Origin of the sequence: Methylobacterium ajmalii, assembly GCF_016613415.1 — a bacterium.
In the GTDB taxonomy this organism is placed as follows: domain Bacteria; phylum Pseudomonadota; class Alphaproteobacteria; order Rhizobiales; family Beijerinckiaceae; genus Methylobacterium; species Methylobacterium ajmalii.
The window spans coordinates 55,367-113,037 of sequence record NZ_JACWCT010000100.1; the positions used below are offsets into that span (position 1 = coordinate 55,367).

46 protein-coding genes (2 of these 46 running past the window's edge) are annotated in these 57,671 nt (G+C 72.1%); 26 read left to right on the forward strand and 20 right to left on the reverse strand.

The features are described 5' to 3' along the window. The 4 genes from thrC to HPY23_RS19170 all read right to left on the reverse strand — a co-directional run. Positions 1–1,076, reverse strand: partial view of a threonine synthase gene (thrC, locus tag HPY23_RS19155; protein ID WP_091888159.1) — the 5' portion only. It extends 337 nt beyond the left edge of the window; only the first 1,076 of its 1,413 coding nucleotides appear in the window; it begins with the start codon at positions 1,074–1,076; its stop codon lies off the left edge, out of view. Between the two features lie 64 nt (positions 1,077–1,140). After that, positions 1,141–1,557 (reverse strand): DUF4864 domain-containing protein, encoded by a 417-nt coding sequence (locus tag HPY23_RS19160; protein WP_091888157.1) that lies wholly within the window; start codon positions 1,555–1,557, stop codon positions 1,141–1,143. Positions 1,558–1,694: 137 nt separating this feature from the next. After that, on the reverse strand, positions 1,695–3,128 hold the full coding sequence (gene pyk, locus HPY23_RS19165; RefSeq protein ID WP_091888154.1) for a pyruvate kinase: 1,434 nt from the start codon (positions 3,126–3,128) through the stop codon (positions 1,695–1,697). Positions 3,129–3,168: 40 nt separating this feature from the next. Beyond that, the gene (locus tag HPY23_RS19170) at positions 3,169–3,894 is read right to left on the reverse strand and encodes a hypothetical protein (RefSeq protein WP_091888152.1); all 726 of its coding nucleotides are present in this window, start codon (positions 3,892–3,894) and stop codon (positions 3,169–3,171) included. 175 nt (positions 3,895–4,069) lie between these two features. On the opposite strand from HPY23_RS19170, the gene HPY23_RS19175 reads away from it, so the two are divergent. Then, the gene (locus HPY23_RS19175) at positions 4,070–4,441 is read left to right on the forward strand and encodes a hypothetical protein (protein ID WP_060848992.1); all 372 of its coding nucleotides are present in this window, start codon (positions 4,070–4,072) and stop codon (positions 4,439–4,441) included. A 184-nt stretch (positions 4,442–4,625) separates the two neighbouring features. After that, positions 4,626–5,123 (forward strand): P-loop nucleotide/nucleoside kinase family protein, encoded by a 498-nt coding sequence (locus tag HPY23_RS19180; RefSeq protein WP_091888150.1) that lies wholly within the window; start codon positions 4,626–4,628, stop codon positions 5,121–5,123. 28 nt (positions 5,124–5,151) lie between these two features. Here the strand turns inward: HPY23_RS19180 and HPY23_RS19185 are convergent, their stop codons facing one another. Genes HPY23_RS19185 through HPY23_RS19200 form a run of 4 tightly spaced genes read right to left on the reverse strand, consistent with a single transcriptional unit; the run spans position 5,152 to position 7,859 of the window. After that, a complete protein-coding gene (locus HPY23_RS19185; RefSeq protein ID WP_091888148.1) occupies positions 5,152–6,042 on the reverse strand; it encodes a VOC family protein in 891 nt (296 codons plus the stop codon). Continuing rightward, positions 6,039–6,941: an SMP-30/gluconolactonase/LRE family protein gene (locus HPY23_RS19190; RefSeq protein ID WP_060848989.1), complete on the reverse strand. Its 903-nt coding sequence runs from the start codon at positions 6,939–6,941 to the stop codon at positions 6,039–6,041. Before HPY23_RS19190 ends, HPY23_RS19185 begins: the two co-directional genes overlap by 4 nt. A gap of 4 nt (positions 6,942–6,945) precedes the next feature. After that, positions 6,946–7,392 carry a cupin domain-containing protein gene (locus HPY23_RS19195; RefSeq protein WP_091753859.1) on the reverse strand — a complete coding sequence of 149 codons (447 nt, stop codon included), beginning with the start codon at positions 7,390–7,392 and terminating at the stop codon, positions 6,946–6,948. Continuing rightward, entirely contained in the window at positions 7,389–7,859 is a 471-nt protein-coding gene (locus tag HPY23_RS19200; RefSeq protein WP_060848987.1) for a DoxX family protein, read from the reverse strand. Before HPY23_RS19200 ends, HPY23_RS19195 begins: the two co-directional genes overlap by 4 nt. Before the next feature lie 147 nt (positions 7,860–8,006). Here HPY23_RS19200 and HPY23_RS19205 point away from each other — a divergent pair, with 147 nt between their 5' ends. Both HPY23_RS19205 and HPY23_RS19210 read left to right on the forward strand, forming a co-directional pair. Further along, on the forward strand, positions 8,007–9,578 hold the full coding sequence (locus HPY23_RS19205; protein ID WP_091888146.1) for an FAD-dependent oxidoreductase: 1,572 nt from the start codon (positions 8,007–8,009) through the stop codon (positions 9,576–9,578). Positions 9,579–9,717: 139 nt separating this feature from the next. Continuing rightward, positions 9,718–11,001, forward strand: coding sequence for an ArgE/DapE family deacylase (locus tag HPY23_RS19210; RefSeq protein WP_091888144.1), 1,284 nt, complete (start codon positions 9,718–9,720; stop codon positions 10,999–11,001). Positions 11,002–11,101: 100 nt separating this feature from the next. Here HPY23_RS19210 and HPY23_RS19215 read toward each other — a convergent pair whose 3' ends face one another. Then, the gene (locus tag HPY23_RS19215; RefSeq protein WP_236012715.1) at positions 11,102–12,070 is read right to left on the reverse strand and encodes a metal ABC transporter solute-binding protein, Zn/Mn family; all 969 of its coding nucleotides are present in this window, start codon (positions 12,068–12,070) and stop codon (positions 11,102–11,104) included. Between the two features lie 291 nt (positions 12,071–12,361). Between HPY23_RS19215 and HPY23_RS19220 the strand changes: the two genes are divergently transcribed. After that, positions 12,362–12,742, forward strand: coding sequence for a DUF2934 domain-containing protein (locus HPY23_RS19220; protein ID WP_091888140.1), 381 nt, complete (start codon positions 12,362–12,364; stop codon positions 12,740–12,742). A 78-nt stretch (positions 12,743–12,820) separates the two neighbouring features. Here the strand turns inward: HPY23_RS19220 and HPY23_RS19225 are convergent, their stop codons facing one another. After that, a complete protein-coding gene (locus HPY23_RS19225) occupies positions 12,821–14,047 on the reverse strand; it encodes an MFS transporter (protein WP_091888206.1) in 1,227 nt (408 codons plus the stop codon). A gap of 317 nt (positions 14,048–14,364) precedes the next feature. Between HPY23_RS19225 and gyrA the strand changes: the two genes are divergently transcribed. The 8 genes from gyrA to HPY23_RS19265 all read left to right on the forward strand — a co-directional run bounded on the left by gyrA (position 14,365) and on the right by HPY23_RS19265 (position 26,530). Further along, positions 14,365–17,124 carry a DNA gyrase subunit A gene (gene gyrA, locus HPY23_RS19230; RefSeq protein ID WP_060848983.1) on the forward strand — a complete coding sequence of 920 codons (2,760 nt, stop codon included), beginning with the start codon at positions 14,365–14,367 and terminating at the stop codon, positions 17,122–17,124. Between the two features lie 309 nt (positions 17,125–17,433). Further along, complete coding sequence (locus tag HPY23_RS19235) at positions 17,434–18,693, forward strand: aromatic ring-hydroxylating oxygenase subunit alpha (RefSeq protein WP_091888138.1); 1,260 nt, start codon at positions 17,434–17,436, stop codon at positions 18,691–18,693. A 2-nt stretch (positions 18,694–18,695) separates the two neighbouring features. Continuing rightward, on the forward strand, positions 18,696–19,841 hold the full coding sequence (locus tag HPY23_RS19240) for an FAD-binding oxidoreductase (protein ID WP_091888136.1): 1,146 nt from the start codon (positions 18,696–18,698) through the stop codon (positions 19,839–19,841). Positions 19,842–19,935: 94 nt separating this feature from the next. Next, on the forward strand, positions 19,936–21,978 hold the full coding sequence (locus tag HPY23_RS19245; protein WP_091888134.1) for an oxidoreductase: 2,043 nt from the start codon (positions 19,936–19,938) through the stop codon (positions 21,976–21,978). Positions 21,979–22,033: 55 nt separating this feature from the next. Beyond that, positions 22,034–23,932: a DUF3483 domain-containing protein gene (locus HPY23_RS19250; protein WP_091888132.1), complete on the forward strand. Its 1,899-nt coding sequence runs from the start codon at positions 22,034–22,036 to the stop codon at positions 23,930–23,932. Beyond that, the gene (locus HPY23_RS19255) at positions 23,929–25,182 is read left to right on the forward strand and encodes an electron transfer flavoprotein subunit alpha/FixB family protein (RefSeq protein WP_091888130.1); all 1,254 of its coding nucleotides are present in this window, start codon (positions 23,929–23,931) and stop codon (positions 25,180–25,182) included. Before HPY23_RS19250 ends, HPY23_RS19255 begins: the two co-directional genes overlap by 4 nt. Further along, the gene (locus HPY23_RS19260) at positions 25,179–26,000 is read left to right on the forward strand and encodes an adenine nucleotide alpha hydrolase family protein (RefSeq protein WP_091888128.1); all 822 of its coding nucleotides are present in this window, start codon (positions 25,179–25,181) and stop codon (positions 25,998–26,000) included. The genes HPY23_RS19255 and HPY23_RS19260 overlap by 4 nt, the downstream gene beginning before the upstream one ends. A gap of 8 nt (positions 26,001–26,008) precedes the next feature. After that, a complete protein-coding gene (locus tag HPY23_RS19265) occupies positions 26,009–26,530 on the forward strand; it encodes a prolyl-tRNA synthetase associated domain-containing protein (RefSeq protein ID WP_091888126.1) in 522 nt (173 codons plus the stop codon). Between the two features lie 218 nt (positions 26,531–26,748). Here the strand turns inward: HPY23_RS19265 and HPY23_RS19270 are convergent, their stop codons facing one another. Beyond that, positions 26,749–27,798, reverse strand: a complete 1,050-nt coding sequence (locus HPY23_RS19270) for a GlxA family transcriptional regulator (RefSeq protein WP_236012718.1) — start codon at positions 27,796–27,798, stop codon at positions 26,749–26,751. A 197-nt stretch (positions 27,799–27,995) separates the two neighbouring features. On the opposite strand from HPY23_RS19270, the gene HPY23_RS19275 reads away from it, so the two are divergent. The 5 genes from HPY23_RS19275 (at position 27,996) to HPY23_RS19295 (ending at position 34,601) form a co-directional block, all read left to right on the forward strand. Next, positions 27,996–29,249 (forward strand): sarcosine oxidase subunit beta family protein, encoded by a 1,254-nt coding sequence (locus tag HPY23_RS19275; protein ID WP_091888124.1) that lies wholly within the window; start codon positions 27,996–27,998, stop codon positions 29,247–29,249. A gap of 91 nt (positions 29,250–29,340) precedes the next feature. Next, positions 29,341–29,682, forward strand: coding sequence for a sarcosine oxidase subunit delta (locus tag HPY23_RS19280; RefSeq protein WP_091888122.1), 342 nt, complete (start codon positions 29,341–29,343; stop codon positions 29,680–29,682). Further along, positions 29,682–32,669 carry a sarcosine oxidase subunit alpha family protein gene (locus tag HPY23_RS19285; RefSeq protein ID WP_091888120.1) on the forward strand — a complete coding sequence of 996 codons (2,988 nt, stop codon included), beginning with the start codon at positions 29,682–29,684 and terminating at the stop codon, positions 32,667–32,669. The genes HPY23_RS19280 and HPY23_RS19285 overlap by 1 nt, the downstream gene beginning before the upstream one ends. Continuing rightward, on the forward strand, positions 32,662–33,252 hold the full coding sequence (locus HPY23_RS19290) for a sarcosine oxidase subunit gamma (protein ID WP_060848972.1): 591 nt from the start codon (positions 32,662–32,664) through the stop codon (positions 33,250–33,252). Before HPY23_RS19285 ends, HPY23_RS19290 begins: the two co-directional genes overlap by 8 nt. Continuing rightward, complete coding sequence (locus tag HPY23_RS19295) at positions 33,249–34,601, forward strand: L-serine ammonia-lyase (protein WP_091888118.1); 1,353 nt, start codon at positions 33,249–33,251, stop codon at positions 34,599–34,601. The genes HPY23_RS19290 and HPY23_RS19295 overlap by 4 nt, the downstream gene beginning before the upstream one ends. Before the next feature lie 543 nt (positions 34,602–35,144). Here HPY23_RS19295 and HPY23_RS19300 read toward each other — a convergent pair. Further along, the gene (locus tag HPY23_RS19300) at positions 35,145–37,613 is read right to left on the reverse strand and encodes a caspase family protein (protein ID WP_091888116.1); all 2,469 of its coding nucleotides are present in this window, start codon (positions 37,611–37,613) and stop codon (positions 35,145–35,147) included. Between the two features lie 172 nt (positions 37,614–37,785). Between HPY23_RS19300 and HPY23_RS19305 the strand changes: the two genes are divergently transcribed. Next, entirely contained in the window at positions 37,786–39,036 is a 1,251-nt protein-coding gene (locus tag HPY23_RS19305; protein WP_060848969.1) for a NupC/NupG family nucleoside CNT transporter, read from the forward strand. A 128-nt stretch (positions 39,037–39,164) separates the two neighbouring features. Here HPY23_RS19305 and acmB read toward each other — a convergent pair whose 3' ends face one another. Next, positions 39,165–40,343: a methyl acetate hydrolase AcmB gene (gene acmB, locus HPY23_RS19310; RefSeq protein WP_091888114.1), complete on the reverse strand. Its 1,179-nt coding sequence runs from the start codon at positions 40,341–40,343 to the stop codon at positions 39,165–39,167. Positions 40,344–40,538: 195 nt separating this feature from the next. Between acmB and HPY23_RS19315 the strand changes: the two genes are divergently transcribed. After that, a complete protein-coding gene (locus HPY23_RS19315) occupies positions 40,539–41,774 on the forward strand; it encodes an oxalate decarboxylase family bicupin (RefSeq protein ID WP_091888112.1) in 1,236 nt (411 codons plus the stop codon). Positions 41,775–41,817: 43 nt separating this feature from the next. Here HPY23_RS19315 and HPY23_RS19320 read toward each other — a convergent pair whose 3' ends face one another. Then, the gene (locus tag HPY23_RS19320; RefSeq protein WP_091888110.1) at positions 41,818–42,423 is read right to left on the reverse strand and encodes a GNAT family N-acetyltransferase; all 606 of its coding nucleotides are present in this window, start codon (positions 42,421–42,423) and stop codon (positions 41,818–41,820) included. Beyond that, positions 42,423–44,768 carry an Orn/Lys/Arg family decarboxylase gene (locus tag HPY23_RS19325; protein WP_060848965.1) on the reverse strand — a complete coding sequence of 782 codons (2,346 nt, stop codon included), beginning with the start codon at positions 44,766–44,768 and terminating at the stop codon, positions 42,423–42,425. Before HPY23_RS19325 ends, HPY23_RS19320 begins: the two co-directional genes overlap by 1 nt. Positions 44,769–45,219: 451 nt before the next feature. Here HPY23_RS19325 and HPY23_RS19330 point away from each other — a divergent pair, with 451 nt between their 5' ends. Then, positions 45,220–45,714, forward strand: coding sequence for a Ros/MucR family transcriptional regulator (locus tag HPY23_RS19330; protein ID WP_244537619.1), 495 nt, complete (start codon positions 45,220–45,222; stop codon positions 45,712–45,714). A gap of 146 nt (positions 45,715–45,860) precedes the next feature. Here the strand turns inward: HPY23_RS19330 and HPY23_RS19335 are convergent, their stop codons facing one another. Next, entirely contained in the window at positions 45,861–46,892 is a 1,032-nt protein-coding gene (locus tag HPY23_RS19335; protein WP_091888106.1) for an AraC family transcriptional regulator, read from the reverse strand. Between the two features lie 57 nt (positions 46,893–46,949). Next, a complete protein-coding gene (locus HPY23_RS19340) occupies positions 46,950–48,248 on the reverse strand; it encodes an MFS transporter (protein ID WP_175540002.1) in 1,299 nt (432 codons plus the stop codon). A gap of 334 nt (positions 48,249–48,582) precedes the next feature. Here HPY23_RS19340 and speB point away from each other — a divergent pair, with 334 nt between their 5' ends. After that, a complete protein-coding gene (gene speB / locus HPY23_RS19345; protein ID WP_091888102.1) occupies positions 48,583–49,626 on the forward strand; it encodes an agmatinase in 1,044 nt (347 codons plus the stop codon). A gap of 22 nt (positions 49,627–49,648) precedes the next feature. Here speB and HPY23_RS19350 read toward each other — a convergent pair whose 3' ends face one another. Next, a complete protein-coding gene (locus tag HPY23_RS19350) occupies positions 49,649–50,584 on the reverse strand; it encodes an SMP-30/gluconolactonase/LRE family protein (RefSeq protein WP_091888100.1) in 936 nt (311 codons plus the stop codon). Positions 50,585–50,750: 166 nt separating this feature from the next. Between HPY23_RS19350 and HPY23_RS19355 the strand changes: the two genes are divergently transcribed. Beyond that, complete coding sequence (locus HPY23_RS19355) at positions 50,751–51,584, forward strand: NAD-dependent epimerase/dehydratase family protein (RefSeq protein ID WP_236012907.1); 834 nt, start codon at positions 50,751–50,753, stop codon at positions 51,582–51,584. 329 nt (positions 51,585–51,913) lie between these two features. On the opposite strand, the gene puuE is transcribed toward HPY23_RS19355, so the two are convergent. Both puuE and HPY23_RS19365 read right to left on the reverse strand, forming a co-directional pair. Further along, a complete protein-coding gene (puuE, locus tag HPY23_RS19360) occupies positions 51,914–53,356 on the reverse strand; it encodes an allantoinase PuuE (RefSeq protein ID WP_091888098.1) in 1,443 nt (480 codons plus the stop codon). 416 nt (positions 53,357–53,772) lie between these two features. Then, positions 53,773–55,053 (reverse strand): glycosyltransferase family 4 protein, encoded by a 1,281-nt coding sequence (locus tag HPY23_RS19365; protein WP_091888096.1) that lies wholly within the window; start codon positions 55,051–55,053, stop codon positions 53,773–53,775. 247 nt (positions 55,054–55,300) lie between these two features. Between HPY23_RS19365 and HPY23_RS19370 the strand changes: the two genes are divergently transcribed. The 3 genes from HPY23_RS19370 to HPY23_RS19380 form a co-directional block, all read left to right on the forward strand. Then, on the forward strand, positions 55,301–55,621 hold the full coding sequence (locus HPY23_RS19370; protein ID WP_060848957.1) for a rhodanese-like domain-containing protein: 321 nt from the start codon (positions 55,301–55,303) through the stop codon (positions 55,619–55,621). Positions 55,622–55,822: 201 nt separating this feature from the next. Continuing rightward, a complete protein-coding gene (locus tag HPY23_RS19375; RefSeq protein WP_091888094.1) occupies positions 55,823–56,956 on the forward strand; it encodes an efflux RND transporter periplasmic adaptor subunit in 1,134 nt (377 codons plus the stop codon). Between the two features lie 106 nt (positions 56,957–57,062). Beyond that, on the forward strand, positions 57,063–57,671 hold the 5' portion of the coding sequence (locus tag HPY23_RS19380; RefSeq protein ID WP_060848955.1) for an efflux RND transporter permease subunit. Its footprint extends 2,580 nt past the window's final position; only the first 609 of its 3,189 coding nucleotides appear in the window; its start codon is at positions 57,063–57,065; its stop codon lies off the right edge, out of view.

Consider the following 57,671-nt stretch of genomic DNA (forward strand, 5'->3'; position numbering starts at 1 on the left):
TCGAACTCGGCTCGGATCCGCCCCAGCGTCCGCTCGTCGAGGGTGAAGGCGCCGGACTGCTTGAGACCCGCCATCAGCCGGTTCACGGACGCCGCGTCGCGGTCGAGCGCCTCGAACAGCAGCCGCTCGAAGTTCGAGGAGACCTGGATGTCCATCGACGGCGAGGTGGTGGGCGCCACGCCCCGCACCTCGTAGGAGCCGGTGGCGAGCGTGCGCGCCAGGATGTCGTTGGCGTTGGTGGCGACCATCAGCCGGCCGACCGGCAGGCCCATGCGCTTGGCGGCCCAGCCGGCCAGGATGTCGCCGAAATTGCCCGTCGGCACCGAGAACGAGACCGGGCGGTGCGGGCTCCCGAGCGCCACCGCGCTGGTGAAGTAGTAGACGGCCTGCGCGGCGACCCGGGCCCAGTTGATCGAGTTGACGCCCGAGAGCCGGACCTCGTCGGCGAAGCGCGGGTGCTGGAAGAGCGCCTTCACGATCGCCTGGCAATCGTCGAACGTGCCCTCGACCGCGAGCGCGTGGATGTTGTGCGCATCCACCGTGGTCATCTGCCGGCGCTGCACCTCCGACACCCGGCCATGCGGGTAGAGGATGAACACGTCGACGTTGTCGAGGCCGCGGAACGCCTCGACGGCGGCGCTGCCGGTATCGCCCGAGGTGGCGCCCACGATGGTGGCGCGGCTGCCCTTGGCCTTCAGCGCGTGGTCCATCAGCCGGCCCAGCAGCTGCATCGCCACGTCCTTGAACGCGAGCGTCGGACCGTGATGCAGCTCGAGCAGGAAGAGGTTGTCGCCGAGCTGGGTCAGCGGGCAGACCGCCGGGTGCCGGAAGGTCGCGTAGGCCTCGTCGATCATCCGGTCGAAATCGGCCTGCGCGATCTCGCCGTCGACGAGCGGCGACAGCACGGCCTTGGCGGCCTCCGCGTAGGGGCGCCCGGCGAGACCCGCGATCGTCTCGCGGGAGATCTGCGGCCAGCTCTGCGGGATGTACAGGCCGCCGTCGCGGGCGAGGCCCGCCAGCAGCGCGTCGGTGAAGGTCAGCGGCGCGGCGGCGCCGCGGGTCGAGACATGGAGCACGGTGATCAGTCCTGAGGCTGACGCGAGGCCCTACACGAATCCGGACCGCGCGTCAGCCCGCGGGTCAGGCGCTGCTGCCGGGCGCCTTGCGCAGGCGGCAGCCGGTGATCCGCCAGGCGCCGTCCGCGTCCCGCTCCAGGGTGTAGAGCGCTTCCCAGTCGGTGCCGTCCTGGTCCTGGATCCGCACTCCCTGCGCCAGGCTCCCGTCGGGCAGTTCCTCGTCGGTACCGAACTCGAAGCGACGGTTGCGGTAGACCGCCGCGTAGGCCTGCCGGACCATGCCGACGAACAGCTCCGGCGTGCCGAAGATCGACCGGATCGCGGGAGCGGCCTGGGCGTAGGCCGTGGCCGCGTCGTCCTGCCGGAAGGCCTCCTGCTGGCGCCGGATCACCGTCCGCGCCGCCTCGCGGTCGCCGCTGCCGGCGGCGAGCGCGCCCTGGCCGACGGCCAGAAGGGTCATCAGGGCGACGAGGGTGCGCACGGGCCCTCCCGGAACACGTCGGTGGCGGATGCCGCAGCGTAGCAGGGCGATCCCGTGTGCACAACTGGAAGTCGTCATCGCGAATGATCCGGCAAATCGCCCCGATGACGTTCGACGACGAACAGTCGTGACGGCGATCAGACCCCGCTCGCCTTGCGTCCCAGCTCGACCACCCGCAGGTTGTTGGTCGTGCCCGGCTGGCCGAACGGGATGCCGGCCACCGCCACGACGAGGTCGGGCGCCTGGGCGAACCCCTCCTGCTCGGCGACCTCGGCGGCGCGCGCCACCATCGCCTCGTAGGACTCGATCTCGGGGCCGAGCACCGAATGCGCCCCCCAGTACAGGCTGAGCCGGCGCGACACCGCGGGATCGAAGGTGGCGGCGAGGATCGGCACGTTCGGGCGCTTGCGGGCGATGCGGGCCGCGGTGGTGCCGCTCGCCGTGAAGGCGACGATCGCCGCCGCCTCGATGGCGTCGGCGAGGCCGGCCGCGGCGGCCGCGACCGCGTGGGGCGGGCTGTCCTCGACCTCGGGCTCGCTCGCCCGCACCAGCGAGCGGTAGAGCCGGTGCTGCTCGGTGCGGCGGATGATGCGGTCCATCATCGCCACCGCCTCGACCGGATAGCGCCCCGCCGCCGATTCGGCCGACAGCATCACCGCGTCGGCGCCGTCATAGACCGCGGTGGCGACGTCGGACGCCTCGGCCCGGGTCGGGGCGGGCGCCGTCACCATCGTCTCGAGCATCTGGGTCGCCACGATCACCGGCTTCACTGCCCGGCGGCAGGCGCGCACCAGCTCCTTCTGGCGCCCCGGCACGTCCTCGGGCGGCAATTCCACGCCGAGGTCGCCGCGGGCCACCATCACGCCGTCGGCGATGCGGATGATGTCGTCGATGTGCTCCAGCGCCGAGGGCTTCTCGATCTTGGCGATCAGCCCGGCCCGGCCGGCGATCAGCCCGCGCGCCTCCATCACGTCGGAGGGGGTCTGGACGAAGGACAGGGCGACCCAGTCCACCCCGAGGTCGAGCCCGAAGGCGAGGTCGCGCCGGTCCTTCTCGGTCAGCGGCGAGAGGGCCAGCACCGTGCCGGGCAGGTTGACGCCCTTGCGGTTGGAGATCGGCCCGCCGACCACCACGTCGGCATCGATCGCATCGTTGTCCACCCCCGCGACCCGCACCCGCACCCGGCCGTCGTCGATCAGGAGCTCCTGGCCCGGCGCCACGGCGGCGAAGATCTCCGGATGGGGCAGGGGGATCGCGTCCGGCCCGCCCTCCCGGCCCTCGCGCACGAAGCGGATGCGGTCGCCGGTGGCGAGGTCGAGCCTGTCGCCCCGCAGGGTGCCGATGCGGATCTTCGGGCCCTGCAGGTCCTGCAGGATGCCGATCGGCCGACCGGTCTCCTGCTCGAGCGCCCGGATCGCGGCATGGACCTTGGCGTGGTCGTTGTGGGTACCGTGCGAGAAGTTGAGCCGGAAGGTGTCGACCCCGGCGAGAAAGAGGGCCTTCAGCCGCTCCGGCGTGTTGCTGGCCGGGCCGACGGTGGCGACGATCTTGGCGTGGCGGTGGCGGCGCATGGCAATCGCTCCTGGCTCGTCAGGGTTCGGGTCGTCGGGTTCAGGACTTGGTGCGGCGGTAGACGGTCGTGAAGCTGACGTTCATGCCGCCGCAATTCATGTTGTCCTCGGCGAGGAGGAAGGGCGGCAGCAGCCTGAGACGAATCCGGCAATCGCCCGGCTCGCCGGCCGTGAAGGGCAGGGTGCCCTTGTTCCCCATCGTGAAGGCGAGGGACGCCCCGCTCGGGGCCGTCGTGCCCTCGACGGTGCCGAGATTGACCGCGCCGCGGCGGACGCGATCGGGGTCGAGGGCGCCGTAGGTCGCGTCGCCCTTGACCGAAAGCGTGCCGGCGGCCTTGCCCGGCCGGATCGCCAGGGTCTGTTCCGGGGCGCTCCAGGTGCCGGTCCAGTCCGTCGGGCCGGGCGCCGGCTCCGGGGCACGCTCCACCGCGCTCGCCGGCAGCCAGCCGGCGCGCACCGCGCCGGTCCTGCCGACATAGGTCGCGCAGACGTAGCCCGGCCTCGCGGCGCCGAGGATCACGGCGTCGCCCGCCACCACGAAGGCCTTCTCGCGGCAGGCCGGATCGGCGCCGGGGCAGCCCTTGCGGTCGGACGCGCCCTGCACGAACGGCACGCGGGCCTCGCCGGCCTTGACCGTGCCGAGGCCCGGGCCGGCATCGAGCGCGCCGTAATCGAAGCAATCGCCCTCCGCGGCGAGCGCGGCTCCCTGCCCGGCGAGCCAGGCCAGGACGAACAGCCCCGCGCCCCGTCGTGTCCCGCCCCGCATCCTCGCCGTCCCTCCGTTGCGCCGAAAGCTAGGGCACCTTGGACCAAAGGAGCACCCGTCGGAGACGCAATCGCATCGTCTGCCGCGGCGCCACGCTCTTGACGCCGGTTATGCTGCAACGCACCCTGTCTCCAAGAAACGTTCCGGCGACGATACGTAGGGGGTATCGACGGTCATGCTGTTTCAGCCGCCCGTGTTCGAGACGATCTTCCGCACACCCGTCGAGCATCGTCTGGTGATCCGGGGGTCGCGCAGCCGCGGCGCCCCGCTCGACGGCGTACGCTGGTACCACGACGAGTTCGATGCCGCCGGCGCCCTGGTGGCCCGCTACGAGACCTACGACGAGACCGACGCGGCGGGCCAGGCGCGCTGCGGCTGGCGCCGCTACGATGCGGCGGGGCGCCTCGCCGCCCGCCACGAGGTGGCGATGCGCTGGTCGGCCCTCGTCGCCCTGAAGCAATCCCGGCGCAACGCCGAGATCGCGCTGCAGCGGGCCGGTATCCCGAGTTCGTCGGCGCCGCTGTCCCGCCGGGTGCTGGCGGCCTGACGCGGCCTCGCCGCTTGACCCCGGGGTCGGCACCGGCCCCGATCCCGACCATGACTTTCCCGCTTCACGTCGCCTTGCCGCTCCGAATTATCCACCCGGCCCGATAAGTCGGGCCGGGTTTGGCTGTTCGCGATCCCGTGAAGTGCTGTTGGTGCCTCCTGCCACCCGGAAGGTCTGTCCCGTCATGTTCGATACCGATGCAGTGCTGCACCTCCTGTGCGGCAAGATCTCCGCTGGAAAATCGACGCTCGCGGCCCGCCTCGCCGCCGAGCCCGCGACGATCCTGGTCCGGGAGGACCAGTGGCTCGCCGGGCTCTATCCGGGCGAACAGAACAGCCTCGCCGACTACGTCCGCAACGCCGGGCGCCTGCGCGGCGTGATGGCGCCGCACCTCGTCGCGCTGCTGCGGGCGGGGCTGTCCGTCGTGCTCGACTGTCCGGCGAACACCCCGGAGAGCCGGGCCTGGATGCGGACGATCGTCCACGAGGCGGAGGTGGCGCATCGGCTCCACTACCTCGAAGCCGACGACGCGCTGTGCAAGGCGCGCCTGCGCGCCCGCAACGCCGCCGGCACGCACGAATTCAGGGTGGACGACGCGACGTTCGACCTGTTCACCCGCTACTTCGTGCCGCCGGCCCCGGAGGAGGGGTTCGACGTGGTGCTGCACCGGCAGGAGGCGTAGGGCTCCGCTGTCGGGGCGGGCCCTCGCCTCACCCGGGCGTCAGCATCACGAAATGTCCGTCCGGGTCGCGCAGCAGGGCGGCACCGCCCGTGGCGGGCTGAGACGTCGACCCGGCCGGAACGAGCCGGCGGGCATGGGTGGCGCAGGCGGCTGCGAGAGCCTCGCCGTCGGCCATCGCGATCACCAGCCGGGTCGCCGCCACGTCGCCGACCGTGAGGTCGGAGACCGGGCGCGGATGGTCGCCGCGGTAGCACAACAGCTCGACATGCGGCGGCCGCCCGTCTGGGAAGCCCAGCCCCGTCACCTCGACGGTCGGGGCGGGGACGGCATCGAGGCGGGCCTGTTCGGGCCCGGTATTGAGCGAGCGCGACACGACCGAGAGCCCGAGGGATTCGTAGAACGCCACGCTGCGGGCGGTGTCGGCGACCGAGATCGCCGAGTGGTCGAGACCGAGGCAAGGACCCGCCGCTCCCGGCCGTCGCCACGCCTCCGGGATCGCGTCCGGCGGGAAGGCCAGGAATTCGAGCGGGTGGCCCTCGGGGTCGCGGAACTTGAACGCCGTCACGCCGCCCGAGGCGGCGGGCAGCCGCACCGGGCCGTCGGTCGAGATCGGGCGCCAGCCCGGATGCGCCGACAGGCGGGCATGGGCCGCCGCCATGTCGGCGACGATGATGGCGCAATGCTGGAACAGCGGGCTGAAGCCCGGCACCTCGCCCGGATAGGGGCGGCCGTCGGGCGCCGCCACGAGGTCGAGGCGCTGGTCGCCGAGGCGCAGGGGCACGACCCGCGCCGGCCCGGCCCCGATCGCCTCTGCGTCGCGAAAGCCGAGCGCCGCGCGGTAGAACACCGCCAGCCTCTCCGGGTCGGTGGCGTTGAGCGCGATCCGGGCGAGGCGCCGGGCTCCTTCGAGGGCGCTCACGGCGTCTGCACCCCGCGCCGGTCGAGGAAGATCGCATAGAGCGTGTGCGAGCCGCCGATGAACAGGCGGTTCTTGGTCGGGCCGCCGAAGGTGATGTTCGAGACCGGATGCGGCACCAGGATCTTGCCCATCAGCTTGCCCTCCGGGCTGATGCAATGCACCCCGTCGGCCGCGCTCGACCAGACGTTGCCGTCCTCGTCGACCCGCATCCCGTCGCAATAGCCGGGCTCGATCTTGTGGAAGATGTCGCCGCCCGACAAGGCGCCGTCGGGCGAGACGTCGAAGACGCGGATGTACTGGCGCGGATCCGGCTTCGACTGGTCGCCGGTCTCGGCGACGTAGAGCCGGCGCTCGTCGGGCGAGAAGGCGAGGCCGTTCGGCCCGTCGAAGTCGCCGGCCATCACCTGGATCTCGCCCGTCCGCGGGTCGAGGCGGTAGAGGGCGGGCGGCTGCTCGGAACGCTGCCGCCCGCCCTCGTAGTCGTTCGCGATGCCGTAGACCGGATCGCTGAACCAGATCGTCCCGTCGGACTTCACCACCACGTCGTTCGGCGAATTCAGGCGCTTGCCGGCATGGCGCTCGACCAGCGTCGTGACCGTGCCGTCGTACTCGGTGCGGGTTAGGCAGCGGCCGCGATGCGAGCAGGCGATCAGCCGGCCCTCGCGGTCCCGGGTCTGGCCGTTGGCGTAGTTCGAGGGCGCGCGGTAGACCGAGAAGCCCGCTCCCTCGATCCACCGCATCGTGCGGTTGCGCGGCAGGTCCTGGAACAGCAGGCAGTCGGCGTCGCCCATCCAGACCGGGCCCTCGATCCAGCGGAAGCCGGAACCCAGCTCCTCCAGCGGCGCGTTCGCCAGGACGTAGTGCTTGAAGCGCTCGTCGTGGATCTCGAACCCGTCCATGCGATCACCGGAACCGGCAGGCCGCGCCGGTGGTCGGCGCCGAATCGTACTGGATGATCATCAGGACCGCCGGCTCGTCCCCGACCGTGCCGGAGCGGTGGCCCGTCTTGCCGTCGCGCTCGCGGACGTTCTGGTCCTCGCCGAACGAGATCTCGCCCGGACCCATCTCGACCCGGGTGCCATCCATCGATTCGACGAACCAGCGGCCCGACAGCGGGACGATCCATTGAGGTTTCGGGTTCGGGTGCCAGTCGCCGGTCCAGCCGACGGGCTGCACGGTCACGAACACCGTGGCGCCGTCATGGGTCTTCTGCCCCTGCCATTGCGGCGGGGCCGGCGGCGACATCGACTTCTTCTCGAACTCGGTGAAGGCGCATCGCGTCTGGTGGCTGATCCCGTCCGCGTCGGCCCAGAGGTGCCAGTAGGGGACGGTGGGGCTCGCATCGCTCATCGGGCGGTCTCGCTGACGCTGTAGGGCTTCGACGAGGCGAAGGGGTGCGAGAAGAACGTCTCGACCGTCGCCGCCCCGGTGCCGAAGGTGACGAGCAGAAACCCGCCGGCGAGCGCGAGGTTCTTCCAGAAATCCCAGAAAAGCTCGCGCCCCTTGCCGCCGGACCAGAAATCGCCCGGCTTCCAGAACTGCTTCCACAGGAGCGCCGTGACGCCGCAATAGCCGGCGAGCACGAAGGCGGCGAAGCGGTCGGCGATGCCGGTGAGGACGCCGAGCGACATCACGATCTCGACGAACAGGCCGGCGAGGATCAGCGCCGTGGCGGGGGCGGTGGCATGCACCGCCTGTTTCGCCTGCCCTACCGCCCCGCGAAAATTCAGGATCTTGTCGAGGGCACTGAACGGCAGGAACAGCAACACCAAAAGGAGCCGGACCCCGAAGGCGACCGCGATGCTGAGAGATGCCATCCGTGTCCGACCCCGCCGCCCTGTTTCGCGTGTGCGAAAAGCTAAGTGGGGCGGGTCGACGTTGGCGCCAGCCCCGCCATATCCGCTTCGCACGGGCGAGCGGCCCTGCGTCATCCTGCGGCTTTCCGCAGCGGAGGGGACCCGCCGATGAGCGAGAACCGGCACTACGACGTCGTCATCGTCGGCTCGGGGCCGGGTGGCGGCACCATGGCGTGGCGGCTGGCCCAGACCGGCAAGCGCATCCTGCTGCTCGAGCGCGGCGACTACCTGCCGCGCGAGCGGGAGAACTGGGACAGCCAAGCGGTCTTCGTCGATGCCCGCTACCAGGCGCCCGAGACCTGGTACGGCGCCGACGGGTCGAGCTTCCATCCCGGCCTGCACTACTTCGTCGGCGGCAACAGCAAGGTCTACGGCTCGGTCCTGCTCCGCCTGCGCGAGAAGGATTTCGGTCAGATCCGCCACCCGGACGGTATCTCGCCGGAATGGCCGGTGAAGTACGACGTGTTCGAGCCCTACTACCAGGCGGCGGAGGAACTCTACTACGTCCATGGCCAGCGCGGCGAGGATCCGACCGAGCCGCCATCCTCGAAACCCTACGCCTACCCGCCGATCACCCACGAACCCCGGATCCAGGAGCTGTTCGACGGGCTGAAGCGCGAGGGCCATCACCCGTTCCACCTGCCGGTCGGGGTGCGGCTCGACGAGCGGGACGGCAAGCCCCTGCCGCACTCGGCCTGCATCCGCTGCGACGCCTTCGACGGCTATCCGTGCATCACCAACGGCAAGGCGGATTCGCAGGTCACCTGCGTCGATCCCGCGCTCGCGGCGCACGACAACCTCACGCTGATGACCAATTCCTACGTCGAGCGGCTCCTGACCGATCCGGCCGGCCGGACGGTCACCGGCGTCGAGGTCAAGCGCGGCGACACGACCGAGGTGTTCACCGGCGACATCGTGGTGGTGGCCTGCGGCGCGCTCTCCTCGGCGCTCCTGATGCTGCGCTCGGCCAGCGACGCCCACCCGCACGGGCTCGCCAACCGGTCGGGCCAGGTCGGCCGCAACTACATGCGGCACAACAACTCGACGGTGCTGGCGATCTCCCGCACCCCGAACCCGACCCGGTTCCAGAAGACGCTCGGCCTCAACGACTTCTACTTCGGCGCCGACGACTGGGATTACCCCCTCGGCCACATCCAGATGGTCGGCAAGTCGGACGGGGTGCAGATCCGCGGCGAGGGCCTGCCGGGCTTCCTGCAATGGTTCCCGGAAAAGCCGTTCGACTGGATCGCCGCCCATTCCCTCGATTTCTGGCTCACCACCGAGGACCTGCCGATCCCGCAGAACCGCATCTTCTACGAGAACGGCAAGGTGCGGCTCGATCTCACGCAGACCAACGAGGAGGCGTTGCACCGGCTCAAGGCCAAGCTGCGCGACCTCTGCTCCAGGCTCGAGATCCACCCGCACCTGTTCGACCGCTCGCTCTATCTCGGCAAGGACGTGCCGATCGGCGGCACCGCTCACCAGGCCGGGACCCTGCGCTTCGGCACCGACCCGGCGACCTCGGTCCTCGACCTCGACTGCAAGGCGCACGAGCTCGACAACCTCTACGTCACCGATGCGAGCTTTTTCCCGTCGATCGGCGCGGTGAACCCGACCCTGACGATCATCGCCAACTCGCTGCGGGTGGCCGACCACATCATCGGGCGGCTGGGGGCGTAGCGCCGCCCTTCTCCGGATCCTCGTCCGCACCTCACGCCCGAGGCGGGGGAGCGGATCGCGCAAGGCGGCGCGCACCGCGCGCATAGGTGGCACGCCGCGTCCCGGGCTATGACGGGGGCGCCCTCAGAGGAGCCCCCGCATGCCCCTGGACCCCACCCTGCGCGACCGCATCATCACGGCCGTGGCCGACGGCTTTTCCGAGCAGATCGCCCACACCCAGGCGCTGATGCGCTTTCCCTCGATCCGGGGCGACGAGCAGGCGATCCAGGATTTCGTCTTTCGCAGCTTTCGCGACCGCGGCTACGCCATGGACCGCTTCGCCATGGACCGGGCGCAGATCGAGGCGCATCCCGGCGGCGCCCGGTTCAGCCCCGAGCATTCCGAGGCGCCGATCGTCGTCGGCATCCACCGGCCGCGGGAGGAGCGCGGACGCTCGCTGATCCTCCAGGCCCATGTCGACGTGGTGCCGCCGGGCCCCGCCGACCTCTGGACCCATCCGGCCTTCGAGCCGGTGGTGGAGGGCGATTGGCTCTACGGCCGCGGCGGCGCCGACATGAAGGCGGGGCACGCCGCCAACCTGTTCGTCCTCGACGCGCTGCGACGCATCGGCCTCCAGCCCGCCGCGACCGTCACGCTGCAATCGGTGGTGGAGGAGGAATCGACCGGCAACGGCGCGCTGATGACCCATCTGCGCGGCTACCGCGCCGACGCGGTGCTGATCCCCGAGCCGGAGGAGGAGATGCTGGTGCGCGCCAATACGGGCGTGTTGTGGTTCCGGGTCGAGGTCCGGGGCCGCCCGGTCCATGTCCGCGAGATGGGCACCGGCGCCAACGCCATCGACGCCGCCTACCGGGTGATCGGCGCGCTGCGGGCGCTGGAGGAACGCTGGAACGCCGACAAGGCCGGGCGCCCGCACTTCGAGGGCGAGGCGCACCCGATCAACCTCAATATCGGCCGGATCGAGGGCGGCGACTGGGCCTCCTCGGTGCCGGCCTGGTGCCGGATCGATTGCCGCATCGCGCTCTATCCGGGGGTGAGCGCCGCGGAGGCCGCCCGCGAGATCGAGGCGGCGGTGGCGGCGTTCTCCCGCGACGACGCCTTCCTGTCGAACAGCCCGCCGAGCGTCAGCTTCCACGGCTTCTTCGCCGAGGGCTACGTGCTGGAGGAGGGCTCGGAGGCGGAAGCCGTGCTCGGCCGGGCGCACGAGGCGGCGACGGGGGCGGCGCTGAAGAGCTTCATGACCGCCGGCTACCTCGATACCCGGGTCCACGCCCTCTACGACCGGGTGCCGGCGCTCTGCTACGGCCCGAAGAGCGAGAACATCCACGGCTTCGACGAGCGGGTCAGCCTCGCCTCGCTCCGGCGCATCACCACCGCGATGGCGCTGTTCGTCGCCGAATGGTGCGGGACGGAAGCCGCCTGAGCGGGGCTTGCGCGACGCAGCCGGCGTTCCTTCGTCGCCACGCGGATGCGCCGTGCAGGCCGGTGATACGAAGTCCGGAAGGGATCTTCCGGACTTCGTATCACTCCTTCAATGCCGCCACGAATTCCCGCACGTTGTGGCGCATCATGTCGAGATAGGTCGTGGCCGGGCCGCCGGGCTCGGACAGGGCGTCGGAGAAGACCCGCCCGCCCGCCTTGGCGCCGCTCTCGCGGGCGACCTGCTGCATCAGCCGCGGATCGGAGACGTTCTCGAGGAAGACCGCCGGGATCCTGTCGCGGCGCACCTGCCTGACGATGGCGGCGACGTCGCGGGCGGTGGCCTCGCTCTGGCTCGACACCCCCTGCGGGGCGAGGAAGCGCAGGCCGTAGGCCTTGGCGAAATAGCCGAAGGCGTCGTGGGTCGTGACGATGCGCCGGCGCGCCTCGGGGATCGCCGTCAGCGCGGTGCGGATCTCGGCGTCGAGGGCGTCGAGCTGCGCCAGATAGGCCGTGGCGTTGGCCGCATAGGCCGCCTTGCCGGCCGGATCGGCCGCCGAGAGGCCGTCGCGGATCGCCGCGACGTAGCGCTTGGCGTTGGCGACGTTCTGCCAGGCATGGGGATCGACGGCGTGGTCGTGCGCGTGGGAATGGTCCTGCGCGCCCTCGTCCTCCTCGATCGGGACCACCCCCCTGGCGGCGACCACGACCGTGGCCTTCGTGCCCGACGCCTTGATCAGGCGGTCGATCCAGCCCTCGAAGCCGAGGCCGTTGACCACGACGAGGCGGGCGGCCGCCACCGCCTGCGCGTCGGCCGGGGCTGGCACGAAGCTGTGGGCGTCGCCGTTCGGCCCGACCAGGGTGGTGACCGCGACCCGCTCGCCGCCGACCTGGCGCACGAGGTCGCCGAGGATCGAGAAGGTCGCCACGACCCGGGTCGGCTCCGCTTTTCCGGGATCCGTCTTCGCGGGTTCGCCCGCCGCCGAGGCGGCGCCGGCGGTCTGTGCCCCGGCGGGCGCTCCCCACCCCAGGACCAGCGCCAGCAGCAGCATCGCGAACCTCACCCCACGCATCGCATCGTTCCCTCGCTCGATCCCGCGCACCCCCTAGGCCGGCGGGTCCGAAATTGCAACATTGTTACATTCGTGGAGCGCGCCGGAGACCGGCCAGCCCTTGCCCTGTAGCGAGGACGGGCCGGCCCGGTGCGTCCAGGGTGCGCGGGTCACGCCGTTCCTGCCCGCTCCCGCTCGGACGGTGTCACCGGCCCGCCGCCCTCCCGCCGGAGCCTCGCGGAGACCGGCGGTTAGGTCTTCCTTAACCATGACTGGCGATGGTCCGCTCAACTGAACCATGAGGAGGTCGGGATGGATCACATCGAGACCAGAATCCGCGAGCGCGCCTACGCCCTGTGGGAGCGCGACGGCCGCCTTGACGGCCGCGACGCACATTACTGGACCCTGGCCGAGCAGGAGCTGCGCGGCGCGAGCGCGGCGCCGGAGAGCGACGCCGCGCGAGTTTCCGTTGCAGAAGCCCCCGCCGCGGAGGCGCCCGTGACCGAGGCCGCCGCCAAGCCGGTCCGCAAGCCGGCGGCCCGCAAGCCCGCCGCCCGGAAGGCCGCGGCCGAGACCCCCGCCGCCAAGGCGGTGGTGAAGGCGGTGGCCGACATGGCCGACATGGCCGAGGCGGTGGCGAAGCCCGCCCCGCGCCGGCGCCGTCCCGCCGCGGAAGCCGTCACCACCCACTGAGGGGGAACGCGCTCGATCGGTTTCGCGGGACGCGGGGCCGGCGGCGCACGGCGCGTCCGGTTCTCCCTCCTTCGCGTCTCAGCCCCTTCCGCCCTGCGGGAGGGGCTTTTCGTCGTGGACCGGCCGGGCCGGTGCCGCGCCGCGCCGGAGCAGGCGCCACAGCGCCGCGACCAGGGCGACGTCGAGCAGGGCGAGGACCGCCAGGACCGCCAGCGTCGCGTCGGCCCCGCGCTGGGCGATCAGCCAGGCGGCGCCCGAGGGTGCGAGCGCCTGCGCAGCGAGGCTCGGCTTCGCGATCCGGCCGAGGAGCGCGGCGTAGCGCTCGGGCCCGAACAGGACGAGGGGCAGGGTGCCGCGGGCGATCGAGTAGAGTCCGTTGCCGGCGCCGTAGACCACCAGCACCAGGCCGGGCGCGAGCAGGCCGCCCCACAGCAGGATGAGGCCGAGTGCCATCAAGCCGACCGCCGCGGTCAGCGTCCAGATCGGGTGGTGGCGGCTGCGGTTGGCGACCTCGAGGAGCCGCGCGCCCACCTGCGACGGGCCGATCAGGGTGCCGAGGGAGACGGCCGCCGCCAGGGTCAGGCCCCGGTCCTGGAGCAGCGTCAGCAGGTGGACCGACATCACCGAGGCGACGACGCTGGTGCAGGTCGCCACCGCGGCGAGCACCAGGAAGGTCGACCGCTCCCCGGGCGCGAGGGCGACGTCGGCCCGGGTGCCGGGAGCCGGGGGCGGCCGCGGCGTCGCCCGCGGGACCAGGGCGAGGATCAGCGGCACCGACAGGACGACCTGCAGGGCGGCATAGGTCAGGCAGGTGCCGCGCCAGCCGAGATGCGCCAGCAGGAAGGCCGAGAGCGGCCAGCACACCGTGCTGGCGAAGCCGCCCCACAGGGTCAGTGCCGTGATCGACGGCCGGGCATCGGCCCCGTAGAGCCGCCCGAGGGTGGCGAAGGCCGCGTCGTAGAGCCCCGACCCCATGCCGAGCCCGATCACCAACCAGGCGAGGCCGAAGACCGGCAGGTTCGGCGCCGCCGCCAGGAGCGTCAGCCCGGCGGCGAAGAGGCCGGACGACACCGCCAGCACCGGCCGGCCGCCGTGGCGCCCGATCAGCCGTCCGGCGAGCGGCGCGACGGCGCCCGCCGCCAGCATGCCGGCGGTGAGGCTGCCGAAGATCCACGGCAGCGGCCAGCTGGTCTCCGCCGCGATCGACGGGCCGAGCACCGTCAGCAGGTAGTAGCTGCAGCCCCAGGCGAAGATCTGCGTCACGCCCAGAGCCGAGATGACCGGCCAGCGCCGCGGCGCGCTCACGGCGTCCGTCCCCCGTCCGGGCCCGGCATGCATTCGGTGACGGGGTCCATGGCGGCGGCCTCCCGGCGCGGGCGGGCCCTCGCGTCCGGCCTCCTCGTCCCGCATCCTTTGCCAATCTCTAACGACTTCGCGGGACACTCGTCCACAGGGTCGTGCGGGCTTGTGGAACATCCCCGGAACGCCCATCTAAGATGCTGATTTGCTTCGTCTTCCGCGTTCGTCGGCCCCGCCCTTCAGGCTGGTGCTCGAAGGCGAAATCGGCTAAGCCTGCCGGCAACGAGATGTGAGCCCGCGCGGGCCGCGACGAGAGACAGACCTTGGCAGAGAACGACCCGACCGGCGCTCCCCCGCCCGCGACCGACATCAAGCCCGTCTCGATCACCGACGAGATGCGCCAGTCCTACCTGGCCTACGCGATGAGCGTCATCGTCAGCCGGGCGCTGCCGGACGCGCGCGACGGCCTGAAGCCGGTGCATCGCCGCATCCTGTACTCCATGTACGAGAACGGCTACCTGCCGGACCGCAAGTACGTGAAGTCGGCGCGCATCGTCGGCGACGTGATGGGTCAGTACCACCCGCACGGCGACCAATCGATCTACGACGCCCTCGTCCGCATGGCGCAGGACTTCGCCATGCGGCTGATGCTGGTCGACGGCCAGGGCAATTTCGGCTCGGTCGACGGCGACCCGCCGGCGGCGATGCGCTACACCGAATCGCGCTTGGCCAAGCCCGCGATGTCGCTCCTCGAGGACATCGACAAGAACACCGTCGACTTCAACCCGAACTACGACGAGTCGAAGGACGAGCCGGCGGTCCTGCCCGCCCGCTTCCCCAACCTCCTCGTCAACGGCGCCGGCGGCATCGCGGTCGGCATGGCGACCAACATCCCGCCGCATAACCTTGGCGAGGTGATCGACGGCTGCATCGCGCTCATCGACGACCCGGCGCTGACGATCGAGGGCCTGAACGACATCATCCCGGGCCCTGATTTCCCGACCGGCGGCGCGATCCTCGGGCGCTCGGGCACCCGCTCGGCCTACATGACCGGCCGCGGCTCGGTGATCATGCGGGCGAAGTCCCACATCGAGGAGCTGCGCAAGGAGCGCGAGGCGCTGATCTTCACCGAGATCCCGTATCAGGTGAACAAGGCCTCGCTGGTCGAGAAGATCGCCGACCTCGTGCGCGAGAAGCGCGTCGAGGGCATCGCAGATCTTCGCGACGAATCCGACCGCGACGGCATGCGCATCGTCGTCGAGCTGAAGCGCGACGCCGTCGCCGACGTGGTCCTGAACCAGCTCTACCGCTACACCCCGCTGCAGACGAGCTTCGGCTGCAACATGGTGGCGCTGAACGGCGGCCGGCCCGAGCTCCTCAACATCAAGGACCTGATCCAGGCCTTCATCGACTTCCGCGAGGAGGTCGTGTCGCGCCGCACCAAGTTCCTGTTGAACAAGGCGCGCGAGCGGGCCCACGTCTTGTGCGGTCTCGCCATCGCGGTCGCCAACATCGACGAGGTGATCCGGCTGATCCGCACCTCGCCGGATCCGAACTCGGCCCGCGAGGCCCTGATGTCCCGCGACTGGCCGGCCGAGGACATCGCGCCGCTGATCGCGCTCGTCGACGACCCGCGCCACCGCCTGCGCGAGGACGGCACCTACCGCCTGTCCGAGACCCAGGCCCGCGCCATCCTCGATCTGCGCCTGCAGCGCCTGACCGCGCTCGGCCGCGACGAGATCGGCGACGAGCTGAAGCGCCTCGCCGACGAGATCGCCGACTACCTCGACATCCTGCGCTCGCGCGCCCGCATCATGGGCATCGTCAAGCACGAACTGGCGGAAGTCCGGGCCGAGTACGCGACCCCGCGCAGGACCGAGATCCTCGACTGGGATTCGAGCGTCGAGGACGAGGACCTGATCCAGCGCGAGGACATGGTCGTGACCGTGTCGCACGCCGGCTACATCAAGCGCGTCCCGCTCTCGACCTACCGGGCCCAGCGCCGCGGCGGCAAGGGCCGGGCCGGCATGTCGATGCGCGACGAGGATTTCGTCACCCGCCTCTTCGTTGCCAACACCCACACGCCGGTACTGTTCTTCTCCTCGCAGGGCCAAGCCTACAAGGAGAAGGTGTGGCGGCTGCCGCTCGCGGCGCCGAACGCGCGCGGCAAGGCGCTCGTCAACATCCTGCCCCTCGACCAGGGCAAGGAGCGCATCACCACCATCATGCCGCTGCCCGAGGACGAGGCGTCCTGGGAAACCCTCGACGTGATGTTCGCCACGGCATCCGGCAGCGTGCGGCGCAACAAGCTGTCCGACTTCGTGCAGGTGAACCGCAACGGCAAGATCGCGATGAAGCTCGACGAGGGCGACCACATCGTCCACGTCGAGATCTGCACCGAGGCCGACGACGTGCTGCTGACCACCGGCGCGGGCCAGTGCATCCGCTTCCCGGTCACCGACGTGCGGGTGTTCAAGGGACGCGACTCGACCGGCGTGCGCGGCATCAACCTCGCCAAGGGCGATCGCATCATCTCGATGACGATCCTGCGCCACTTCGAGGCCTCGCCCGAGGAGCGCCAGGCCTACCTCAAGCGCGCCAACGCCGACCGGCGCGCCACCGGCGAGGCGATAGAGCTGCCCGCCGCGCCCGAGCCGGAGGCCGAGGAGAACGCCGCCGCGATCGACCTCGACCAGGACCGCTACATCGCCATGGGGGCGGCGGAGCAGTTCGTCCTCACCCTGTCGGAGCGCGGCTTCGGCAAGCGCACCTCGTCCTTCGAGTACCGGATCTCGGGCCGGGGCGGTAAGGGCATCAAGGCGATGGAGGTCAATGCCCGCAACGGCACCCTCGTCGCCTCGTTCCCGGTCGAGACCAGCGACCAGATCATGCTGGTGACGGATGCCGGCAAGCTGATCCGCGTGCCCGTCGACGACATCCGGGTCGTCGGCCGCGCCTCGCAGGGCGTCACGGTGTTCAACACCGACAAGACCGAGAAGGTGGTGTCGGTCGAGCACATCGAGGGCGAAGGCGAGGCGGAAGCCGACGTCGAGGGCGAGGCCGGGGAGGGCGAGGAGGCCTGATCGGGGCTTCCATCGCGCAGGATGAGGCGACGCCGCGTCCGCCAGGGTCGTCCCTGCGGGCGCGGCGTTCTTCGTTCCGTAGGCTTGGTTCCCCAAGCCTCGGTCCCCAAGCCTCGGTCCCCACGTTTCGATCCCACGCCCGCACGGGATCCCGCACCCCGGACCCGCCCGGGGAAGGGGGTCGCAGGCCGCCCCGGGGCATCGCGGGCGGGCGTCGCGGCGAGCCAAGCGAGTGTCGCTGGCGTGGCAGCGGGGCGGGGGGACGGCGGCGATAGTCGGGGCACCAGGATTGGCTTTCGGAGGCCACCGATGCTCGACGTGACGCCGACCCCCTTGCAGCGCCTCCTGCGGGAGCGCCGTCGCGGCTACAGCCTGCCGGCCGCGTTCTACGTCAGCCCGGAGGTCTTCCAGGCCGACATGGACGTCATCTTCGGCCGGCACTGGATCTATGTCGGCGTCGCCCCCGACGTGCCGGAGGCCGGCGACGTCATGGTGGTCGATATCGGCACCACCTCGGTGGCGATCGTGCGCGACGACGACAACGAGATCCGCGCCTTCCACAACGTCTGCCGGCACCGCGGCGCGCGTCTCGTCCACGAGGAGAAGTCGACGGTCGGCAACCTCGTCTGCCGCTACCATTCCTGGACCTACGACCTGACCGGCGACCTCGTCCACGCCGACCACATGGGGCCCGACTTCAAGAAGGGCTGCCACGGCCTCAAGCCGGTCCACATCCGCTCGCTCGCCGGCCTGCTGTTCATCTGCCTCGCCGACGAGCCGCCGGCGGATTTCGACGAGATGTCGGCCCGGCTCACCCCCTACATCGCGCCCCACGCGATCGAGAACACCAAGGTCGCGTTCCAGAAGGACATCATCGAGCCCGGCAACTGGAAGCTCACGATGGAGAACAACCGCGAGTGCTACCATTGCGGCGGCAACCATCCCGAGCTGACCGTGCCGCTCTTCGCCTACGGCTTCGGCTTCGCCCCCGAGGAGATGAGCGAGCATGACCGTGCCGAGGCCGAGCGCTACGGCTGCCTGCTCAAGACCCGGCACGCCGAGTGGGAGGCCGACGGCCTGCCCTCGCGCGAGATCGACGAACTCGACACGATGATCTCGGGCTTCCGCACCGAGCGGCTGCCGCTCGACGGCGAGGGCGAGTCCCACACCCTCGACACCAAGGCGGCCTGCAGGAAGCTGCTCGGGACGCTCACCAACGCCAAGCTCGGCGGCCTGTCGGTCTGGACCCAGCCGAATTCCTGGCACCACTTCCTCGGCGACCACATCGTCACCTTCTCGGTGCTGCCGCTCGACGCCGAGCGCTCGCTCTTGCGCACCAAGTGGCTGGTCCACAAGGACGCGGTCGAGGGCGTCGATTACGACCTCGCCAACCTGACCGGCGTCTGGGAGGCCACCAACGACCAGGACAGCGAGCTCGTCGGCATCTGCCAGCAGGGCGTGAAGAGCCCGGCCTACGAGCCCGGGCCCTACTCGCCCAACACCGAGATGCTCGTCGAGAAGTTCTGCAACTGGTACGTCGGCCGCATGGCCGCGCATCTCGAGCGCTGACGATGGCGTCCGCCCCCGCCCCGCGCGAACCGGCCGCCGCGCGCCTCGCCGCCAGCTCCCCCTGGGACGCGGAGGCCGACGACACCCTGGTCTGCCTCGCCGTGCGCCAGGAGACGCACGACGTGAAGACCTTCGTGCTCGCCGCGCCGGAGCCCCGGCGCTACGCCTACGCGCCGGGCCAGTTCCTGACCTTCGCCTTCGAGATCGGCGGCGAGACGGTGCATCGCTGCTACACCCTCTCCTCGGCGCCGACCCGGCCGCACGCCGTGTCGATCACCGTGAAGCGCGTGCCGGGCGGGCCGGTCTCGAACTGGCTGCACGATACCCTGAAGCCCGGCGACACCGTGCGGGCGCTCGGGCCGATGGGCGAGTTCACCTGCTTTGCCCACCCGGCGCAGAAGTACCTGCTGCTCTCGGGCGGCAGCGGCGTCACCCCGATGATGGCGATGGCGCGCACCTTCCACGATCTCGGCGAGAGCCGCGACGTTGCCTTCGTCCACTCCGCCCGCACGCCCGCCGACATCGTCTTCCGCGGCGAACTGGAGACGATGGCCCGCCTCGACCCGGCCTTCCGCGTCCACGCGATCTGCGAGGCCGACGCGCCGGACGAGGCGTGGGCCGGACCGAAGGGGCGGCTGTCGCCGGCGATCCTGCGCGAGGCGGTGCCGGACTTCCTCGAGCGCGAGGTCTTCGTCTGCGGTCCCGCCCCCTACATGGCGGCGGTCCGGGCGATGCTCTCCGAGGCCGGCTTCGACATGGCCCGCCACCACGAGGAGAGCTTCGACTTCGGCGCCCTGCCCGAGGCCGACCGCGCGGCGGCGGCGCAGGCCGAGCAGGCCCTCGACGCCGAGGGCCAGGACCAGCCCCTTGCCGCGCCGGTGACCCGAACCTTCCGGGTCGAGTTCGCCAAGACCCGCCGGGTGCTCGACTGCCCGGAGGATTCGACGGTGCTCGACGCCGCCCGCAGGGCCGGGATCCGGCTGCCCTCGTCCTGCGCCAAGGGCCTGTGCGGCACCTGCAAGTCCAAGGTCACCTCGGGCACGGTCGCGATGGCCCATGCGGGCGGCATCCGCCAGCGCGAGATCGACGCCGGCATGGCGCTGCTGTGCTGCTCCAAGCCCACGAGCGACCTCGTCGTCGAACGCTGAGGGCGGGCGCCGGCCCGCGCCGCGCCCGGTTCCCTGCCGCGAGCCCACATTCCTCGCCCAAAAACTCCTCGCTAGAGCCTTCGGGAGTCGTCTCGTGATCGCCAATGCCGACGCGCTTCTGAAGCCCCTCACCATCAAGGGCCTCACCATCCGCAACCGGGTGATGTCCACCAGCCACGCGCCGGGCTACGGCCGGGACGGCAAGCCGCAGGAGCGCTACCAGCTCTACCACGCCGAGAAGGCGAAGGGCGGCATCGGGCTCACCATGTTCGGCGGCTCGTCCTCGGTCGCGCCCGACAGCCCGGCCGCGCCCTGGAACCAGATCTCGGTCGCCGACGATTCGGTGATCCCGTATTTCCGCCAGTTCGCCGACCGGGTGCACGAGCACGGCGGCAAGCTGATGATCCAGCTCACCCATATGGGCCGGCGCACCAAGTGGGATACCGAGCACTGGCTCCCCACGGTCTCTCCCTCGCCCCGGCGCGAGCCGGCCTCCCGCACCCTCCCCAAGGAGATGGAGGAGGAGGACATCGCCCGGGTGGTAAAGAGCTTCGCGCAGGCCGCGCGCCGCTGCCGCGAGGGCGGGCTCGACGGTTGCGAGGTCTCGGCGGCCCACGGCCACCTGATCGACCAGTTCTGGTCGCCCAGCGTCAACCAGCGCACCGACAAGTACGGCGGCAGCCTGGAGAACCGGATGCGCTTCGGCATCGAGGTGCTGGAGGCGATGCGGGCCGAGGCCGGCGACGACTACGTCATCGGCATCCGCATGTCCGGCGACGAGATGATCGCCGACGGCCTCAGCCAGGAGGATTGCCTGGCGATCGCCACCGAGTACGCCAGGCGCGGCCTCGTCGACTTCCTCAACGTGCTCGGCGGCCAGGCGCGCGACCACATCGCCCACGCGATCTCGCTGCCCAACATGTCGTTCCCGGTGGCGCCGTTCCTGTTCCTGCCGAGCGCGATCAAGCGCGAGGTCGACGTGCCGGTGTTCCATGCCCAGCGCGTCACCGATCTGGCCACCGCGGCCCGCGCCGTCGCCGACGGCCACGTCGACATGGTGGCGATGACCCGCGCCCACATCGCCGACCCGCATCTGGTGAAGAAGCTCTCCGAGGGGCGGGCCGACGACATCCGCCAATGCGTGGGTGCGGGCTACTGCATCGACCGGATCTATGTCGGCGGCGACGCGCTCTGCATCCAGAACGCCGCCACCGGCCGCGAGGCGACGATGCCGCACGAGATCCGCAAGGCGGATGTGCGCCGGCGCGTCGTGGTGGTCGGTGCCGGGCCCGGCGGGCTCGAGGCGGCCCGGGTCTGCGCCGAGCGCGGCCATGCCGTGGTGCTGTTCGAGAAGAGCGGCCAGGCCGGCGGCCAGATCGGGCTCGCGGCCAAGGCCGGCTGGCGCGAGGCGATGTCGGGCATTCCGCGCTGGCTCGTCGCGCAGGTCACGAAGCTCGGGGTGGACCTGCGGCTCAACACCGAGGCGACCGAGGCGGCGGTGCTCGCCGAGAAGCCCGACGTCGTCATCGTGGCGACCGGCGGCACCCCGTTCCGCGGCCACGCCAAGGGGGCCGAGCAGCACGCCGTCACCACCGCCGAGGTGCTGTCGGGCGCGGTCGAGCCGACCGGCTCGGTCCTGCTCTACGACGAGATGGGCCAGCACAACGCCTCGTCGGTGGCCGAACTTCTCGCCAAGCGCGGCTGCCTCGTCGAGGTCGCCACCCACGACCGGATGGTGGCCGAGGAGGTCGGCACCACCAACCAGCCGATCCACCTGCGCGAGCTCTACAAGCTCGGCGTCGTGATGACGCCGAACATGGAGCTGATCGAGATCTACCCCGAGGGCAACCGCTTCGTCGCGGCACTCCGCAACACCATGACGGATGCCGAGGAGGAGCGCCTCGTCGACCGGATCGTGGTCGATCACGGCACGCTGCCGGTGGAGGGGCTCTACCGGGCGCTGAAGGCCTCGTCCGTCAATCGCGGCCAGACCGACCAGGACGCGATGCTGCGCGGCGAGCCCCAGCCCTACGACCTCTCCCGGGGCTACGCCCTGTACCGGATCGGCGACGCGGTGGCCGGCCGCAACATCCATGCGGCGATCTACGACGCCTTGAGGCTGTGCAAGGACCTCTGACGCCGCTCGGCTCCCGCTCACCCCGATCCCGCCGCCCGCTCCCGGACGACATGGCATGACCGGCCCCGTCTCGTTGACCACGGTGTTTCCCGGCCTCGTCTGGGCGATGGCGGCGCTCGCCCTCGTCCAGGTCCTGCGCCGCGCCGCCCTCTGGCGGGCCGGGGCCGCCGCCTCCGTGCCGTGGCTCTCCGGCCTCGCCAGCCTGCCGCGGCGCTACCTCGTCGACGTCCACCACGTCGTCGCGCGGGACGGCTACGCCTCGCGGATGCACGCGGTGGTGGCCGGCGGGATGCTGGCGGCCTCGCTCCTGACGGCGCTCGCGATCCTGCCGCCCCTCGGCGGCTTCCGGCCCTACTGGGGCGTCGTCGCGGCGGCCTTCGGGGTCATGGCGGCGGGGTCCCTGATGGTCGGGGCGCGGCGCTACCCGGTGAAGAAGCCCCGCCTCTCCGCTGGGCGGTTCCAGATCCTGCCGTTCCTGCTCCTCGCCTACGCCCTCGGCGGCACGCTCACCGCCCTGCTGCTGGCCCTCGGCGCCGGCGGGATCGCGCTCCCCTTCACCCTGGCGCTGGCGGCCGCCGGCGGGCTCGGCCTGGCCTTCGAGGTGCGGCACGGGCCGATGCGCCACGCCGCGGCCGGCGCGCTGCACCTCGTCGCCCATCCGCGGCCCGGCCGCTTCGCGGGCCGCCCCGACACCGCGCTCCAGCCCCTCGATCTCGACGCGCCCCGCCTCGGCGCCGAGATGCCGGCGGACTTCACCTGGAACCGGCTCCTGTCCTACGACGCCTGCGTCAGCTGCGGGCGTTGCGAGACCGCCTGCCCGGCCTTCGCGGCGGGCCAGCCCCTGAACCCGAAGAAGCTGATCCAGGACCTCGTCGCCGGGCTCTCGCCGGCGGAACCCGCCTATGCCGGCGCGCCCTATCCGGGCGGCCGGGACGCGATGGGCGGGCGCGGGGCGCTGATCGAACTCGTCGGGCCCGAGGCCCGGATCCACCCCGACACGCTGTGGTCCTGCACCACCTGCCGGGCCTGCGTCGAGGAATGCCCGATGATGATCGAGCATGTCGACGCCGTGGTATCGTTGCGCCGCAGCCAGACTCTCGAGCTCGGAGCCCTGCCCGAGAAGGCGGTCGGACCGGTGACCGAGCTGCGCCAGGCCGGCGAGGCCGGCGGGCGCCCGCTCGCCGCCCGCACCGACTTCGCCGCCGGCCTCGACCTGCCGGTACTGGCGCCCCGCGGGCGGACGGACGTGCTGCTGTGGCTCGGCGAGGGCGCCTACGACCTGCGCTACGGCCGCAGCTTGCGGGCCCTGGTGCGGCTCCTGCGGCAGGCCGGCGTCGATTTCGCGGTGCTCGGGCCCGAGGAGCGCGACACCGGCGACCTCGCCCGGCGCCTCGGCGACGAGGCGACCTTCCAGGCCCTCGCCAAGGCCAACATCGCGACCCTGGCCGCCCGCGATTTCGGCCGCATCGTCACCGCCGATCCGCACGCGCTCCACGCCCTGCGCAACGAGTACCCGGCCTTCGGCGGACGCTACGCGGTGATGCACCACACCGCCTTCCTGCTCGAGCTGATCCGCGCCGGGCGCCTCGCCCCGGGCCGCCTCTCTGACGTCTCGGTGACCTACCACGATCCCTGCTACCTCGCCCGCTACAACGGAGAGACCGAGGCACCCCGCGCCGTCCTCGACGCGATCGGCGTCTCGCGGGTCGAGATGGCCCGCTCGGGCCGCCGGGCGATGTGCTGCGGCGGCGGCGGCGGTGCGCCGGTGAGCGACGTGCCGGGCGAGCGCCGGATCCCGGACCTGCGCATGGCGCAGGCGGCGGAGACCGGGGCCGGCATCGTCGCGGTCGCCTGTCCGTCCTGCACGGCGATGCTGGAGGGCGTGCCCGACCGCAAGGCCGAGATCCGCGACATCGCCGAGCTGCTGCTCCAGGCGGTGGAGGCGGGACGATGACCCGCCCGCGCCGCGACCCCCGTGCCGAGCGCGCCGCGCTCCTCGTCGCCACCGGGGAGGGGACCCGCCCCCGCCTCGACCGGACCGTCCGCCGCGACGGGGGGGGCCGGCTCCGTCGCGACCCCCGGCGCGAGCGCGACGGCCAGCGCGTGCCGGGGGTCCTGCGCCCGCGCTACGACCTGAGCCAGGTCTCACGGCCCGAGGCGGGACCCGTCCACGAGGCGCCGCGCACGGTGCAGGCCCCGGTGCCGACGGTCGTCGTCCTCGACGCGCCGGCCTTCCTGGTCCTGGTCGTGCCCGACGCGGCGGGCGGCCGGCTCACGCCCCACGACCGCCAGGTCCTCGGAGCCGCCCGCGTGCTCGCCGGCCGCGAGGGCGGCGTGGCGATCCTGGCACCCGGGACCTGCGAGGGGAGCGGGCCGGCCGGGGCCGACCGCCTGGTCCGGCTCGACGACAAGGGCGGCGACGCTCTCGGGGACTGCGATCCTGGGGGCTACGATCCCGCCGGCCGGGCGGCCCTGGTCGCGGAGGCGATCGCGGAACTCAGCCCCCGCCACGTCCTGTTTCCCGAATCCCCGGACGGCGGCGACCTCGCCCGGCGCGTCGCGGTGCGGCTGCGCCAACCGCTCTTCTCCGACGTCGAGGCCGTCGCCGCCGGTTCCATTGCCCGTCCGGCGCACGGGCGCCGCGTCGAGCAGCGGACGGCGCCGGGTTTGCTCGTCACGCTCGCGGCCGACGCGGTGGCCGAGTATGCCGGGCCGCCGCGCGAGGCGCGGGAGATTCCGGTCCGTATCGAGACGCTCGCCCGCGCCGCGCCCGCGATCCTGTCGGCGACGACGATTCCCGCCGATCCCGCCACGGTACCCCTCGGTCTGGCGAGCTTCGTCGCCGCCGCCGGCAGCGGCGTCACCGACCTCGCGACCTTCCGGGAGGTCGTCGCGGCGCTGCACGCGACGCCGGGCGCGAGCCGGGTCCTGTGCGATGCCGGGCTGATGCCGCGATCGAGCCAGGTCGGCGCGTCGGGCACCGTGCTCGCCGCGACCTGCTACGTCGCGCTCGGCATCTCGGGCGCCCCCCAGCACCTGCAGGGCGTCGCGGGCTGCGAGCATGTCGTGGCGGTCAACACCGACCTGCACGCGGCGATGATCGAGCGCGCCGGCCTCGCCATCGTGCAGGACGCGCAAGCCGTCATGCCGGCCCTGCTACGGCTCCTGACGCAGGACGCGGGCCCGACGCGAGACGCCCCATGAGAATCGCGGTCCTTCTCTCAGCCGGCCGTCATCCGGTCTCCGGCGCCCCCGTCCTGCCCCGGCTGGAGGCGCAGGCCATCCGCCTCGCCGTCGGGCTCGGCGAGGCGCACGAGGTCGTCGGCCTCCATGCCGGCCCCGACGCCGCCGCGGTGGCCGAGGGCCTGGGCCAGGGGCTCGCCCGGATCGAGCACCTGACCGTCGCCGCCGAGGCCGATCCGGTGCCGGCGCTCGCCGCGCGCCTGGCGGCGCTCGCGCCCGACCTGATCCTCGCCGGACGGCGCGGGCAGGGCGGGCCCGAGACCGGGCTCGTGCCCTACGGGCTGGCCGAGGCCCTCGACCTTCCGCTGATCCCCGACGTCATCGGCCTCGCCCCCGAGGCGGCGGACCGGCTGAGCCTCGACCAGAGCCTCGGCCGCGGCGCCCGGCGGCGGGTGATCCTCGGCGGTCCCGTCCTGGCGACGGTGCATCCCGACGCACCGGCGCCGCTCGCCTACGCGTATGGCCGGGCGCGCCGCGGTGCGTTCGAGCCCGTCGCGGTCGCGCCGGTCGAGGTATCGCCGGGGCTCGCCGCGGAGGCGGGCGCCCTCCCGGCGATCGAGGAACGGCCCTATCGCCGCCGGCCGAAGCTGGTGAAGGGCGCGCCCGCCGGCGGCTCGGCGGCCGAGCGCCTGAAGGCGGCGACCGGGGAGGCGGGGGCCTCGGCCGGCGGCCGCCTCCTGGTGCAGCCCGATCCCGACGAGGCGGCACGCGAGATTCTCGCTTATCTGCGTCAGGTCGGCGTGCTCGCCGCACCCCGTCCCACCGACGATCCACGATGAGACCGACCATGCCCCTGACCTCGGACGACCTCCTGGCGCGCCTGCGCGAGCGCGCCATCCCCTACACGCTCTACGAGCATCCGCCGGTCCTGACCGTCGAGGCGATGATGGCGGCCTGCGGCGACATCGCGGGCGCGCACACAAAGAACCTCTTCCTGCGCGACGGGAAGAAGACCTACTTCCTGGTCACGCTGCACCACGACGCGCAGGTCGACCTCAAGGGCTTCCGGTCGGTTCTCGGCGCCCGCGGCGGCCTGTCCTTCGCCAGCGCGGACGCCCTGCGCGAGCAGCTCGGCGTCGAGAGCGGCGCCGTCTCGCCGCTCGCCGCCCTCAACGCCGCGCCGGGCGCCGTGAAGGTGTTCATCCAGGACGCGCTGCTCGCCGAGGAGCGGATCAACGTCCACCCGCTGGTGAACGACCGCACCCTCTCGCTGAACCCCGCCGACCTTCTGGCCGCCCTGCGGGCCGAGGGGCACGCGCCGGAGCCGTTCGGGCTGCCGGGCGGGACGGGGGACGAGGCGGCGGCCTGAGGCGGAGACCCCCGCTCCGTCGCGGGGTGGGCCCCGATCGACCTCGCGCTCCGCGCGGTCTGGCGTGACTGAGCCGGAGCGTGTGACGCGCATCGCCCGCTGGCGCTGCCACGGCAAGTTTTTCGGTCCCGAGACCATGGCCCGATCAAGGCCGGCGGCCGGGACCGCTCCGTCGCAAGGGGGAGCAGACGCGCACCGCCGGCGACCAAGGCACCCTCTCAGACCGGCTCCCGGCGCCCCGGCGCCTCGCTGCTGCGAACGGACCCGCCGCGCGGCGCGCGGGGCGCGGGCGTCGAGGACTTGCGCTCGGCGCTCGGCGGGCGGCCGAAATGGTCGACATAGGCCTTGGAGAAATGCGACGCCGACGAGAAGCCGCATTCGAGCGCGACGGTGAGGAGCGGCATCGCCGTCTGGCGGATCAGGTGGCGGGCGTGGTCGAGGCGCACGTGCAGGTAGTGCTTGGCCGGCGAGCAGCCGAGATACTTGAGGAAGAGCCGTTCGAGCTGGCGCTTCGACAGCCGCACGGTGTCGGCCAGAGCCTGGCTGCCGAGCGGCTCGGCGAAGGTCTCCTCCATCAGGGCCACCACCTGCAGGAGCTTGGGGTGGGCCACGCCGAGCCGCATGCGCAGGTCCATCCGCTGGCGCTCGTCGGCCTCTCGGATGCGGTGGTGGATCAGCTGGTCGGCGACCTCGGAGGCGAGGCCCGGCCCGTGCGCCCGGGCGATGAGCGACAGCATCATGTCGGCCGCCGCGGTCCCGCCGGCGCAGGTGTAGCGGGTACGGTCGATCTCGAACAGGTCGGAGCCGATCTCCAGCGATTCGTGCTCGGAGGCGAGGCTCGCGAGGTTCTCCCAGTGGATCGTCGCCCGGTAACCGTTGAGAAGCCCGGCCTTGGCCAGCACGTAGGTGCCGGTGCAGACCGCCCCGATCGCCGCACCGCGGGACGCGCTCCGGCGCAGGGTGCCCTGGAGCGCGAGGTGGTCGTGGCGGTGGATGTCGAGCCCGCCGCAGACGATGAGCATGTCGAGCCCCTGCGCCTCCTCGAACCGGCCCGTCACCTTGACCTCGACGCCGTTCGAGGCCTCGCAGGTCGTCCCGTCCGCCGACCACAGACCATAGCGGTAGAGCTCGCGCCCTGCCGCACGGTTCGCGAGCCGCAGCGGCTCGATCGCCGAGGTAAAGGCGATCATCGAGAACTGCGCCACCAGCATGAAGCCGACCGAGGTCGTCTCCACCACCTCAGCGGTCCCGTGTCCGGCCTGTTCCATCGCCCGCGCTCCGGTCCTCTGCATCACTTCCGCTCCGGCGAAGCGAGACTCGTTCCAGGTTACCCGATCCCGCGGGGAATCGCAGCCGGGCGGCGCGGCCCTGCACCGGCGTCGCAAATCTCAAACTCGCGGTCGCCGTCGGAAAAGCCCGGCCGGGGCGTGCGGCCGATGATCCCTCAACACAGCGAGGCTGACCGATGCGCCGCTTTTCCCTCACGTCGCTGCTCTCCGAATCCCTGAAGGGACACCAGGGCTGGGGCCGCCAGTGGCGGGATCCGCAGCCCAAGGCGGAGTACGACGTCGTCATCGTCGGCGGCGGCGGGCACGGCCTCGCCACGGCCTACTACCTCGCCACCGTGCACGGCATCACCAACGTGGCGGTGCTGGAGAAGGGCTGGATCGGCGGCGGCAACACCGGCCGCAACACCACGATCATCCGCTCGAACTACCTCTACGACGAGAGCGCCGCGCTCTACGAGCACGCCCTCAAGCTGTGGGAGGGCCTGTCGCAGGAGCTGAACTACAACGTGATGTTCTCGCAGCGCGGCGTCCTGATGCTCGCGCACAACATCCACGACGTTCAGAGCTTCAAGCGCCACGTCTACGCCAACCGCCTCAACGGCATCGACAACGAGTGGCTGTCGAAGGAGGAGTGCAAGGCGTTCTGTCCGCCGATCGAGATCTCGGACAAACTCCGTTACCCCGTCCTCGGCGGCGCGCTGCAGCGCCGGGCCGGCACCGCCCGCCACGACGCGGTGGCCTGGGGCTACGCCCGCGGCGCCGATGCCCGCGGCGTCGACATCATCCAGAACTGCGAGGTCAAGGGCATCCGCCGCGACGCCTCCGGGGCGGCGATCGGTGTCGAGACGACCCGCGGCTTCATCAAGGCCGGGCGCATCGGCGTGGTGGCGGCCGGCCACACCTCGACCGTGATGGCGATGGCCGACGTGCGCATGCCGCTCGAGAGCTACCCTCTCCAGGCCCTGGTCTCGGAGCCGGTCAAGCCCGTCTTCCCCTGCGTGGTGATGTCGAACGCGGTCCATGCCTACATCTCGCAGTCGGACAAGGGCGAGCTGGTCATCGGCGCCGGCACCGACCAGTACACGTCCTACAGCCAGCAGGGCGGTCTCCACATCACCACCCACACGCTCGACGCGATCTGCGAGCTGTTTCCGCAATTCACCCGGATGCGGATGCTGCGCTCCTGGGGCGGCATCGTCGACGTGACGCCGGACCGTTCGCCGATCATCGGCAAGACCCCGGTCCGGAACCTGTTCGTCAATTGCGGCTGGGGCACCGGCGGCTTCAAGGCGACCCCGGGCTCGGGCCACGTCTTCGCCTACACGCTCGCCACCGGCACGCCGCACGCGATCAACGCGCCCTTCACCCTGGAGCGCTTCCGCACCGGGCGCCTGATCGACGAGGCCGCGGCCGCCGCCGTCGCGCATTGACGCGGGCCCGGACGGCGACGCCCGGCGCACCCCGACACACTCGAGACGCGACGCCCCTCTCCCTCCTTCTTCCGCCGCCACGAGGCGCCCGATGCTGCTGATCGCCTGCCCCCATTGCGGCAACCGACCCGAGACCGAGTTCCGGTGCGGCGGCCAAGCCCACATCGTCCGCCCCGTCGATCCGGCCGCCCTCGACGACCAGTCCTGGAGCGAGCACCTCTTCGTCCGGTCGAACCCCCGCGGCGTGCACGCCGAGCGGTGGTGCCACAGCCACGGCTGCGGGCGCTGGTTCAATGCGCTGCGCGACACCGTGAGCGACCGCTTCCTCGAGACCTACCCGGCGGGGGCGCAGCCGACCCGGTCGTCCGAGATCACCTCCCCGGAGGTCCCCGCAACCGTGACCCAGTCCACCGTGACGCAAGCGAGGGCGTGATGGCGCAGCCGTTCAGAACCTCCCGGGGCGGCCGCATCGACCGCGCACGCCCGATCCGCTTCTCGTTCAACGGCCGCACCGTCGAGGGCTACCACGGCGACACCGTCGCCTCGGCGCTCCTGGCCAACGGCATCCACCTCGTCGGGCGCTCGTTCAAGTACCACCGGCCGCGGGGCATCCTGAGCCACGGGCCCGACGAGCCGAGCGCGCTGCTCTCGGTCGATCGCGGCCCGGGCCGGGTCGATCCGAACAACCGCGCCTCGGTGGTCGAGGCGCGCGACGGGCTCAAGACCCTGTCGCAGAACCACTGGCCCTCGCTCGAGGTCGATGTCGGCGAGGTCAACGACCTCCTGTCGCCGGTCTTCGTCGCCGGCTTCTACTACAAGACCTTCATGTGGCCCCGGAAGTTCTGGGACAAGGTCTACGAGCCGGTGATCCGCGCGGCCGCCGGCCTCGGCAAGGCGCCGGTGGCGGCCGATCCCGACCGCTACGCCAACCGCCACGCCCATTGCGACGTGCTGGTGGTCGGCGCCGGCCCCGCGGGCCTCGCGGCGGCTCTGGCGGCGGCGCGCACCGGCAAGCGGGTGATCCTCGCCGACGAGGGCCCCGAGCCCGGCGGCTCGCTCCTGCACGACCTGACCTCGCAGGTCGACGGGCGGCCCGCCGCCGTCTGGCTCGCCGAGACCCTGACCGATCTCGACGCGCGCGAGAACGTCATCCTGCTGCCGCGCACCACCGCGTTCGGCTACTACAACCACAACCACGTCGCGCTCGCGGAGCGCGTCACCGACCACCTGCCGGCGGGCGGCGGGCAGGCCCCGCGCGAGCGGCTCTGGCAGGTGCGGGCCGGCGAGGTGGTGCTGGCCGGCGGCGCGCACGAGCGGCCCCTGGTCTTTTCCGACAACGACCGGCCGGGCGTGATGCTGGCCGAGAGCGTGCGGGTCTTCGCCAACCGCTACGGCGTGCTGCCGGGCCGGCGCATCGTGTTCGCGACGACCGGCGCCTCGGCCTACCGGGCCGCGCTCGACGCCAAGGCGGCCGGCGCCGAGGTCACCCTCGTCGACCTGCGGCTCGAGGCCGATTGCGGGGCGGAGCCGGCGGAGCTGCGCGCGGCCGGGATCGAGGTCCTGACCGGCCACACCGTGCTCGGCGCCAAGGGGCGCAAGCGCGTGACCGGGCTCGTCGTCGCGCCGATCGGCCCGGAGGGGCGCATCGGCGCCTCCCGCCTCCTCTCCTGCGACTGCGTCGGCATGTCGGGCGGCTGGACGCCGGCCGTGCACCTGTTCTCGCAATCCCGCGGCAAGCTCGTCTACGAGCCCGGCCTCGATGCCTTCGTGCCCGGCACCTCGGCGCAGGCCGAGCGCTCGGCGGGTGCGGCGAAGGGCACCTACGACCTCGCCGCCTGCCTGGCCGAGGGCGACGCGGCGGGGGCCGAGGCGGCGGGCTCGCAGGAGCGGCGCGCCCTCGCGGCGACGCCGACCGCCACCGGCTTCCAGCCGGCGCGGGTGATGCCGACGAATGCCGACCCGACCAAGGTCCGGGCCTTCGTCGACTTCCAGAACGACGTCACAGCCAAGGACATCAAGCTCGCGGTGCGCGAGGGCTTCCACTCGATCGAGCACGTCAAGCGGTACACCACGACCGGCATGGCGACCGACCAGGGCAAGACCTCGAACATGAACGCGCTCGGCATCGTCGCCGGTCAGCTCGACAAGACCCTGCCGGGGGTCGGCACCACGACGTTCCGGCCGCCCTACACCCCCGTGACCTTCGGCACCCTGGTCGGCCCGGCGCGCCACGCCCTGTTCGACCCGATCCGCACCACGCCGATCCACGGCTGGGCCGAGGCCCACGGCGCCCTGTTCGAGAACGTCGCCCTGTGGCGGCGCGCCTGGTACTTCCCCAAGCCGGGCGAGGACCTGCACGCGGCGGTGGCCCGCGAGTGCAAGGCGGTGCGCGAGGGCGTCGGCATCTTCGACGCCTCGACGCTCGGCAAGATCGAGATCGTCGGCCCGGACGCGGCCGAGTTCATGAACCGGATGTACATCAACCCCTGGGCCAAGCTCGAACCCGGCCGCTGCCGCTACGGGCTGATGCTCAAGGAGGACGGCTACATCCTCGACGACGGCGTCGTCGCCCGGGTCTCGCCCGAGTGCTTCCACGTCACCACCACGACCGGCGGCGCCGCCCGGGTGCTCGCCCACATGGAGGACTACCTCCAGACCGAGTGGCACGACCTCGACGTCTTCCTGACCTCGACCACCGAGCAATGGGCGGTGATCGCCCTCCAGGGTCCGAAGGCCCGCGCGGTGATCGAGCCCCTGGTGGACGGCATCGACCTGTCGCCGCAGGCCTTCCCCCACATGGCGATGCGCTCGGGCACGATCTGCGGCGTGCCGACCCGGCTGTTTCGGGTGTCGTTCACCGGCGAGCTCGGCTTCGAGATCAACGTGCCCTCCGACCAGGCGCTCGCCGTCTGGGAGGCGATCATGGAGGCCGGCCGGCCGCACGGGATCACCCCGTACGGCACCGAGACGATGCACGTCCTGCGCGCCGAGAAGGGCTACATCATCGTCGGCCAGGAGACCGACGGCACGGTAACGCCGGACGACGTGGGCCTGGCCGGCATGATCGCCAAGGCGAAGAAGGACTTCGTCGGCAAGCGCTCCCTCGCGCGGCCCGACGTGGTCGCGAAGGGCCGCAAGCAGCTGATCGGCCTCGTCACCGACGACCCGAAGGTCGTCCTCGACGAGGGCGCCCAGATCGTCGCCGATCCGGGCCAGCCGATCCCGATGCGGATGCTCGGCCACGTCACGTCGAGCTACTGGAGCGCCAATTGCAACCGCTCCATCGCCCTCGCCCTCGTGGCGGACGGCCGCGACCTCATGGGGCGGACGCTCCACGTCACGACCCCGGACGGCTTCACCACCGCCACGGTGGCCGAGCCGGTATTCCTCGATCCCAAGGGGGAGCGCATCAATGCTTGAGGTCCGCTACCGCACCGCCCGCACCCTGCCGCTCGGGCGCCCGGTGGCGCCCGCCCTGCCCCGCGGCGGCATCCTGATCCAGCCGGCCGAGGCCGAGGCGCGGTTCTCCCTGCGCCTGCGCGGGCCCCTCTCGCCCGGCGGCTTCCCCCTCGACCGGCCGATCAACACGGTGACGGGCGACGACCGGCGCTGGGTGGCGCGGCTCGGGCCCGACGAGTGGCTGATCGGGATGCCCGAGGGCGAGGCCGACCTCCTCGCCGAGGCCGCGGCCGCCGACCTCCGGGGCCGCGCCCACTCGCTCGTCGACATCTCGCACCGCAACGTCGGCATCGACGTCACCGGCGCGCTGGCGGCGGATGTCCTCAACGCCGGCTGCCCGCTCGATCTCGGCGACGCCGCCTTTCCGCCGGGCAGCGCGACCCGCACCCTGCTCGGCAAGGCCGAGATCGTGCTCATCCGCCATGCCGGCGCGGTGCCGTCCTACCGGGTCGAGTGCTGGCGCTCGTTCGCGACCTACGTGCACGGCTTCCTTCAGGAGGCCGCCATCGCGGCCCAGCCGGTGGAGCGGGTCCCCGCCCGATGATCAGCGCCTTCGATCTGTTCAAGATCGGCATCGGCCCGTCGAGCTCGCACACGATCGGCCCGATGGTCGCCGCGCGCCGCTTCCGCGAGCGCGTGGCGGCCCTGCCCGGCGCGGCGCGGGTCACCGCGGAGATCTTCGGGTCGCTGGCCTGGACCGGGCGCGGCCACGCCACCGACGTGGCGATCTTCCTGGGGCTTCTCGGGCACGAGCCCGCCACCGTCGATCCCGACCGGGTGGCGGAGTACATCGGAATCCTGGCGGAGACCGGCGAGATCGGACTGCCGGGGCTCGTCTTCGAGCCCGCCCGCGACCTCGCGCTCAACTTCACCGAGGTCCTGCCGCGCCACACCAACGGGATGCGGTTCCGCGCCTTCGACGCGGCGGGCGCCCTCCTCGACGAGGTGGTGTGCTACTCAGTCGGCGGCGGCTTCGTCGAGGAGGAGGGCGATGCGGGCCCGGCGGGGATCGAAGCCGCTCCGGTTCCCTACCCGTTCGACAGCGGGGCCGACCTCCTGCGGATCTGCGCCGAGACCGGCCTGTCGATCCCGCAGGTCCAGATGGCCAACGAGCGCGCCCTGCGCGGCCAGGGAGAGATCGAGGACGGCCTCGACGCGATCCGCGACGCGATGCTCGCCTGCATCGCCCGCGGCCTGCGGATGGACGGGGAGCTGCCCGGCGGCCTCAAGGTGCGCCGGCGCGCCCGGCGCCTGCACGAGACGCTGGAGGCCAAGAAGCTCGCCAACAGCCGGCCGGCCCACGAGATCATGGACTGGATCGGCCTGTTCGCGCTCGCGGTGAACGAGGAGAACGCCTCGGGCGGGCGCGTGGTCACGGCCCCGACCAACGGGGCGGCCGGGATCGTGCCGGCGGTCCTGCGCTACATCGTCGATTTCTGCCCGGACTGGAGCGAGGCCCGCGGCCGCGACTACCTGCTCGCGGCGGCCGCGATCGGCGGGCTGATCAAGCGCCGCGCCTCGATCTCGGGCGCCGAGGTCGGCTGCCAGGGCGAGGTCGGCTCGGCCGCCGCGATGGCGGCGGCGGGGCTCGCGGCGGTGCTGGGCGGCTGCCCGCGCCAGGTGGCGAACGCGGCCGAGATCGCGATGGAGCACCATCTCGGCATGACCTGCGACCCGATCGGCGGCCTCGTCCAGATTCCCTGCATCGAGCGCAACGCCTTCGGGGCCAACAAGGCGGTGGCGGCGGCCTCCCTGGCGCTGCACGGCGACGGGGTGCACTTCGTCAGCCTCGATCAGGTCATCGAGACGATGCGCCAGACCGGCCACGACATGCAGGACAAGTACAAGGAGACGTCGCTGGGCGGGCTGGCCGTCAACGTGTCGGCGTGCTGATAGGGAGGCTGCTCGATCCATTCGAGAAATGAATTTTTATTCGGGTTTCAGTATTAAATTTTGCATCAAAAACCGTTCTAACAAGCATTTTGTATCTCTCGTAATCGATGTCTTAATATACTACTTAAATTATTCAGACAGTATTTTATAACTCACAGCCCCACTTCGAGTCTGGTTGATATTATACCGAGTTTGATCTTCGGTCCCAAAATTTCATAATTAGATTGTGTGTTGGAGGTAAGATTGTCCGTTGATCTATTGAGTATGTTAAAGGTGCTCTGACGAGCGCGTACCCACGATCCTGTCGGCGCCGCGTGCGCGCAGGGTCGCACCCTGCCGCGAGCGGCACGCAGCGGGGCAGGAGGCGCCACGGCGCTGGGGCGTTCCCGGCACGGCCTGGGGCAGGGACGGCACCCGGGCGTCCTCGTGCATCCGGTGGCGGCGGAGGCACGAGGGCGAGGCGGTGCCGGGCATGCCCGATGCCCCGGGTCCGGGCCCTTGGCCCCATCCCGGAGGCTCCGGACTGGAACCGCCCGCTCGTCGCTACCGGCAGGGCGGCCCGCCCGGGTGGCCGCAGCCGTGGCCCGGCCCCGGGCCGTGCGGCGCCGGGCGGGGCATCTGCGGCATCGGTCGAGGGGCCATCGGCTGGGGGCGTGGCGCGGCCATCTGCGGCTGGCGCATCGCCTGGGCCTGCTGACGCCGCATCGCATCCTGCATCTGCTGCTGCTGGCGCTGCATCATCTGCTGCGCCTCGCCCCGCTGGCGCGCCTGAGCCTGAGCCTGAGCCTGAGCCTGCTGGGCCTGCTGGCGGATCGCCTGATCCATCCGCATCCGGCGCAGGGCGTCGTCGGCTTGCGGCGCCCGGCCAGCCGGGCGGGGCGGTTGCGCCATGCGCTGCGGCGCCATGCGCGGCTGGGGCTGGGCGAGCCGGGGCGGCATCGACGGGGGTGGGCCGGCTTGCGGCGGCACGGTGGGTCGCGCCCCGGGCGGCATCCGCTGCGGCTGGGCGCTGCGCAGGGGCTGCACCGGGCGCAGCGGCGTGAGCGGCGGGCGCACGCCCTGTGCCAAGCCGGCTGCAGGCCCCTGAAGCACGCCGGCCGCAGGTCCCTGCGGCGCCCCGGCGGCATTCCCCGGCGGCGGTGTCGTGCCGGGGTGGTTCACCGGGGGCGGCGCGCCGGCCTGGGCGCCGGCCCGCCCTGCGGCGGGCGGGATCTGGTTGAGACCCGCCCGGCCGTCGGCCGGGGCGTTGGGCAGTCCCGGTCGTCCGGCGACGGCGGGCAGCGGCGTGCCGCCGGCACCCGGCAGGGCTTGGGCCGGGTTCGGCGCCCCAGGGCGCGGCCCTGCGGCGGGTGCGATCTGCCCGGGCAGGCTCGGCCGCAGGGCAGCTGGGCCGCCAAGAGGCCCGGCGGGCGTACCCGGGATCGGGCCGGGAGACGGGCCGTCGCGGCGCGGGATCTGTCCCGGGGCGCCGGGCGGGGCATCCATCTTCCGGGCGAGGGCGGGCGGCAGGGCGACGCGGGCTGCCGCGGCGCCGATCGCCGCGCCCACGGCGGCGCCGGCGACCGGCGCGAGGCCGGTCCCCCCGGGGGGCGCCCCATGGAATTCCGGTCCCGCCGCGACCGGGGCGTGCAGGTTGTGGAACAGCCCCGGATTCGGCGGGGCCACCACCGCGGGCGGGGCGACCACGTAAGCCGGCACCGGCACGTAGGCGGGCACCGGCAGCAGATAGGCCACGGGCGGCGGCGGGGGCGGGGCCAGATCCACCAGCACGACCGGGCGCGGCGGCAGGAAGACCACGGGCGGCGGCGGAAGGGCGTAGACCGGGTCGTCGAGGACGAGGGCCGGGCGCTCGACGTAGACGATCTCGTCGGGCGGGGGCGGCGGCACGTCGTAGGCGAGGGCCCGGTAATCCGGCGGCGGCGCCAGCGCGGCGGCGAGCGCCGACAGGCGCCGGCGGGCGTCCCAGGCATGCGGCCCGCGGGGATAGCGGCCGAGGTAGGACCAGTAGGCCTCCGGCGTGTCGGCCATGGCGCTGGTGCGCCAGGTCAGGGCCTCGCGCCGCGCCGCGATGATCGCCCGCACGCGCTTGGCCAGCGGATCGCGCGGATAGGCGGCGGCGAACTCCTCGTAGGCCGGCAGGGTGTCGCGGGCGAGGCAGGCGGCGTAGGCCTCCCGCGCGCCGATCTCGCCGAGCGGCTTTCGCGGCGGCTCGAAGCCGGCGAGGGAGGGCGCGCCGGCCTCCCGCTCCAGAAACACGAACGGCGCCTCGATGCGGGAGGCGCTCCACGGCACCTCGGCGCCGCGGGTCGTCTCGGCCACCCGCAGGCGCACCCGCTCGAACAGGGCCGCGGGGGCGAGGCCGCCCTCGCGGATCATCTCGACGAGGGCGAGCGCGTAGGCGCCGTAGGGGCCGGTCTCGGCCGGGCCGACGGTGCCGGGCGCTGCGTTGGTGGCGATCAGGCTGCCGGGCCCGGCCTCCATCAGCGGCAGGCCGCCGGCGAGCGGATCGCCCTTCAGGTGGAACGGCGAGGCCCGCGCGGCGTCCAGCACCACGAAGCGCGCCCTGAGCGGCAGGGCGGCGAGGCGCGAGACGTAATCCGAGATCCGCAACGCCCGCACCGGTACGTCGCTGGCGGTCTCGATCCGCGCGTCGACCGGGGCGAAATAGGCCTCGTTGGCGAGCTGCAGCCCGGAGCCGGAGAGGTAGAGGAACGCCACCGTGTCCGGCCCCGACGCCGCTGCCTTGTCGGTGAAGTCGCGCAGGGTGCGGCGCAGCGACTCCTCGTCGAGGTCGCGGGCGCCGACGACGTCGAACCCCGCCGCCTGCAGCGTCTGGGCGACGAGGCCGGCATCGTTGGCGGCGGTCGCCAGCGCGCCGCCCGGATAGGCGCCGTTGCCGATCACGAGGGCGATGCGCCGCTCGGCCGGCGCGGCCCCCGCCGGCAGGGCGGCGACGAGGCTCGCCAGCGTCGCGAGGGCGATGGCGAGGACGAGGTGGCGGAGCGGCGGCATGGCGTTGCCCTCCCGTGGGTGGCGGGCCGCGTCCTTGCGCGGCGGATCGCATGTGGTCGCCCGTTTTCCGGGCAGGACGAAGGCGCGCCCCATCTCGTCCCCCGGCCCTTGAACCGGCACTGAACGATGCGGCATCACCCTTGCTGCGGCGATTGCCGAAGAGGGAGCCTCGATGCCGGACAGACTGATCCACGCCGCCGCCAGCATCGCGCTGATGATCGCCGTCGCGGTGCTGTTCTCGACCAACCGGCGGGCGATCCGGCCTCGGGTGGTGCTCTCGGCGCTCGCCGTCCAGGTGACGCTCGGCGCCCTGGTGCTGTTCTGGCCCGCCGGCCGCACGGGCCTCGGCGCCGTGGCCGACGCGGTCCAGGCGGTCCTGTCCTACGGCGACAAGGGCGTGGCGTTCCTGTTCGGCGGCCTCGTCGAGCCCAAGATGTTCGAATTGTTCGGAGGCGGCGGCTTCGTGCTGGCCCTGCGGGTCCTGCCGCAGATCATCTACGTCTCGGCGCTGATCGCGGTGCTGTACCATTTCGGTGTGATGCAGGCCCTCGCCCGGGGCTTGGGGGCGGCGTTGCAGCGGGTGCTCGGCACGTCGCGCATCGAGACCTTCTCGGCGGTCATCACCATCTTCATCGGCCAGAGCGAGATCGCGGTGGCTTTGCGCCCCTTCCTGGCGCTGCTCACCGGGGCCGAGCTCTTCGCCGTGATGACGAGTGGGGCGGCCTCCACCGCCGGCTCGATCCTCGCCGGCTACGCCGCGCTCGGCGTGCCGATGCCCTACCTGCTCGCCGCCTCGTTCATGGCGATTCCCGGCGGGCTCCTCTACGCCAAGATCCTGGTCCCCTCGACCGAGCCGAGCCGGGTGACGACGATGCAGGTCACCTTCGGCGAGACCCGGGCCGTCAACGTGATCGAGGCCGCCGCCGACGGCACCCAGAAGGGTCTCGCGGTGGCGGCGGCGGTCGGCGCCATGCTGATCGCCTTCGTGGGGCTGATCGCGCTCCTCAACGGTCTCGTCGCCTATGCGGGCGGCCTCGTTGGGATGCCCGGCGCCTCGATCGAGGGCGGGCTCGGCTTCGTGCTCGCGCCGCTCGCCTGGCTCCTCGGCGTGCCGTGGGACCAGGCGATTCTGGTCGGAGGCGCCATCGGCCAGAAGCTCGCCTTCAACGAGTTCCTGGCCTACGCCAACCTGTCGCCGGTCCTGAAGAGCGGCGAACTCGGGGCTCGGACCACCGCGATCCTGTGCTTCGCGCTGTGCGGCTTCGCCAACCTGTCGTCGATCGCGATCCAGCTCGCGAGCTTCGGCAGCCTGGTCCCCGAGCGCCGCTCCGAGGTCGCGGCCTTCGGCCTGCGGGCGATCCTCGCCGGCACCCTGTCGAACCTGACGAGCGCGGCGATCGCCGGGGTGTTCATCGGGGCATGAGGGCTTTTGGTTTGCTCCAAAACCCATCCTGTCCCACTCGCGAACCGCAATCCTGAGGGTTGGTCGATCGAAGATCACTAACCCTCAGGATGCGGTCGTGGATGGAAGGATCAGGGGTCCGGTAGGATTCAGGACAGGCTCCTGTACACCGCCGTCTCGAACTCCAAGAAGTTCTCGACGGAGGCCGGGTCGGCGAAGGGGAAGAGCTGGGTGCCCCAGAACCCGCCGACCCCCTTGGCCCGGTCGATCCAGAAATACAGGTTGGCGAGGCCCGCCCAGGCGAGCGAGCCGGCGGAGCGCCCGGTCGGCGCCTCCTCGTCGTTGATCATGAAGCTCAGGCCCCAGGATTTCGGCATCCCGGGGAAGAACTCGGCATCGTGCGAGAGGTGGCGTTTCACCCCCGGCAGGGCGCGGATCTTGAGATCCGGCCCGAGGCCGTTCGTTGCCGCCATCGCGACCGTCTCGGGGCGCAGAACCGGGCCGTGCGGCCCCGCGCCGTCGTTGAGCCACATCCGGACGAAGCGCAGGTAGTCCTCGGCGGTGGAGTAGAGCCCGTGGCCGCCCATCTCGACCTCGGGGGCCTGCGGCAGCTCGAAGCCGGCGATCTCGGTCGGCGTGCCGTCCGCGCCGCGCTGGTGCATCTGGGCGAGGCGGCTGCGCATGGCGGCGGTCAGCACGAAGCCGGTCGAGTCCATGCCGAGCGGCGCGAAGATCCGCTCCTGCATCACCGTTCCGAGACGCTCGCCCGCCACCGCCTCGGCCACCTGGCCGGCCCAGTCGATGCTGCTGCCGTACTCCCACGACTCGCCGGGATCGAACAGCAGCGGGGTCATCAGTACGGCGCGGGTGCCGCTGGTGACGGTGGCCTGCTTGCGCGCGCGCAGGAGGCGGGCATAGCGCTCGTTGAAGATGTCGTAGCCGAAGCCTGCGGTGTGCAGGAGCAGCATCCGGGTGGTGACCGGGCGCGCCGGCGGGCGCAGGCGCGGCGTGTCGTCGTCGGACAATCCCTCGAGCACCTGGATCTCGGCCAGGGCCGGCACGTAGGTGGCGGCCGGGGCGTCGAGGTCGAGCCGGCCTTCCTCGGCGAGCTGCAGCACGGCGGTGGCTGTCACCGCCTTGGTGGTGGAGAAGATCGCCATCACCGTGTCGGGGGTCATCGGCGCGTCGGGCGCGCGCAGGCCTGCGGCGCCGGCATAGAGGATCCGCTCCCGGTCGGTCGCCATCGCGACCACGCCGGCGAGTCCGGCCGGCCCGGCCACCGCGCGCCGCAGGATCGCGTCGGCCGCGGCCGTCAGATCGTCGCCCATCCGTGTCCTCCCGGCATTCGTCGTTGGGCGGCAGACTATCCCGCCGCCGCCGTCCTGTCAGGCGGGAGCCCGGACCGGCCCGGGATGCCGGCGGCGCAGGCCTGACCCGAGGGAACGTCGCGACCTGGCGCGCGATTGAACCGGCGCCGAGCGGAGGCCTCGAGTCCTTGTTTCCGCCGGAGCAGGAGACCGCCCGTGACCCTCATCTCCCGCCGCGACACCCTGGCCGCCGCGGCCGCTGGCCTCGTCGGCACCGCCGCCGCCACTGCCCAAGCGCAGGCTCCGGCCGCCCCGTCGGGCCCGCAGCCGATCCGCGGCCGGGACGGCGCCGACATCCTCGGACCGGTGAACCCGGCCCGCCAGGCGCAGGAGCCCTTCACCACCCTGCCGCCGAAGACCGACCACGGCACGATGCCGAACCTCAAGTGGTCGTTCACCGACAGCCACATGCGGATCGAGGAGGGCGGCTGGGCCCGCCAGACCACGACCCGCGAATTGCCGATCTCGACCGCGATGGCCGGCGTGAACATGCGGCTCAAGGCCGGCGTCGCCCGCGAGATGCATTGGCACAAGGAGGCCGAATGGGCCTACATGCTGAAGGGCCGCGCCCGCATCACGGCGGTGGACCAGGCGGGCCGCACCTTCGTGGACGACGTGGGCGAGGGCGACCTCTGGTACTTTCCCTCCGGCATCCCGCACTCGATCCAGGGCCTGCCGGGCGAGGTCGACGGCTGCGAGTTCCTGCTCGTCTTCGACGACGGGCACTTCTCGGAGGATTCGACCTTCCTCATCACCGACTGGCTCGCCCATACCCCGCGCGACATCCTGGCGAAGAATTTCGGGGTGCCGGAATCGGCTTTGGCCGGCCTGCCCGACAAGGAGAAGTACATCTTCCCGGCCCCGATGCCGGGGCCGATCGCCGGCGACAGGACCGGCGGCGCCGGGCCGGTGCCGGAGGGCTTCAGCTACCGGATGCTGGCGCAGGAGCCGATCCGCACCAAGGGCGGCTCGGTCCGCATCACCGACTCCAAGGTATTTCCGGCCTCGAAGACCATCGCGGCGGCCCTGGTCGAGCTCGAGCCCGGGGGCCTGCGCGAGCTGCACTGGCACCCGAACGGCGACGAGTGGCAATACTACCTCTCGGGCGAGGGCCGGATGACGGTGTTCGGCTCCGAATCGAAGGCCCGCACCTTCGACTACCGGGCCGGCGACGTCGGCTACGTGCCCTTCGCCATGGGCCACAACGTCGAGAATACCGGCTCGACGCCGCTGCGCTTCCTCGAGCTGTTCCGCAGCCCGACCTACGCCGACGTGTCGCTGAACCAGTGGATGGCGCTGACCCCGCACGCCCTGGTGCGGGCGCACCTGAACGTCGACGAGACGGTGCTCGCCGGGCTGCCCACCGCCAAGACGCCGGTGGTGAAAGGGTGAGCCCGCGCCGGGACGGGGCGATCGGCCCCGTCCCGGCGGTACGTCATGCCAGCGGCAGCGGCGCCCGCGCGTCCTGCACCACCGCCTCCTGGCGCCAGGTCGAGGGCTGGTCCGACGCGCCGGTGCCGAGCGCGCATTGCACCATCACGCTGTCGGCCCAGCGGCCGTGGCGGTAGGCCACGGCCGGCAGGTGGCCGACACGCGTGAAGCCGCAGGTCTCGTGCAGACGCAAGGACGCGTCGTTCTCGGCGTCGATGTAGCCGATCATCTGGCGGTAGCCGCCCGCCGCGCAGGCCTCGATCAGCGCCGGCAGCAGGCGCCGGCCGATGCCGGCATGCAGGTGGTCGGCATGGACGTAGATCGAGTGCTTGAGCGTGTAGCGGTAGGCCGGCCGCTTGCGGAACGGCACCGCGTAGGCGTAGCCCGCCACCATCCCGTGGCGCTCGGCCACGAGGTGGGGCAGGCGCTTCGAGCGCATGTTCTTGCGCCGGCGCTTGAGGTCGTCCGGCCGGAGCCGGTCCTCCTCGAAGTCGCCGGTATCGCCGACGCCGTGGCGGATGTGGTGCTCGTAGATGTCGATCATCGCCGCGACGTCCGCATCGGTCGACGGCCGGATCACGATCCCGGGTTGCGTGGGCGCCGAATCCATCAGCGGCCCTCCCGCAGCACGTAGGTGTAGAACCGGATGCGCCCGTCCGGCTCGACCTGGCGGTAGACACCCTGGATCTCGGCCTCGAAGCCCGGAAACAGGTTGGCGGCGGCCTCGAACATCTTGAAGTAGTCGAGCATGGGCTTTGCCCGCTCGTCGAGCCGCTCGCCCGGCAGCACCGTGCCGATGCCGGGCGGGTAGACCAGCATCAGCGTCGTGGCGATGCGCCCCTCGGCTTCCGCGATCGGCACGAAGTCGACATTGTTGCGGGTCAGCATCTGGGCCGCGGCCTTCGGCGGCATCACCATCTCGGGCAGGTGCTCGGGCATGAACTGCTTGCGCTGCAGCCCCGAGGTCCCGGCCTGCCGGTGGAAGGCGTGGTAGTCGGCGCAGAGGTCGCGCAGGCGCACGCCGCCGTAGCGCTGCGGCCGGCGCCGGACGAATTCCGGCATCGCCTCCTCCAGGAGCACGTTGTCGTCGTGCAGGCGCTTGAAGGCGACGAGCCCCGAGATCAGCGTGCCGGCCTTCGAGGATTCGACGCCCGGCGTCAGCAGGAAGAGCAGCGAGTTGAGGTCGTTCTTCTCCGGGACGATGCGGTTCTCGCGCAGGTACTGGGCGACGATCGGAGCCGGCACGCCGTGCTCGGTGTACTCGCCGGTCTGCCGGTCGAAGCCGGGGGTCAGCACCGTGAGCTTGTTCGGGTCGGTGATGGCGTAGCCCGGCGCGACATGGGTGAAGCCGTGCCAGCCCGCCCCGGGCTTCAGCTCCCAGTGGCGCGCATCGGAGGCGAGCTCGTCGGTCGGCAGGCTCTCCCACGGCACCTCGGCGCCGCCCGCGCCCGTCGCCGTGTCGGGCACGAAGGGATCGAAGAACCAGCGGCGCTTGGGATCACGCTCGTTCTCCTCGAACTCCTTGCGGATCGCCCGCACCTTCTTGCGCCACTCGATGCCGAGCCGGATCGTGTCGTCCCACAGGATCATGCCGGAGCGCCCCTTCATCATCTGGGCGCCGACGTCGAGGGAGGCGAAGAGGGGGTAGAACGGCGAGGTCGAGGCGTGGACGAGGAAGCTCTCGTTGAGGCGCCGGTGCTCCACCCGCCGGGTCTGGCCGCGGATATGGCCGTCCTTGGTGTGGATCTGCGAGGCCTGGGAGAAGCTCGCGAGCTGCTTGTGGGTCGATTGGGTGGCGATGATGCCGGGCGAGGTCTCGTCGAGACCCGTCAGCCCCATGGCGTAGCGACCCTGGAACAGGGGATGGAACTTCATGAAGCCGGCCCAGGCCTCGTCGAACAGGATGTAGTCGCAGAGGTGGCCGATCCTGGCGACGATCTCGCGGGCGTCGTAGATCGTGCCGTCATAGGTGCATTGCTCGATGACCGCGACGCGGAACGGCCGCTCCTTGCGCCACGCCTCCTTGTCCTTGACCAGCGGGTTGTCGCGGATCTTCCGGCGGATCTTCTCCTCGTCCAGCGCCTCGTGGAAGATCGGGCCGATCAGCCCGTAGGCGTTGCGGTCGGTCTCCAGAAAGATCGGGATGCCGCCGCCGAGGAACAGCGCGCCGTGATGCGCCGCCTTGTGGTTGTTGCGGTCGAACAGCACCAGGTCGTCCTCGGCCACCAGCGAGGACAGGACGATCTTGTTCGAGGCCGAGGTGCCGTTGAGCACGAAGTAGGTCTTTTCGGCCCCGAAGATCTGGGCCGCCTCCTTCTGCGCCTTAAGCGCCGGCCCCTCGTGGGTCAGGAGGTCGCCGAGATCGAGCACCGAGTTGTCGAGGTCGTCGCGAAAGATCGCCTCGCCCAAGTGCTCGACGAAGATGCGGCCGATCGGCGAGCGGTTGTAGAAGATGCCGCCGTTGTGGCCGGGGCAGGTCCAGAGCTGGTTGCCCTTCTCGGCGTAGTCGACCAGCGCGCCGAAGAACGGGGTCTTGAGGGTCTCGGCGTATTGCGTCACGCGGCTGACGAGGCCGCGGGCGATGAATTCGGGGGTTTCCTCGGCGAGGAAGATGTAGCCGTCGATGAAGTCGAGCAGCTCGACCGGAATGTCCTCGAGCCGCTTGCGCCGGACCATGATGACGATCGGCATCTCGAGGCCGCGCTTGCGCATCATGTCGATGAGCGCCGCCGCCTTGCCGTCGAGGCCGCGCTTGCCCCAGTCCACCACCAGGCAGCCGACCGCCGCGTCGGTCTGGACCGCGATCGCCGCGTCCTCGACCCGCCGCGCCCGCACCACCTCGAAGCCGCGATGCTCGACCGCCGCCACGATCTGGTTGACGCGCACGCCCTCCAGGTCGTCCGGATCGAAGGCCGGCGTGCACATCAGCACGGTAAAGCGGCGGTGGAAATCCATCGGGCGGGGCTCCTGTCCGTAACGGTATGGCCTGCGTGTCGGCCCCTCTCATGACGTTCCGATGACGGTCCCGGCCCTGCGGCGAATCCGCTCGGCCTTTCGGCGCGGACACCCGCCTGCTCCGCCGGGCGTCCGAACGCCTCCCGCCCCGCGCAAAGTCCGGCCCGCACCGATCGAGGTCGGACCGTCGTCGAGACGGTCCGGGCGCTGCGCCACCCGTCCGGGCCGGATTCGCAGAGTCCGCCGGGGAGTAGCCGTCGTCGGGCGCAAGGCTTGGGTGCATCTGTCGCGCAGGATGAAGCCGTTGCGCGACATCATTTCCGGACGATTACAAAAAGCATCTGTGGGTAATTCCGCGCTGACCGTACGACGGTGGGTTGAAACTGCGCGGGCCTGCCCGATATCGGCACCATGCCCGTTCATCGGGTGCGTTGATTTAGGACGAATATCCGTGTCGCAAGAAAATCTGGTCCAGGACGTCGACTTCGTCGCCCTCGCCGCCGACGTCGTGTCGGCCTACGTCGCCAACAACTCGGTTCCGGCCGCCGATCTGGCCGGCCTGATCGGCACCGTGCATACCGCCTTCCTGTCCCTCGGCCAGCCCGCCGCCAAGGAGGCCGAGAAGCCGACGCCGCTGATGCCGATCAAGAAGACGGTGACCCCGGACTACCTGATCAGCCTTGAGGACGGGAAGCAGTACAAGTCGCTCAAGCGCCACCTCTCCACCCGCGGCCTCTCCCCCGAGGAGTACCGCCGCAAGTGGGGCCTGCCGCATGATTACCCGATGGTCGCCGCCAACTACGCCGCGCAGCGCTCCGAGCTGGCCAAGAGCATCGGCCTGGGCCGGGGCCGCACCGTCGCGGCGGCCGCCAAGCGCGCCTCGTCGGATGCCGTCGTGACGGCACCGATCGCCGACGCGAAGCCGGCCAAGCGCCGCCGCGCCTGAGGCCGCGGGCCGTCCCGTCCGGGACGGTACTCGTTACATCGCCGCGAGACCGCCCGGCAGCTCCGCGCTCCGGGCCGGACCGCGGATCTCGAGGGCGACCGGCGGGGGCCGGTCGCCCTTCGCCTGTCAGGGCACCCCGATTCCGGTCACATCAATTCGCCGTGCCAGGGCATGAAGCCGAGCGGCGGGACGCCGGCCCGAGCGATGTGCGCGAGCCGGAGCGGACCGGCCCGGTCCGGGTCGGCAGGGCCGCGCGCGCCGCGCCGGTACTCGCCGGGCGGAACGCCGAAGGCGTCGCGGAACAGCCGGCCGGCATGGCTCGGCGAGGTGAAGCCCGACGCGGTCGCGAGCTCGTCGACGGTGCGGTGCTCGTCGGGGCGCGACAGGGAGCGGCGCAGCTGCGCCACGCGCCGCTGCTGCACGAACCGGGTGACCCCGCCTGCGGGCTCGAACAGGCGGTAGAGCACGCTGCGCGACACCCCGATCCCGGCCGCGACCGTCGCGGCGGAGAGGTCGCGGTCGCCGAGATGCCGGTCGATATAGGCGGTCGCCCGGGCCCGGGCGCGCCCGGCGGCCACCGGAGGCGGGACCGATCCGGCCCGGTCGCGCAGCGAGGCCAGGGTCGCCCCGAGGAGCAGGCACAGCGAATCGGTCGCGACGCCGGCGAGGTGCGGCGTCAGCCCCGCGGCATGGGCGGCGAGCGAGCCAAGGAAATCGATCGACAGCCCTGCGGCGCCCGGGCCGAGCACCAGCCCATGCAGGTCGAGACCGTCGATCACCGCCGCATCGAGGCGGTCGCGGGCGATCGACGCGGTGACGATGTGCGCGCCCTCGGTCCAGGTGCGCTGCGGCCGGGTGAGGTCGAACAGCGCGAGGCTCCCGGCCTCGACCGCCCGGATCGCGCCGGGCACCTCCAGCATCATGCGCCCGGCGAGCACCAGGTGGAGCGTGACGTGGTCGAACCCGTCGCGGGCGACCCGGCGCGGCCCGCGGGCGTGCGATACCCCGGCGAGGCGGCGGTCGAAGACGAGCATGCGCGGCAGCCGGTGGGCGACGACCTCGGTCCGCAACGGGCCCGGCAGGCGATCGACGTCGGTGCCGCTGCTGTAGAGCGCGCGGTACGCCTCGAAGGCATCGTCGGCGGCGGGCAGGTCGGGGCCGAGGGTGATCGTGTCCATCGCCGCGCGGGGGGCTCCCTGGTCGGAGCGGACGGGGTGCTTCCGGCCCCCGACCTCTCAGCGGCGATCTTCTTCCGTTACGGCCGCCGGTCCTCGGAGGTAGCGCGCACCGAGCAGGAGGGCAATGATCCCGGCCGCATAGGCCGGCAGGCTCGCGGCCAGCAGGGCCTGGCCGAGCCCGGCCTCGCCGAAGACGCGATCGGCCAGGAGCCCGACCAGGGGCGGGCCCAGCCCGAACCCCGCGAGCGTCGTGCAGGCCACGAACGGCGCGGTGACGCGGCCGCGCAGCGCGCGCGGCGTCATGAGCTGCAGCCCCGCCAGCGTCGCGACCGAGCCGATGCCGAGGCCGAAGATCAGGGCGGCCAGCGCCGTCAGCGCGAGCCCGCGATCGTCCGCCAGCCCGACGGTCGCGGCGAGCGGCAGGGTGCCGAGGAGCGCGCCGAGCACCAGCCGCCCGCCGGGCAGGCCGCGCCGGGCCGTGCGGTCGAGGAGGCGTCCGCCCGCGACCTGGCCGAGCGGGGCGGCGACGGCGACGATCGTCCCGAACACCATCCCGGCGGAGGGCAGGGACAGGCCGAATCGGCGCACGAGCAGCGTCACCGCCCAGGCGTTGGTGGTCTGCACCACCAGGGTGACGGCGACCCCGGCGACCGCGAGGACGGCATAGCGCCCGGCATGCCGGGCGAGCCAGGGCGCGAGGGCCTGCCGCCGCGCCGGGCGGCCGCCGCCGCGCCCGGGATCGGGCAGGCGCAGGAGAAGGACCGCGAGGACGAGGTTCGGCACGACGCTGAGGGCGAACAGCACCCGCCAGGCCGCGACCGGGGCGCCGGGGCCGAGGGGGACCATCGCCGGCAGCAAGGCGAGGAGCCCGCCGCCGAGCCCCATCGCCGTCGCCCGGCCCAGGGTGGCGCCGGCGACGTAGAGCGAGACGCCCTGACCGATCCGGTCCCGCGGCTGGCGCGCCGCGATGAGCGCCAGGGCGGCCGGGGTGAGGACCGCCTGGCCGAGGCCCAGGGCCGCCCGGCCGAGGACCAGCTCCCCGAGGCCGGTCGCCAGCCCGCAGGCCAGGGAGGCCAGCCCCCAGACCAGGACCCCGGCGGCGATGAGGCGCGGGCGGTGGAGCCGGTCGACCAGGGGGCCGGCCGCCAGCGAGGCGACCGCGTAGGCCGCCACGAAGGCGGTGCCCTGGACGAGTCCGAGCTCGAAGTCGCTCAGGCGCAGGTCGGCCTTGATCGCCGGGGCGACCAGGGCGGCGATGAACCGGTCGGCGAAGGCGAGGAGGTGGGCGCCGGCCAGCAGCCACACGCCGGGCCAGGCCGGCGCGAGGGCGAGGCGCCCGGGGCGGGGACGTCGCATCGGCTCAGGCCCCGGCGGGCGCGGGTCCGGACCCGGCGGCGTGGTTCTCGCCCATGCGTGTCGGCTCTCCGGGCTGGGTGTCGCGCGAAGGCGGGCGCGGCGGCGGGGAAGCGGGCCTCGTCGCAGAAAACGCCGCCGACCGGAAGCCCGTCGGCGAGGCCCCGGCGCGATAGGGGCGGGCTTGCCAGCGCGGCCAGCCTGCGCTTCAGTCGCGCCCGGGCGGCGCGGGCCGAGGGCACGCCGGACGCGCCGGGGCTCCCTTCGCGGAAGCCGACCCCCCGAGTGCTGCGCCCGGCCGGCGGCGACCGACGGGCCCTTCCTCCCGGATTGTTCCATGGATCAGGCCAAGCTCGCGGCCCTTCGCGCCCGCTACCTCGACGCGACCGGCGGCGACATCGACGACCCGGATTTCGCCAAGGCGGCGCGCCAGCAATTCAGCGAGAGCGACCGGCGCAAGTGGCCGTTCGCCGACGTCGCGACCTTCCTCGACCTGCCCTACCGCCCCGACGCCGCGACGCTGCCCGATTTCGGCGGCCTCGACGTGGCGCTGATCGGCGTGCCGATGGATCTCGGCGTCACCAACCGGGCCGGCGCCCGCCACGGGCCGCGGGCGGTGCGGGCGGTCGAGCGCGTCGGCCCCTACGAGCACGTCCTGCGCATGACCCCGGCCGCCGAGCTGAAGGCGGCCGATATCGGCGACGTGCCGTTCCGCAGCCGCTTCTCCCTCGAGAGCTGCCACGAGGACATCGAGGATTTCTTCGCCACGGTCGTGAAGGCCGGCGTGGTGCCGCTCGCTGTGGGCGGCGACCACTCGATCAGCCGCGCGACGCTGCGGGCGGTCGGCGCGTCGCGCCCGGTCGGCATGATCCACATCGATGCCCATTGCGACACCGGCGGCGTCTACGAGGGCTCGAAGTTCCACCACGGCGGTCCCTTCCGCCAGGCGGTGCTCGACGGCGTGCTCGATCCGGCGCGCACGATCCAGATCGGCATCCGCGGCGGCGCCGAGTACCTGTGGGAGTTCTCGTACGTCTCCGGCATGACGGTGATCCACGCCGAGGAGGTCCCGCAACTCGGGCTTCCCGCGGTGATCGCCCGGGCCCGGGAGGTCGCGGGCGACGGCCCGACCTACCTCTCCTTCGACGTCGACAGCCTCGATCCGGGCTTCGCCCCGGGCACCGGCACGCCCGAGATGGGCGGACTCACGCCCCGCGAGGTCCTGGATCTGCTGCGGGGACTGGCCGGCGTGAACATCGTCGGCGGTGACGTGGTCGAGGTGGCGCCGCAATACGATCCGACCAGCAACACGGCGCAATGCGCCGCGCAGGTGCTGTTCGAGCTGATGTGCCTGGTGGCGGCGGGGCGGAAGGTCGGTTAGCCGCCCTTCCGCGGGCCGGGGCTTACCCCCCGGCCACGCCCTGCGCATCGACGTAGACCGCATAGAGCGACTGGCTTGCCGCCATGAACAGCCGGTTGCGGTGGCGGCCGCCGAAGCAGAGGTTGGCGCAGCGCTCCGGCAGTCGGATGCGGCCGATCAGCTGTCCTTCGGGGTTGAACACCATCACCCCGTCGAGGGCGTCGTCGCCCATGCCCCAGCCGCACCACAGGTTGCCGTCGGTGTCGCAGCGGAAGCCGTCCGGCGTGCCGGGGCCGGCATCGATGTGGACGCGCTGGTTGCTCAAGCGTGCCCCCGAGACGTCGAAGGCGAGGATGCGGCGGTTCGGCTGCGCCCGCGACTCGACGAGGTAGAGGATCGATTCGTCGGGGGAGAAGCACAGGCCGTTCGGCCCGGCGAGGTCGGTCGCCGCGGCTTCCAGCATTCCCGTGACCGGGTCGAGCCGGTAGACGTTCTGCGGCAGTTCGGGCTCGGCCCGCTCGCCCTCGTAGTTGCCGAGGATGCCGAAGGGCGGGTCGGTGAACCAGACCGCGCCGTCACGGGCCACCACCACGTCGTTGGGCGAGTTGAGGCGCTTGCCCTCGAAACTGTCGGCGAGCACCGTGACGGCGCCGTCGTACTCGGTGCGCGTCACCCGCCGCCCGCCATGCTCGCAGGTGACGAGACGGCCCTGGCGGTCGCGGGTGTTGCCGTTGGCGAAGTTCGACGGCTTGCGGAAGGCCGAGACCGCGCCGGTCTCCTCGTCGTACCGCAGAATGCGGTTGTTGGGGATGTCGCTCCACAGGAGGGCGCGCGTATCCCCGAACCAGACCGGGCCCTCGCTCCAGCGGCACCCGGTGGCGAGACGCTCGACCCCGGCGCTGAACACCCGGTAGCGGGCGAAGGACGGATCGATGACCTCGATGGCGGGGTCGGGATACCGGATCGTCGGCGTCCACACGGGGGCGTTCCTCCCTTGTCGTCGTTGTCGGCGCGGACCTTCGCGGGCCGCGGGCGCCGACGCAACCCGCGATCCGCGGCCTCGACGCTCGACGCCGGGCGCGCCCTCACCGATGATGGCGCCCGAGGTGCCCCGTCCGAAGGGCGCCGGCACGGGAGGAGCGCGTATGGGCGAGGCAACGGGGATGCGGGTCGCGCTGTCGGGAGCGGGCGGGCAGATCGGGGCGGTGCTGCGGCCGCGGCTCCTCGCGGCCGGGATCGTCCTGCGCTCCGGCGGCGGGCCGACGGCGCTGACGCCGCTCTCGGAGGCCGAGACGGTGACGACCGGCGACCTGCGCGACGCCGATGCCGTCGACCGGCTGCTCGAAGGCACCGAGGTCCTGGTCCACATGGCCGGCACCAGCGTCGAGAAGCCACTGCCGGGGGTGATCGAGAACAACCTCGTCGCGCTGCACGCGATCTACGAAGGGGCGCGGCGCCACGCCTTGCGCCGGGTGGTGTTCGCCAGTTCCAACCACGCCTTCGGGATGCACTCGGTGGAGTCCCGCCTCGATCCCGACGCGCCGTTCCGGCCTGACGGCGCCTACGGCCTGAGCAAGGCCTGGGGCGAGCTGATGGGCCGGATGTACTGGGACCGCCACGGCATCGAGGGGGTGGCGCTGCGCATCGGCAGCGCCCTGCCGCGGCCGACGGAGTTCCGCCACCTCTCGACCTGGCTCGGCCACGACGACCTCGCCCAGCTCGTCCTGCGCAGCATCGCGGCGCCGGTGCCCGGCTATGTCGCGGTCTGGGGCGCCTCGGACAACCCGCGCAGCTACTGGAACAACGCGGACGCCGCCGCGGCGATCGGCTACCGCCCGACCCAATCGGCGGAGGACTGGGCCGAGGAGATCCTGGCGCAGGAGAACCCCCTCGACCCGATCGCCCGCACCCTCCAGGGCGGCAGCTTCACGACGATGGACTACACGCCGCAGGCCGGGCGGCCGAAGCGAGGCACTTAGAGCATTTTCCGACGAAGTGGAAACCGGTTCGTCGCAGAAAATGCGCCAAAACAAAGACTTAGAGAGCTTCGCGATTGCAACGCGATCGTGAGGTGCTCTGGCGCGTTGCGCTCCCCGCGCGCGAACCCTCCTCTATTGGGGAGGGGGGACCCGGCGCCTGCAGGGCCGCGGGAGCGAAACGCCGATCGAGGCCTGCCGCGGCTCACGGGGCGCCGAGATCCCGCGCCCCGGTGGAGGGTGTCCGCGCGGCGGCGTGAGGGCGCGGCCGGGCAACGGTCGAGCAGGTCGTCCCGGAGACGGCAGCCGTCCCCGGGGCGAGGCCGCTCCCGTCAGGCCGTGGCCGAGAAGACGTCCGGCAGCGAGGGCAGCCGCTGGCGCAGGCGCAGGAGCGCGATGGTCTCGATCTCCTGCAGCGCCCGGGCCCGCTCGTCGTCGGCGGAGTTGTCGAGGCGCTCTTCCAGCTGGGCCAGGATCTCGTCCGGGCTCCTGCCCCGCACCGCCATGATGAAGGGGAAGCCGTGGCGGCTGCGGTAGCGCTCGTTGAGGTCGAGGAAGCGGGCGCGGCCCTCGGCGTCGAGGGCGTCGAGGCCGGCCGAGGCCTGCTCGGCGCGCGATTCCAGCGCGAGATCGGCCGCCGCCACCCGGCCGGCGAGGTCGGGATGGGCGTGGATCAGGGCGAGCTGCCGGGCCGGCTCGGCCGCCCGCATCACCGCGACCATCGCGGCGTGCAGCCCGTCGGCCGAATCCTGCATCCCCGAGAGTCCGGCGGCATGCGCCCCGTCCGCCACCCAGGGGGAGTGCTCGAACACGTCGCCGAAGCTCTCGACGAACTGGGCGCGGCCCATCCGGCTCGGGGTCAGGCCGGCGGGCGGATGGGTCTTGGCCCAGTGCCGGGCGATGTCGATGCGGCGGGTCACCCACACGTCGTCGTGCGCCGCGACGTGGTCGAGGAAGCGCGCGAGCGCCGCGATGCGGCCCGGCCGGCCGACGAGGCGGCAATGCAGGCCGATCGAGAGCATCCGGGGCGTCTCGGCGCCCTCGGCGTAGAGCACGTCGAAGGAGTCGCGCAGGTAGGCGAAGAACTGGTCGCCGGCGTTGAAGCCCTGCGGGGTGGCGAACCGCATGTCGTTGGCGTCCAGCGTGTAGGGCACCACGAGCTGGGGCGCGCGCGGGCCCTCGACCCAGTAGGGCAGGTCGTCGGCGTAGGAATCCGCCGAGTAGAGGAAGCCGCCTTCCTCCATCACCAGCCGCAGCGTGTTCTCCGAGGTCCGGCCCGTGTACCAGCCGAGCGGGCGCTCGCCCGTCGCCTCGGTGTGGATGCGGATCGCCTCGTTCATGTGGGCCTTCTCCTCCTCGTAGGAGAAGTCGCGGTAGTCGATCCACTTGAGGCCGTGGCAGGCGATCTCCCAGCCGGCCTCGCGCATCGCCGCCACCGCGTCCGGGTTGCGCTGGAGCGCGGTGGCGACGCCGTAGACCGTCACCGGCAGGGCGCGCTCGGTGAAGAGCCTGTGCAGGCGCCAGAACCCGACCCGCGAGCCGTACTCGTAGATCGATTCCATGCTCATGTGGCGCTGGCCCGGCCAGGCCTGGGCGCCGACGATCTCCGACAGGAACGCCTCGGACGCCCGGTCGCCGTGCAGCAGGCAGTTCTCGCCGCCCTCCTCGTAGTTGATGACGAACTGCACCGCGATGCGGGCCCCGTCCGGCCATTGCGCGTGCGGCGGGGTGCGGCCGTAGCCGACGAGGTCGCGGGGGTAGGGGGAGTCGGTCATGGGTTCTGCGTCCGGTGGAGGCCGACGCCGCCCCAAGCGGTGCCGGGCCCGGCGCGGGATCCCCTCTCTCACGTGGGCTGGCGGAATCACACGTCGTCTCGGAAGGACAGCCCCTTGTCGATACACGCGCTTTCCCCTTCCCCCTTGTGGGGAGGGGTCAGGGGTGGGGGTGGTGCCGGATGAAGCGCGTGCTCTACGTGGCACCACCCCCACCCCCATGCCCCTCCCCACAAGGGGGAGGGGAGGCGCGCTACCTTCAAAAGAGGAGCACTCGGACGCAGACGTGCGAATACACCAGCTCACTCGGCTGAGGGGACCCGCGCCCAGCCCGGCTCCAGGAGAAGCGGGACGGCCGCGTGAAAATCCAGCCCGACCTTAGCCTTGCGGCAGCCCCGGCGCAAAACCGGCGCGGACCGTCACCCCGCCAAAGTCGCCAGCACCGGATCGACCCGGGCGAAGTGGTCGGCCCAGGTCGGCGCCCGGTAGCCCGCGAGGCGCGCCGCCATCTCGCCCCGAAGCCCCGAGCCCGGCGCGGCCAGGTCCTCCGCGGCCCGCATCCAGCCCAGGCCGTCGAGGGGATGCAGGAATTCCGCGAAATCCGTCGCGATCTCGCGGTGGACCGGGATGTCGGAGGCCACGACCGGCAGGCCGGCGGCGGCGGCCTCCAGCACCGGCAGGCCGTAGCCCTCGGCGAAGGAGGGCATCAGCAGCGCGGTGGCGTGGCCCATCAGCCGGACCAGCCCGGCGGTCGAGAGGCCCGAGGCCTCGGTGACGTGGGCGCGCACCGCCGGGCAGCGCTCGAGGAGGTCGATGACGTTCTCGCTCTCCCAGCCCCGGCGCCCGACGACGACGAGGCGCGGCGTCGCCGCTCCGTGGCGGGCGGCGAGCTCGCGCCAGGCGGCGAGCAGGGTGATCAGGTTCTTCCTCGGCTCGATCGTGCCGCAGACCAGGAAGAACGGCCGGGCCGGCGGCGGCGCGGGCGGGACCTGGAACGCCGCCTCGATCCCGAGCGGGCCGACGGTGACCGGCGGCGGCCGCCGCCCGAGCCCCGCGACATGGGCCGAGAACCGCCGGCCCACGTCGGCCGAGTTCACCACGACGGCCTGGGCGTGGCGGGCCACCGTCTCCATCCGCACCCGGTGCCGGTCGGCCTCGCCGTCGCGCCCGTACTCGGGATACTCGATCGGGATCAGGTCGTGGACGAAGAAGACCGGTCGCACGTCCGGCCGGTCGTAGAGCCAGTCGAACCGCGCGGGCTTGTCGAGGCGCAGGTGCGAGGTGTGGAGGTAGAGCGCGTTCAGCGGCAGCGCCTCGGGTCCGGGCGCCCGCAAGGCCGTGAGCCAGGCCTGCAGCTGCCGCTTGCGCCGGTCCCGCGCGCCCTCGGGTGCCGCCGCGCCGGTGCCCGCCCCCGGAACCGGCAGCCCGAGCCGGGCGGCGAGGTCGCGGTAGACCGGGTCGTCGCTGGCCGTCACGTCCTCGGTCCAGGAGGCGGTCGCGCCCTCGACGAGGGCGGTCATCCGCGCCCGGTCGAGGACCTTCGGGCCGAGCGGCGTCGAGACGAGGCCGAAGCGCGGTCCGGCCTGGCCCAGGAGGTGCCGGGCATAGGCGAGGTCGACCCGGTCGATGCCGGTCGGGCTCGCATGGCGCAGGCGGGTGACGAGACGGGTGAGGTCGAAGGCGACGGGATGCGGGCGCATGCGGTCCTGAGGCGGCTCGGCGAAGGTGACGCGGTTGCCCGCGTTCCTATACCTGCGGCGCGGACCCGCCGAATCCACCTTGTGCGGCAGCGCACAAGACGCGCCCCGACGCGTGGATGGTTGCCCTTGCAACCCTGAGCGATGATGATTTATCGCATTCGTCAGCCTCCGGCGCGTCGCGGTGACAAGAGCCGGACGCGGCGGCTATGATCGTGGGTCGGCGGCGTGCCGATGTTCGGGTGAGACCATGGCGATCGTCGATCTGGATCGGGAAGCGGTGAAGAACGGCCTGGCGGACGGCTCCGTCCTGCTCATCGACGTGCGCGAGCCCAACGAGTTCGCCTCGGGCCACATCCCGGGCTCGGTGTCGTTCCCGCTCTCGGATTTCGACCTCGAGCGCCTGCAGGCCTTGATCGCCGCGGACGGCCGCCGGCCGGTCCTGTCCTGCGCCGCGGGCGTGCGCTCGGCGCGGGCGCTGCACTACCTTCAGAGCGAGGGCATCCCCCTCTCGGAGCACTACGTCGGCGGGTTCAAGGACTGGGCCAATGCCGGCGAGACCGTGGAATAGCCGATCCATGGAATAGCCGATTCATCCGCTCCTCGCAGGCATTGCCCGCGAGGGCGGCCGAGACGTTCACGGCCCCGGGAGGGCCGCGCCGGTGCCGGCGCGGTTCCCGTGACGGCCAAGCCCCTCGACGCGGATGCGCTCCGGCCCATCTTCCTGCGCGTCCGGTGGGGCCGCATGCACAAGACGAACGGGAGAACGAGTATGCGCAGGCTGAGGCTGGCGGCGGTGATCCCGGCGCTGCTGCTGCTGGCCGGGGTGCCGGCGCGGGCCCAGGCTCCGGGCGGTCCGCCCCCCACGGTCACGGTCGCCAAGCCCGTGGTCAAGGAGGTGGTGGAGCACGACGACTTCACCGGCCGCTTCAACGCCATCGAGTACGTCGAGGTGCGGGCCCGGGTCACCGGCTACCTGCAGAAGATCCACTTCCAGGACGGCGCCGTGGTTAAGAAGGGCGACCTGCTCTTCACCATCGACCGTCGGCCCTACAAGGCCGCCCTCGACCAGGCGACCGCGGCCCTCGACTCGGCCAAGGCGCGGCTGAACTTCAGCCAGACCGACCTCGAGCGCGCCCAGACGCTGAGCCGGTCGGGCAACATCTCCGAGCAGGTCACCGACCAGCGCCGGCAGAACTCGCAGACCGCCCAGGCCGACGTCGACAACGCCACCGCGGCCCTGCGCCAGGCCCAGCTCAACTACGACTTCACCGAGGTGCGCTCGCCGATCGACGGGCGGATCTCGCAGCGCAACGTCACCGAGGGCAACATCGTCATCACCGACCAGACGATGCTGACCACGATCGTCTCGCTCGATCCGATCTACTTCTCGTTCACGGTCGACGAGCGCTCGTTCCTGGCCTACCAGGGCACGCTCAAGATCGGCATGGGGGCGACCCAGAACGAGCACACGGTGCCGATCCTGGTGGCGCTTACCGGCGAGGCCAAGCCCACCCGCAAGGGCGTGCTCAACTTCGTCGACAACCGGGTCGACGAGGCCACCGGCACGGTGCTCCTGCGCGCCACCGTCGAGAATCCCGACCGCTTCATCAAGCCGGGCCTGTTCGGCATCGTCAGCATGCCGGCCTCGAAGCCCTATCGCGGCGTGCTGATCCCCGACGAGGCGATCGGCGCCAACCAGGACAAGCGCCTCGTCTACGTGGTCGGCGAGGACAACGTGGTCCAGCCCCGCAACATCCGCCCCGGACCCAAGATCGACGGCTACCGGGTGGTGCGCGACGGGCTCAAGGGCGACGAGACCATCGTGATCGTCGGCCTGACCCGGGTGCGCCCGGGCGCCAAGATCACGCCCGAGCGCAAGGACCTGCCGCCGGTCCGCGAATAGCCAGCCGCGCCGCCCGCCCCGGGCGGCGCGCCCGTCAGGATGCCACGGCCCCCGCCCGCGCGGGGGCGCCACGCCCGACTAGCCGAAGGGCGCGAGAGGCCCACCGATGCGTTTTGCCCACTTCTTCGTCGACCGGCCGATCTTCGCCTCGGTGACCTCGATCGTCATCCTGATCATCGGCTACGTTTCGTACATCTCGCTGCCGGTCTCGCAATATCCCGAGATCGTGCCGCCGACCGTCGTCGTGCGCGCCTCCTACCCGGGCGCCAACGCCGAGACGGTGGCGGCCACCATCGCGACGCCGATCGAGCAGGAGATCAACGGCGTCGACAACATGCTGTACATGTCGTCGCTGTCGACCAACGACGGCAACATGCAGCTGACCGTCACCTTCGCGCTCGGCACCAACCTCGACATCGCCAACGTGCTGGTCCAGAACCGGCTCTCGGTCGCCCAGCCGCGCCTGCCCGGCGACGTGCGCAACCTCGGCGTCACGGTCCGCAAATCCTCGCCCGACCTGATGATGGTCGTGCACGTGCTCTCGCCCGACGGCACCTTCGACCAGAACTATCTGGCCAACTACATCTATCTTCGCCTGCGCGATCCGCTGCTGCGCCTCAACGGCGTTGGCGACATCACGGTGTTCGGCGGCTCGGAATACGCGCTCAGGCTCTGGCTCGACCCGAACAAGCTCGCCTCCTACCAGCTCTCGACC

Bases quoted from the DNA above. Each gene is read 5' to 3' on its own strand.
- HPY23_RS19325 (WP_060848965.1), bottom strand. From the start codon at position 44,768: ATGGATTTCCACCGCCGCTTTACCGTGCTGATGTGCACGCCGGCCTTC.
- HPY23_RS19280 (WP_091888122.1), top strand. From the start codon at position 29,341: ATGCTGCTGATCGCCTGCCCCCATTGCGGCAACCGACCCGAGACCGAG.
- HPY23_RS19255 (WP_091888130.1), top strand. From the start codon at position 23,929: ATGACCCGCCCGCGCCGCGACCCCCGTGCCGAGCGCGCCGCGCTCCTC.
- HPY23_RS19210 (WP_091888144.1), top strand. From the start codon at position 9,718: ATGCCCCTGGACCCCACCCTGCGCGACCGCATCATCACGGCCGTGGCC.
- HPY23_RS19220 (WP_091888140.1), top strand. From the start codon at position 12,362: ATGGATCACATCGAGACCAGAATCCGCGAGCGCGCCTACGCCCTGTGG.
- HPY23_RS19200 (WP_060848987.1), bottom strand. From the start codon at position 7,859: ATGGCATCTCTCAGCATCGCGGTCGCCTTCGGGGTCCGGCTCCTTTTG.
- HPY23_RS19320 (WP_091888110.1), bottom strand. From the start codon at position 42,423: ATGGATTCGGCGCCCACGCAACCCGGGATCGTGATCCGGCCGTCGACC.
- HPY23_RS19355 (WP_236012907.1), top strand. From the start codon at position 50,751: ATGGGCGAGGCAACGGGGATGCGGGTCGCGCTGTCGGGAGCGGGCGGG.
- acmB (WP_091888114.1), bottom strand. From the start codon at position 40,343: ATGGGCGACGATCTGACGGCCGCGGCCGACGCGATCCTGCGGCGCGCG.
- HPY23_RS19305 (WP_060848969.1), top strand. From the start codon at position 37,786: ATGCCGGACAGACTGATCCACGCCGCCGCCAGCATCGCGCTGATGATC.
- HPY23_RS19340 (WP_175540002.1), bottom strand. From the start codon at position 48,248: ATGCGACGTCCCCGCCCCGGGCGCCTCGCCCTCGCGCCGGCCTGGCCC.
- speB (WP_091888102.1), top strand. From the start codon at position 48,583: ATGGATCAGGCCAAGCTCGCGGCCCTTCGCGCCCGCTACCTCGACGCG.
- HPY23_RS19285 (WP_091888120.1), top strand. From the start codon at position 29,682: ATGGCGCAGCCGTTCAGAACCTCCCGGGGCGGCCGCATCGACCGCGCA.
- HPY23_RS19265 (WP_091888126.1), top strand. From the start codon at position 26,009: ATGCCCCTGACCTCGGACGACCTCCTGGCGCGCCTGCGCGAGCGCGCC.
- HPY23_RS19375 (WP_091888094.1), top strand. From the start codon at position 55,823: ATGCGCAGGCTGAGGCTGGCGGCGGTGATCCCGGCGCTGCTGCTGCTG.
- HPY23_RS19175 (WP_060848992.1), top strand. From the start codon at position 4,070: ATGCTGTTTCAGCCGCCCGTGTTCGAGACGATCTTCCGCACACCCGTC.
- HPY23_RS19180 (WP_091888150.1), top strand. From the start codon at position 4,626: ATGTTCGATACCGATGCAGTGCTGCACCTCCTGTGCGGCAAGATCTCC.
- HPY23_RS19170 (WP_091888152.1), bottom strand. From the start codon at position 3,894: ATGCGGGGCGGGACACGACGGGGCGCGGGGCTGTTCGTCCTGGCCTGG.
- HPY23_RS19250 (WP_091888132.1), top strand. From the start codon at position 22,034: ATGACCGGCCCCGTCTCGTTGACCACGGTGTTTCCCGGCCTCGTCTGG.
- HPY23_RS19270 (WP_236012718.1), bottom strand. From the start codon at position 27,798: ATGGAACAGGCCGGACACGGGACCGCTGAGGTGGTGGAGACGACCTCG.
- HPY23_RS19235 (WP_091888138.1), top strand. From the start codon at position 17,434: ATGCTCGACGTGACGCCGACCCCCTTGCAGCGCCTCCTGCGGGAGCGC.
- HPY23_RS19215 (WP_236012715.1), bottom strand. From the start codon at position 12,070: ATGCGTGGGGTGAGGTTCGCGATGCTGCTGCTGGCGCTGGTCCTGGGG.
- HPY23_RS19275 (WP_091888124.1), top strand. From the start codon at position 27,996: ATGCGCCGCTTTTCCCTCACGTCGCTGCTCTCCGAATCCCTGAAGGGA.
- HPY23_RS19190 (WP_060848989.1), bottom strand. From the start codon at position 6,941: ATGGACGGGTTCGAGATCCACGACGAGCGCTTCAAGCACTACGTCCTG.
- puuE (WP_091888098.1), bottom strand. From the start codon at position 53,356: ATGACCGACTCCCCCTACCCCCGCGACCTCGTCGGCTACGGCCGCACC.
- HPY23_RS19335 (WP_091888106.1), bottom strand. From the start codon at position 46,892: ATGGACACGATCACCCTCGGCCCCGACCTGCCCGCCGCCGACGATGCC.
- HPY23_RS19295 (WP_091888118.1), top strand. From the start codon at position 33,249: ATGATCAGCGCCTTCGATCTGTTCAAGATCGGCATCGGCCCGTCGAGC.
- HPY23_RS19370 (WP_060848957.1), top strand. From the start codon at position 55,301: ATGGCGATCGTCGATCTGGATCGGGAAGCGGTGAAGAACGGCCTGGCG.
- HPY23_RS19260 (WP_091888128.1), top strand. From the start codon at position 25,179: ATGAGAATCGCGGTCCTTCTCTCAGCCGGCCGTCATCCGGTCTCCGGC.
- pyk (WP_091888154.1), bottom strand. From the start codon at position 3,128: ATGCGCCGCCACCGCCACGCCAAGATCGTCGCCACCGTCGGCCCGGCC.
- HPY23_RS19290 (WP_060848972.1), top strand. From the start codon at position 32,662: ATGCTTGAGGTCCGCTACCGCACCGCCCGCACCCTGCCGCTCGGGCGC.
- HPY23_RS19240 (WP_091888136.1), top strand. From the start codon at position 18,696: ATGGCGTCCGCCCCCGCCCCGCGCGAACCGGCCGCCGCGCGCCTCGCC.
- HPY23_RS19365 (WP_091888096.1), bottom strand. From the start codon at position 55,053: ATGCGCCCGCATCCCGTCGCCTTCGACCTCACCCGTCTCGTCACCCGC.
- HPY23_RS19195 (WP_091753859.1), bottom strand. From the start codon at position 7,392: ATGAGCGATGCGAGCCCCACCGTCCCCTACTGGCACCTCTGGGCCGAC.
- HPY23_RS19300 (WP_091888116.1), bottom strand. From the start codon at position 37,613: ATGCCGCCGCTCCGCCACCTCGTCCTCGCCATCGCCCTCGCGACGCTG.
- HPY23_RS19205 (WP_091888146.1), top strand. From the start codon at position 8,007: ATGAGCGAGAACCGGCACTACGACGTCGTCATCGTCGGCTCGGGGCCG.